This window comes from Deinococcus metalli, assembly GCF_014201805.1.
Classification (GTDB): Bacteria; Deinococcota; Deinococci; order Deinococcales; family Deinococcaceae; genus Deinococcus; species Deinococcus metalli.
This window is the reverse complement of record NZ_JACHFK010000015.1, coordinates 1-55,492: the sequence shown is the minus strand read 5'-3', so window position 1 is coordinate 55,492 and position 55,492 is coordinate 1. Positions and strand designations below refer to the sequence as shown.

The following is a 55,492-nucleotide window of genomic DNA, read 5'->3' as shown; positions in this document are numbered from 1 at the left end:
GGTGCTGGCCGCGCACGGCACGCCAGACAGCGCGTGGACATACTTGCTGCGCGACGGCGACAGTTGGGCAGGTGACGACCACGTCCGTGAGCATCTGGGCGACACCGGGTCAGCGCGGGTGGTGATCGTCGGCCACTCGCACCTGGAACACGTCCGGCAACTCGGGCCGCTGACCGTGGTGAACGCCGGGGCGGTGAGCCGCCAGAAGGATGGCTCACCCCTGGCGCGCTGGGTGCTGCTGGAAGGAGCGGGCGATGTCTGGAGCGTGACCTTCCGGCGTGTGGCTTACGACGTCGAGGCGGCCGCCTGCTGGGCCCAGGAACACGCGTACCACGGAACCAAGGAAGCGGCGCAGCTGCGGGCTGGAGCCGCCGCGTCCTGACCGCACCCCACGCCTGGACGCATTGACAATCTTCGATCTATCGGGCACCATACATTCATGGACTTCGATGTGACGGCCGACCTGTTCAAGGCCCTGGGCGACCCCCACCGCCTGCGGGCGCTGCACTTCCTGGCGACCGCCACCCCGGCGTGCTGCCAGGGGCCGGACGGGGTCTGCGCGTGCGACCTCGTGACGCACCTGGGCCTCGCACAGCCCACCGTCAGCCACCACATGCGCCTGCTCACCGACGCTGGACTGGTGACGGCCACCAGACGCGGCCGCTGGGTGCACTACGCCCTGAGTGACGCCGGCCTCCACACGGCCGCCCACACGCTCGGTCTGCTGCAGACCGCGGCGTCCCGGAACACGCCGCCCACCGCGTTCCCCACCGCCCAGTCCCCCACTGCCCAGCCCACCCCCGCCTGAGGAGGCCACCATGACCACCCTGACCGAGCCCACCCTGCCCACCGCCATCCCTGGTCTCCAGGGCCAGGTGTCGACCCACACGCTGATCACCGGTCTGCGTGATCAGCTCCAGCGTCCCCTGGAGTTCTGGCTGCACGGCTCACCGCTCGTCGGCCCCGGCTACCACGTGACCGAGGTGAAGGCCGTGACCATCGAGGCCATGGACTGTGGGGGCAAGGCGGCCAGCTGGCGCGAGACCGTGATCCAGCTGATGGACGGCAGCGCCCAGGACGCCAGGGGCGGCTTCATGACCACCCGCAAGTTCCTGGCCATCTACGACCGCGTCACCAGCCGCATCCCGGTGCGGGACGAGGCCGAGGTGCGCTTCGAGTACGGCACCGACACCTCGCCCGCGCTGCAGTACCACGTCAGCCATATCGAGGAACAGGCCGGGCGCACGGTCGTCCACCTGCGCACGCCCGGCGTGCAGTGCAAGGCCGGCGACGCCTGCGGGCTGCCGGCGGCTGAGGCGCAGTCCGAAGGCTGTGCGCCTGACAGCGGCTGCTGTGCCCCCCAGGCTCCCATCAGCCTGCAGTGACCGTCCCGCCTCCCCGCCAGCGTCTCCTGCTCTGGACGCTGGCGTTCCTATCGACGGCCGGGTACGGCGCGCTGTACTACGCGCAACCGCTGCTCGCGGTGGCCACCGAGCAGACCGCCGGCTGGAGCCGCGCCCAGACCGGCCTGGCCTTCACGCTCGCGCTGCTCACCAACGCGGCGCTGGCCCCCGTCGTGGGGCGCGCGGTCGACCGCTTCGGCGGGAAGGTGCTCATCAGCGGCGGTGCGGCGCTCGGGGCCGTCGCGCTGGGCTTGATGGGTCTGCACCCGTCCTACCCCGCTTTCGTGGCGTGCTGGGTGCTCGCCGGCGTGGCGATGACCCTGACCTTCTACGAGCCGGTGTTCACGGTGGTCGCGCAGCAGTTCCAGACGGCTGACCGCCGCCGGGCTACGCTCACGATCACGCTGATCGCCGGGCTGGCCAGCACCATCTTCGTGCCGCTCACCAGCGCGGGACTTCAGGCGGGTGGGTTGACCATGGCACTCGGGATACTGGCGGGCCTGCTGATGATCACGGCCGGACTGGGGTGGGTGGTGTTGCCCCGGGCAGCCCGGCCGCAGTCCAGGCACCGCACGGCGCCCTCGCCCTTCGTCCCCGACCCCGCCTTCCGTCAGCTGGTGCTGAGCTTCACGCTGGCGCGCATCGTGTCGGTGGGCACCGGCCTGCAACTCGCCCCCCTGCTGCTGGCCCGTGGGGAGGGCCTGACGGTCGCCGCCGCCCTGGCCGGCCTGATGGGTCTGGCGGCCCTGCCGGGCCGGATCCTGTTCGCGCCGCTGCTGGCCCGGCTCGGCATTCTGCGGCTGAACACGCTGCTGTTCGTGACCCTGGGCCTCGGCCCGCTGCTGCTCGCCAGCACGTCCTCCGTGTGGCTTGCCGGCCTGGCCATCACGCTCTTCGGCCTGGCCAACGGAGCCCTGACCCTGGCCCGCAACGATCTGCTGCTGTCCCGCTACGACGCCGGGCTGTTCGGCACTGTAAACGGCCGCCTGGCCGGGCCGGTCAACCTCGCCCAGGCCCTGACGCCGCTGGGCGTGGGCCTGCTGTTCAGCTGGAGCGGCACTTACCTGCCCTCCCTGTGGGGCCTGACGGTACTGGCGGCGCTGTCCGCCTGGGGCCTACGCGCCCCGCGTGCCGATCCAGCACCGGCCTGAATCAGTCGCAGAGCGAGGCATCCTCATGGGCGTGGCGCACCGGATCGTGAAAGACCTCGGTGAGCATCTGCCCGCCCAGCTGAAAGAGCCGCGCCTCACACAGCGCGTAGTAGATGTTCTTGCCGCGCTGCTCCGCGGTCACCAGACCCGCGTCGCGCAGCACCCCCAGATGGTAGGACACCTTGGACTGTGGCAGGCCGGTCAGGCCTTCGAGGTCGCACACGCAGCGTTCGCCCGCCCCGAGGAAGCGCACGAGGTCATAGCGGATCTCGTTGGAGAGGGCCTTGAGCTGTTCCAGGACGTCGGAGGCCACCAGGGTCATGCGCTGAGTGTAGACGAGGCCGGTCAGCTCAGCATGATCACCTCGACCTGGCCCCCCGCCGCCACCCCGCCCCCCGCCGGGATGACGACCAGCGCGTCTGACTGCGCCAGCGAGCGCAGCATCCCCGAGCCCTGCTCCTTCTGGTCGAAGGCCGCGTTCCCGCGCACCAGCGCGCGCCAGTACGCCGTGCGGCCCGGCGCGTCCCGGAACGGCGTGCCCGCCTGGAGTGAGATGGTACGCGGTTCCTTCCCCGTGAGCAGCGGCCGTACCAGCACCTCGTAGACGACCAGGGCGGCCACCGGGTTGCCCGGCAGCGCGATGATCGGCCGGCCCTGCCAGCGGCCCGCCATGGTGGGCGCCCCGGGCCGGATGCCCAGGCCGCTGAACAGCACGTTGCCTCGCTCCAGCAGCCGGCGCACCTGGTCGTGGCCCCCGGCCCCCACCCCACCGCTGGAGATCAGCAGGTCGAGGTCGCCGGCCGCGTTCAGGCGGGCCTCCAGCGCGCCGGGAGTGTCGGCGGCAGCGGGCAGCAGCACCGGATCATGACCGTCCTCGCGCAGCGCCGCCCACAGGCCGTAGGGATTGGCGTTGTAGGTCTGCCCCGCCCGCAGGAACCCGCCGGGCTCGACCAGTTCGTCCCCGCCGCTGAGCACGCCGACCCGCAGCGCCGCCACCACCGGCAGCGCCGCGTGGCCCATCGCGGCGGCCAGCGCCAGGCGGGCGGGGGTCAGCCGCGTGCCGGCCTCCAGCACGGGGTCACCGGCCTGGAAGTCGCTGCCCTGTGCCCGCACGTCGGACGGGCGCGCCGGGGCAAGCAGGGTGACGATCTCCCCATCCAGCCGCAGGTCTTCACGCCGGCAGACCGCGTCGGCCCCGGCCGGCATGACCGCACCCGTCGAGATGCGCACGGCTTCGCCCGGCCCCAGCGTGCCGACGAAGGGCGCTCCGGCGCGGGACTCGCCGACCAGCTTCAGGGTGACCGGTACCTGCGCCGCGTCGGCTGCGCGGCAGGCCACGCCGTCCATGGCGCTTTCTGTGGCACTGGGATGATCCGCCCGGGCGCTCAGGGGGGAGGCGAGCACCCGCCCCAGGCCCCCGGTGAGGGGCACCTCCTCGGCCCGGCGTGCGGGCAGCAGGTGCTGGAGCGCGGCCAGGGCCTCTGGCAGCGTGGCGTGAACCAGGGTGGATGGACGGGCAGTCATGGTTGGCCTCCAGGGAGCTGGCCGGTCGGCATCGTCCCGACCGGCCAGCTCACGACCCCATCACTTCACAGGGGGGCGGGTTTTCAGGACGGCAGCCGGCGTGAGTGCCTTGGCCCGCAGCTTCGCGAGTTCAGCCGCCGTGAACGGTTTCTGCCCGGCCGGCCACTTGTTCCCGAAACTGGTGGCCACATGGTTCAGCACGGCCGCCAGGTCGGCGTCACTGAGCTGCTTCTGGCCGGGCATCACGCCGGCGTAGGTCTGGCCGTTCACCTTGATGGAACCCTGCAGGCCGTAGAGCGCCACGTGCCCGACATAAGCGCGGCCTGTGGCGCCGGCGGCCAGCAGCTTCGTGAAGTGGCCGGCGAGGGGTGGGAAAGCCCCAGGGACGCCCTTGCCGGTCGCCTGATGGCACCCGGCGCAGTTGGCCTGGTAGACGGCTGCGCCGGTGGCGGCAGAGGCAGAGGCGCCCAGGGCCAGGGCGGTCAGGACGAGAAATCTGTTCATCGGAATTCGTTGCCCTCCAGGGCGCTGGTCACGGACGCCACCGAGGCCAGCCGCCCCGAGGTCCTGCGGATGCTCACCCGGGTGCCCTTGTACCAGGGGATGGTGGTCTTGGGGTCGGTGTAGTTGCTGATCATGCTGTTGGATGTGCCGCGCGGGTGGTACTGCAGCGCGAAGATCATGCCCGGCCGCACCGCGTCGGTGAGGTGCACCAGGAAGGTGCCGTTGCCCTCCATGTTGGACACCTCGGCGATGTCGCCCGCCGCGAGACCCAGCTTCGCGCCGTCCTGCGGGTGCAGTTCGATGTACGGCAGCGGCACATTCAGCATCTTCTCGGCAATGCGGCGGTCGTGGTAGGCCGTCTGCCAGATGGTCTGGTTGCGGCCGGTGGTCATCCAGAACGGGTACTGCCTGGCCATGTCGCCGTGCAGGTACTTGTCGATCTGCTCGGGGTAGCCGGCCCAGGCGTCGGTGCCGTACCACTTGAACTTGCCGGAGTCGGTGGCGAAGCGCTGTGAGTAGCGCCGTTTGGTACCAACGACCTTGCCGCCTTCCTGGCGCACCGGGGTCTGGACGCCCTTCTGCCCGAGCTGTTTGAGCATGGCGTAGGTGACGCCCTTGTAGTTCTCAGCTTCCAGGGTGGCCTCGTCGGCCGGGCTGACGGCGTTGTCCTTGAAGGCCTTGCTGCCCTCCAGGAAGGGATCCTCGTCCTTCTTCCATGACGTCATGCCGCTGAAGCGCGCCACGGCCTCGGTGTTGCCCTCGGCCCTGTACAGGTCAGCCAGCCGGCCCGCGACGAGCGACATGATCTGCCAGTCGGGTTTGGCGTCGCCGGGGGGATCCATGAACTGCTCGTAGAGGCGCAGCAGGCGGCTGTTGCAGTTGATGGAGGTGAGGTTCGCCTCGCCCCAGCCCGCCGCCGGCAGCACCAGGTGCGCGGCCTGCGCGGTCTCGGTCATGTACAGATCCTGCACGACCATGAACAGGCCGTCGCCGCTGCCGACCTGCTCGAGCACCCGGTCGATCAGGCCCTGGGTGGTGCCGGGCTCGCCCATGACGCCGTCCAGACTCAGGGCGTCGGTGAGCACCTTCGTGCGCGCGTTGATGCGCTTGCGATACGCCTGGTTATCGAGCGTGGTCAGGAAGGGGTTGGTGCCGATGACCCAGTAGAACTTGCCGCTTCCGGCCTTGAGGTACTCGTCCACGTTGGGCGGCGGTCGCGTGCCGGGGTAGCCGGGCCGGACATAGCCTTCCTGGTGCCCACCCTGGCGTCCGACGCCGGTGCCAGGCTTGCCGATGTTGCCGGCCAGCACCGCCAGCTGAGTGACGGCCGCGATCTGGTCGTAGTTCTTGAGGTTCCAGATCATGCCCTTCTCGTAGATCAGGAGGCTGCGCCGCCGGGCCCCACTCTTGGGCCGGGCCATCCACAGCGCGGCCTGTTCCATGTCGGCGCGCTTCACGCCGGTGATCGCCTCGGCCTCCTTCATGACCGTGGCGTAGGGAATCCCGATCCGCAGACTCTTCTCGGCGTAGTCGGCCCAGGTCTCCTTCTCGGTGCGGGCGTCGATGAACGCCTGGTCGTGCCAGCCCTGCTGGTGGATGGCGCGCGCGATGGCGTTGGCCAGGATGTAGTCCGTGCCGAGGTTCGGCCGCAGGTGCAGCACGCGATCCTTGTCGATGCTCTCGGCGATGGTGAGCGAGGACGTGCGCCGTGGATCGACCACGATCAGGCGGGTGGGCACCTTCGCCTCGCCGGGGAAGGCCTCGTCCTTCTCGGTCTCGGTGCCGCCCTCGAAGTTCGGGAGCATGTGCTCGGTGTAGAACACGCTGGCCGTCTCGTAGGGGTTGGCGCCCCACAGGATCAGCGTGTCGGTCAGCCGGGCGTCCTCGGCGGTGTAGTTCAGTTCGTGCACGCCCCGGTCGCGGCTGCCCCACACCTCGGAGTTGTACGCCGGGCGGTTGTGGATGGCGACGTACTGCATCTTCAGACCGGTGAAGAACAGGCTGCCGATGCCCCAGTTGTTCTCGAAACCGCCACCCCCGCCGCCGTGGTCGTAGGCCTTGGCCGTCAGCGCGTCCGGGCCGTGCTGGTCGTACACGCCCTTGATGATTCCGGCCATCAGGTTCAGCGCTTCCTGCCACGGAATCGCCTGGAAGGAGTCCCCGACGCGCAGCATGGGGTACTTCAGGCGGTCGCGGGTGGGGCGGCTCTCGTCGAAAAGCGTCAGCGCGTTGGAGCCGCCGCGGCTGGAGTGGTCGCCGTTGCGGTTGATCGGGGAATCCTTGGCGGGCACGATCGCGACGTTCATCTGCTTCCCGCCGCGCGTGATCACCGAGTGCATGGCCTCGGTGTAGGGTTGCCCCGCGATCGGTGGTTGCGGCGCTGTGAAGTCTCGGCCGAAGGCGTTCTGGTTCGCGGCCAGGCCGCCGTCTTTCCCAGCTGGCCAGACGTACACCTTGTAGCCGCAGCCGACCGTGCAGTACTGGCAGACGGTGTTGTGTACCTCGGCACCCTTGGGCGGCAGGGGCAATTGGTCGTAGCGCTTGTAGACGGCCATGTCAGGCTCCCTTGGACAGGATGTTGCGCGCGCGGCCCCAGATCAGGCCCTCGACCGCCACGGCGTAGATGTCCCCGGCCGCGTCGATGCGCAGCGGGATCTGCGGCAGGTAGCTGCTGGCGAGCCCCTGGTAGACCTGGCCGTTTTTGGCCGGGTCGAACATCGAGTAGTGGCACGGGCACTGCAGCCGCTCCCCCTTGTAGGCCACCCCGCAGCCCATGTGTGTGCAGGCCGCCGAGAAGGCCACGATGTCGCGCTCTTTCCCCAGGCCACCGATGGCGGGCTTGCCGAGTTTGAGCAGCAGGCCCTGCGCGGCGTCGTCGGGGTAGGCGAAGTACTGGCCGACGCCTTCTTTCAGCGTGCCGAGGCTGCCGATCCTGGTGGCCGGGTAGCCCAGGCTGGGCGCCATGGCCTGCGCCCTGGCGCGGGGCAAGCTGGCCAGCGCCACGATGGTCATGCCCGATCCGACGAACCGTCTGCGTGTGATCTGACTCATGCTCGACTCCTTGAGAAAGGGGCGATCAGGAACATACCGGACGGGGGATCGGTTCTGTGCGCAGGAAAACCTCCATGGAGGTGACGCCGCTGTCCAGGCGGCACAGGCTGAATGTGTAGTGATACACATATACCACGTTTGATGGGTTGAGGTCTCAAAGGATGGGATCAGCTGCGGGCCGTCGGGACTCCACTGGCGCACAGTGGCCAGTTCCTGATCGGGAAGCGAGGGTCTGGGCGACCAGCGCTTCTGGCGCCTGAATCGGAACGCCGATTACGGCGTGCTGAATGACCTGAGCCGGCACGTCATCAACGAGCGGCTCATCGCGGAGCACTGGGAGGACATGCTGCGGCTGGCGGGGTCGCTGAAACTCGGTCAGGTCAAGGCGATGGCCGTGATGCGCACCGTGTAGCGCGGTGGGAGCCTGTCCGGTCTCGGGCGGGCCGTGGCGAAGATCGGCCGGATCGAGAAAACGCTGTACCTGCTGAACTCCGTCCGGGACGACGGGTACCGCCGGCGCATCCTGGTGCAGCTGAACCGTGGGGAGGGCCGCCACGCGGTGGCCCGGGCGGTCTTTCACGGCCGCAAGGGCGAACTGCGCCAGCGCTACCGGGAGGGAGTGGAGGATCAGCTCGGGGCCCTGGGCCTGGTCATGAACGCCCTCGTGCTATGGAACACGCGCTACCTGCAGCACGCCCTGACCCACCTGACGCAGACCCAGGGGCCGGTCGCGCCGGCCGACATCGCCCGCCTGTCCCCGCTGCTCCACGAGCACGTGAACTTGCTCGGCCGCTACGATTTCTCCCTCCCAGAGGCCGTCGCAGGTGGTCACCTGCGACCGCTCCGCACTCCAGATCCCCTCCAGGCGTCCCTGGAGCAGTAGTCTGAGCGAGCATTCCTGTTCCGGCTCTGGCGTGACCCCATAACCGTTTAGATAAACGGAGGCGGGTATATCCCAGCGTTGTGGATCGTGAGGTACTGGTGCCCGAGTTGGCCAGGAGTATGACCTTCGCCAGGTGTAGTCCCATTTTCGCTGCCTTCAGGTGGCGCCTGCAGCCGGCTCCACGCCGAACAGGATGATCACATCGGTATTCGTGGCGACGTCGGCCACGACCGTGATGGTCTCATTGCCTTCAGGGAGCTGCGCCAACTTGCCCAACTCGCCCTGGAGCACCTGGACGAAGGCCGGGGCCTGCCGGTTGACCGTCGTGACGGTGCCGTTGGTGGTCGTCGTGCCGGCAGCGGAGAGCGCCTGGGTGTACACGTTCAGGCTGTTCAGTCCCGCGCGGGCCAGATCGAGGCCGAGGGTGGGCGCAATCGGGCGGACGCTGGCCGCCACTCCTTGCGACAGGTTGCCCCCCGCCGCCTGATACCCGAGGGCCTGCACCGGGTAGGTCTTGCCAGACTTCATGTGCACGAAGCTGCCAAAGGTCATGTCCACGCGCCCGAGGGCCGGGTTATAGGACGCGGTGCCGATCCAGTTGCCCTCGCTGGAAACCACCACGACCGGCACGGCCACGCCTGCGGCCGTGCGAATGGCGGTCAGGGTCTTGGCGGGAATCTGTGAGGTGGGACTGAACTTCGGTGCGTCCGGATCCGGTGTGGCGGGCACGTTGCCGAACTCCGCCCCACCCGTGGTATTGGCTGGAGCACCGGCGGGCGCCCGGGGCGTGGCGCTGCGCTGGTACATGATCGCGCCGCCCCGGGCACTGGCGGTGGTCACGCCGCCTTGTTCCTGCTGGTCGGTCAGACTGCTGCCCGTGCCTGCCGCGCTGGAGCCCTGCGCGGAGGTCTGGTAGACCATCGCCGAGCGCGGCGCGCTGCTGGCTCCCCCACTGCTGGTACCACCTTCTTTTGCGGACGCCTGATATAGCAGGGCCGACTGGGGCGGGGGCGCCTGCTGCTCCGTGGTCTTCGCCTCAGTGGGCTTTTGATAGATCAGGGCCTGCCCGCGTTCTGGGGGCGTGACCTCAGGTGCCGCCGCGGCCATGGTGGCGGGCGAGGGCCTGCCCTGGGCTGGGGCACTGGCCTCGCCGCCGAAGAGACTGGAGGAGGTCATGGGCGGCGGATCCACAGTTTGAAGGGCAACGGGCTTGGCGGGAGCCGGGGCCGGTTCAGGGGTATCCGCCACGGCGAACGGCTGTACGGGGGGGGCAGAGTCCTCGCCGCCAAAGGGAGCGCTGGCAGATGGGCTGGAAATGGCCACCGGAACCGGCGCGGCATCTGGAAGGGCGGTGACGGGTGCTGGTTCCTGCGGTACGTCCACCTCGCGAAAGACGGCTGGCGGCGGCGGTGTGGCGGCGCTGGTGCTGGCCGTCACGGGCTGAGGGGGTTCATCAATGGGCGTTTCCTCAGGTGTGAAGGTTCCCGTGGCCTCTTCCGCGTCCAGGTTGTCGAGCTTTGCCTGGGTGGCCGGATCCGAGGCCTTGTTGGGGTTCGGTGCACCGTCTGGGAAAGCGCCGCTGGTGTCGGTGCTGTCTGCCTTACCGTCTGGGGTGCTGTCTTCAGGGCCGCCGCTGTTCTGCTCTGTGGTGGTCGTGGTGCTGGCCGCAACGACAGTCTTGGGCTTGGGTGCGGCCACGCTGTAGATCAGGACGCCACCCATGAGCACTCCGGCCGCCATCAGGCCGGAGCGCAGCACGCGGTTGCGATCCCACACCAAGTGCCCGTCGAGCCCCCGCCGCATCAACAGCCGCTCGGTGATGTGGTTCATGCGGTGGCGCCACGTCTGATGCGGTGCGCGGGGTGAGGGCGGCGGCAGCAAATCTGCAGGGTCTGCCTGCTCCGCCTCTACAAGCTTCGCGGCCAGGCGCGGGTGCTTGCGCTGGATGGCCATGAAGGTACTGAGGTAGTCGCCGTCGTCTGGATCGGGAATTACCACCGTCTCGCCCAGGGCCCTGAGCTCGTCTTGAACCTCCCGCCGCGTCTTCTCAAACAGTGCCCTATTCATAACCCCTATACTAGCTTGTTTGGGAAATGTTTACATACTAGTATTTGATAAGAGCGTTTTAGACGTTCCAAACCAGGGAGGTCACATATGATGATGCAGAGCAAGAAGGCGAACTTTTCCCGGCTGGTGGTGGGCATGCAGGTGCGGAGCCTGGGGGACGTGTCGGCCCGTCTGGTCATGCGCGGCGTGATGGGCGTGCAGGATGCGCGGGCACGGACGCAGTACCTGTTCACGGCCGCGTTCATGGTGATGTTCGGCTTGATAGACCACGCCGTGGCGCAGACCCTCACCGGGAGCGGCAGCAACAGGCCCGATGAGATCATTGCGGGCGCGGTGTGCGGTGCCAACGGCTGGCTGACGTGGTTCACGTCCCTCAAATTCCTCGTGGTGATTCTGGTCGGCGGCCTCATCGGCTTCTTCATCGGGCGCGCGGTCGGCAAGCGTGACAACGACGGCATCGTGGGCGTCATCATCGCCATCCTCGGCCTCGGCGCGATCCGCCTGCTGGTCAAAGTCGTCACCACCTGCTGAGGCAGCCCGGGAGAGATCGTGAGCGAACGCCGCTTTAAGGGGTACAGCACCATCACCAAGAGTGGGTTCTTCGGAACCTTCACCCTGTGGGAGTTCATGGCCGTCCTGGGCGCTGGTATTTTCGGCTCCGGGCTGTCGAACGCCAATGGCGCGGCCCCCATGGTGTACGGGGTGGTGGCGGGCAGCGTCACGCTGCTGGTGGTGCTGTTCTCCAGGCGAACCCTGAGCAACTACCCCAAATTGTTTACCCACATATACAGCTACCTGAACCGAACCGACTACTACCACGTAGGGCCGGAACGCAACTACAAGCCGGTGCTGACCGATGCCCGGCAACGAAAGAGGTGAGCGGTGTTCCGTCGAAAGGACAAATCTGACCAGCCCAGCAGGCAACCCCGGAAGCCCCAGACGAGCCGTGACCCCCGCACAGGGGGCACGGTGTCCGCAATCAACGACACGCAACCCTACTGGGAGATCGTACCCGACTCGCTGGATCCCCACGACAAGACCGGCCCGGCCAGTTCGCTGCTCAATGACGGCATGTTCGAAGTGGGCGTGCGCATTCGTCCGCCGTCGCGGCTGCTGATGAGTGAACACGTGCTGAACGGTCGCCACTATGACTTGAAGGCCGTGCTCAAGCTCGCTGTGCCTGTCGGTGAGCGGGCTCGCATCTACGTGATGAAGCTCCCCGCACGCCGCGAAGACCTGGCCGCCGTCACCACCGTGGGCCGCCGCCGCAATGAAGTGGCGGCCTTTCTGGTGAACAAGAAGATGGCCTTGCTGGACGACCGCCGCAAGAAAGGACGCCTGAAGCGCTGGGAATTCTTCGTGACCCTCTCGGTGCGTCCGCCTCTGCCGTTCAATCGTGACAACGAGCCGAGCGAGGCCGACCTGCGCGCCGCCGTCCAGCGCGCCCAGAGTCGCCGGCGCGACCTGATCAACCGCCTGCGGAACGCGGGCTACCAGGCCGAGCCGATGAACGCCCAAGACATCAAGGACGCCGCCTACTACTACAACACCCCCGACGCCATGGGCGGGCCGAGCCCCGAGGTGGTGCTGGATGAGGCCTCGCGCCTGAAGAACATGCCGGTGATCGAGGGTCAGCCTGACCCCCTCACCGTCTGTCGCCAGATCATGCAATCGCCCCTGCACGTCGAGGACAAGGCGTATCTCGTGAACGGCAGCACCCTTGTGTACGCCGTGAGCCTGCACGACCTGCCCCGGTACACCGAGTTCGGGCTGTTCCAAGAAGTCGCAGAGAATATCGTCAGCGGCAACATGGTCTTTTGCATCGAGTACCAGCACCTTGACCCGCAAAACGAGCTGGAAAAGATGGAGACCGCCAAGCGTGGGCTGTACAGCAGCGTCAATAGCGAGAAGTACGCGCCGAGCGCCAGCGCCCTCCAGCGTCACAAGGAGGTCAACGAGACGTTGGAACACGTCTACGACAGCAAGGACGACTTCTACACCGTGGGCGTGAGTGTGCTCCTGTTCGCCAAGAACCAGGAGAACATGACCGAGATGCTGAACGAGGCCACGAGCGCCTTTGCACGCTTCCAGGCCAGCCGCCCGATCATGCACGGGTGGCAGAGCATCGCCGTGTACGAGGCCTGCGCGCCCTTCAACGGCCGCCGCACGGAGTTTCCCTTCAAGGTGGTCGAGAGCAACGCCGTCGGCTTCATGCCGCCCATCGCGCCGTTCCCGGGCATCGGCAAGCCCACCATCGTCTACCGCAACGCGGCGGACGGCCTGACGGTGTTCGATCCGTTTGCAGCCGGCACCAGCGCCAGCCATTTCATCGTGATTGCTCCCACTGGGTGGGGCAAAACCTTCAATGTCGTCTCTCAGCTCAACGGCTTGGTGGATCATTACAATCCCTGGGTCACGATCATTGACCGCAAGAATGACCTCAAGGACTGGGTGCTGGGCATCGGCGGGCTGCACATCGTTATGGGCGGCAAGACTGACACCTACCTCAACCCCTTGGATCTGCCGCCTGGCGAGAAGGTGCCCGACGCGGGCAAGCTGCTGTTCTTGCTGACGCTGGTGCGCAACTTCGCCCCTCCAGGGCGTGACGAGCGCGTGAACGGCGAGGAAGACACCATCATCGAGGAGGCCTTCAAGCTGACCTACATGGCCCACTCGCAGGAGGACGAGCCGCCCATCATGTCGGACGTCCGCGACCTGCTGGAAACCATGTCGCAGTACAGTGACGGCCGCTCAATGAGTGCCGACCAGCGGGGGATGGCCAGGTCGCTCGCCACCCGCCTGCGCCGCTTCCTGGGCGATTCCGACTGGGGCCAGCTGATTGACCGCCGCACGTCCGAGAACGCGAAGAAGCCTGCCCGGCAGGTCTACTACGATCTGAGCAGCATCGGCCCGACTGACGAGAAGCGGCGCAAGATCGCCATGCACATCATCTCCGACCGCGTACTGCACACCGCCAAGCTCGCGCCGGAGGGAGACTGGAAAATCTGCTTCATTGACGAAATGACCCAGCAGATCAAGACGCAGACCGACCGCAACTACATCAGCGAGTGGCTGCGTCTGGGCCGCTCCTATGGCCTCGCGGTGGGCGGCGCCATGCAGCTGCCCAGCGACACCCAGTACATGCCCGAGTTGAACGAGAGTTTCAACTTTATCTGGCTGGGCAAGATCGGCAAGCCAGGGGACGCTGTTCTGAACCTGGACTTGCCGGAGACCATCGCAGACGCCGTGGGCAAACTGACCAAAGTGGACGGCGAGTACGCCGACTGGCTGTTGGTGTACCGGCCCGAGGACGGCGATCCGGACGGCGAGATCGTGCGCGTCGAGGAGAGCCGCGAGTTCTTCTGGCTCCAGTCGTCCAAAAAAGAGCACCGACGCCTGCGCAAAGCGGCCATTGGGCGTCGGGGCGGGGACATTATGGGTGCCGTCGAGGATCTGGCCGCCGGGAACTACCCGGAGCTGCCGCCTGAAGACGAGGACGATGTGCCACAGGCCGCGGACGGCGCTGGAGACGGCGAAGAAGAGGCCGCGTTTCTACGAGGCGGCGCTCAAGACCACCAGGAGGTGGTGCACGCATGAGACGTGTTCTCTTCCTCTCTCTCGCTTTGGGGGCAGGCACGGCCAGCGCCCAGGGCAGCGCCCAGTGGCAACAGCTCGGCGGCTACCTCACCAAAGCGTGCAGCACGGGCCAGGGCCCGGCGGGCAACAGCAAGCAGCTCCAGTGGATCTGCAACATTGCATCGAGCTACGCCTTTGTAAACGACAACGTTCTGAACGGTGACTGGACGGCCTTCGGTGCCGAGGTCATGGGCAAGTACATGTCGCAGTCGGTGGATTACCTGGGCCAGAAGCTTGGGTTTGAGGGGCTCAACACCGTCACCGCGAGCATCAACGAGTCCATGCAAGGATCCTACAACCAGTTCCGCGCCACGCTGTTTGACGCCATGACCGGCGTCCTGAGGGGGCAGGCGTCCGGGTACAAGGACGACAACGCCGGGCTGGCTGTCACCACGCCGGGTGGCCTCGCTGACTACGCCACCCGGGCCAACCCCTTCCTCACGACCGCCCAGACCGCAGGCCGCTACCAGCAGACGGTCGACACCTTCGGCGAGCTGCTGAAGGCCGCTCAGGCAAAAAAGCTGGTGGATCAGAGCAACAAGGCCGTCGAAACCGCCCTGGCCCCGGCCATCAACTCGGCAACGAACATGGTGGGGATGCCCGGAAGGCCCGGCTACGCCGACGAGCAGGCCCAGAAAGGCCAGTCTGCCCTCAGCATGCGCGAGGTGCTGCAAATCCAGCTCGAAATGCAGGCGGAAGGCTTGAAACAAGACGCGTCCATGCGCATCACCGAGTTTCAACTGCTGACCGAAATCGCCAAGCAACAGGTGATGACCAACACGCAGCTCATCGCCAAACTGGACGACGTAGGCAGCGCGCTCACCGATCAGAACAACTACATCAAGCAGGCCATGGAAGAAGCCGCAAAGGACAATCTGGAAGCGGGCAGTGCCGCTGCCCGGCAGTATGCCCAGTACGTGGCCATGTTTGAGGGTCTGCTGGATCCGAAGGCCATCAACAAGAGCGCCGTGAATGCCGTGGGGGGCAACTGATGTGCCGTCCCGCATTGCGCCTGACGGCCCTGGCTTTTTTCCTGAGTGCCGTCGCCCTGGCTGCAGGCACCCCGGAAATCACGGCGACGTCCAATTACTACAAAGCCCAGTCGGACAATGTGCTTCAGCAGTACCTCGCGGGTTTCATGGGGGAGAACCCTTTTGACGCCCTGTTTGGAAACGGCAGTGCCCTCACGAAGAGCACCATGTACAAAATCTGGATCACCATTGCGGAAGCGATTGCGGTTCTGGGCTTTGCCCGGGGGGTTGCCGCTCTGCAATTCACCGATGGCGACGCCATGAAACAGTTCAACCGTCTTGCGGGGCGCTTTCTCATCACCGGCGCGCTGATCGCCACGGCATATAGCCCGGCGAGCTGGAGCATCAGCAGCGTGGCCACCAGCACTGTCCGCGGCTCCTACGCCTTCGGTCTGACCACCTTCGGCGGCAACTTCAAGGGCAAGCTCAAGGAGGCCCAGGGCAGTTTCACGGACATGCTGGGCGCCACCGTGGTGGTGGGCAGCACCCTCGTGCTGCCGCAGGCGGGCGGCGCCATGAAAGCCGGGAGCGCCGCACTTGCCAAGACCTTTGCCAAGGACGGCAGCCGCGTGGTGGCTGCCAGGGAAAGCGCGGCGGCCGCCAGCACCGGCCTGAAGGCGGCGGGCACCAAAGTGGTCGGGTTCGTGATGGAAAGGTTGGGGGGCATGTTCACGGCCCTGCAATACTTCCTGAGCGGCTATGGCACGCTGATCACGGCGGCCGGGTGGTTGACGGTGCTGATTCTGGTGGGGGTTCCGCTCGGGCTCGCGCTGCTGAACTGGGATGAGACGCGGGCGCTCTGGACGATGTTCGGCACGTGGGTGGGCGTCATGGTGGGCCTGATGCTGATGCCGCTGATTCTGGTGGGGGCCATTGACACCGCCCTGGTGCAGCCCTCCAAGTCGATGAAGTATTACACCGAGCACCTGGGTTGGGCCGCGCAAGAGCAGCAGCAGCTCGCGGACAAGGCCAACCAGCAGACGGTCACGAAAATGGACAACATGCTGGCGAGCTGCAAGAACGCGAAGGACGTGGATCCGGCGAACATTGACAGCAACCCGTGCCAGAAGGTCGTGAACATGGGCGCGCTGGCCAGCTTCACCGACTGGATGCAGACCACCGCCTTCACGAAGATCGCGGACGCGGTCACGGGCGTGCTGGCCGATATTGCAGACACGTTCGTGTCGTTCGGCGTCATGGTCATGCGCCTGCTGATCGGAGTGATTCTCGCTGGGGTTCTGATGTTCGGCGTGCCGGTGGCTGCCATTGGCATGTTCAGTGGTGTGGCGGTTCGCAAATGAAAAAAGGACTCGCCCTGCTGCTCACGCTCGCCGCCGGAAGCGCGGTGGCCCAGGAGGGCCGCCCTGTGCCCTACGGCAAGTTCCTGAACCTGATCGGCACCGCCCAGCGGCGCGTGCTGGTCTACGTGCCCTACCTCAATGACCCGCAGATGGCGAACGCCCTGCGCGCCGCTGTCGTGGACAGTGGCCGCCGCGTGCGAGTGGTGGTTCTCACGGTGCCGTTTTTCGCGGCCAAGGAGGACAGCCTCACCAACAGCCTTGCTCTGACCGGCGCGGGCGTGGTTGAGGCGCAGGTGGCCAGCACCACGGCCTACGTTCTGGTGGACGACAACCTGTTCACCAGCGCGCAGCTCGGCCGAGCTGCCAACGTGGCCGACCTGCGGGTGCTGCCGCGCACAGCCAGCAACACCTTTTTGACCTGGTTCATGGGGGCCTTGGGGGACGGACGCACCGTCACCGACTACGAAGCCTTTCTGCGCATCGGAGGACGCCTGAAATGACGCACATCACCCGTGAAGCCCGCAGCCAAACCAAAGCCCGCCGTGCGGAACTCCGCGACAACCTCATGAACGGCCTGTTTACCCCCTACACCTTCCTGAGCGTGGTGCTGCTGATCGGCGGCCTTTCCGTGACCCTGTTCGACGCCAAAGGTCTCCCCCTGTTGATCATCGCCGCGGTGCTGGTGGCCCTGATTCGCCTGCTGTACACCATCCGGGCCGAGATGCGCGCGGGCAACGCGCTCCAGCAGGAGAACAACCGCCTGCTGCGCCTGTCCATCCAGTCGGGCAGGATCGGCGTCCATGGCGGCGAGGAGAACGCGTGACCCCCGCACTGAGGGCCGTCAACGTCGCCGAGGATCTGGAGAAGCTGTTGGCCTTTCTCCCGAGGGGCGTGCAGCAGATCCTTCAAGATGATCTGCCCTGCATCGAGGAGATCAAGCTGCGCGTCCTCCGGCCAATGTGGGTGCTGGTGGACGGCCAGTACCGTACATACCCCTACGTCACCAGCCTGCACGACTTGGCCTTTCTGGGAGCCAAGTGCGGCACCTTCCGCGACGACAACCGGCGCGGCATTGACGGAACCGGCCACCGCATCACGCGCGTGATGATGGCGGACGGCACACCGGAGGGTGCGCCCATCGGGTACACGTTCCGCGTGGGCCGCTACTTCGAGGGCATGGCCGAACCCCTGCGGCCGTTCATTGTGGAAGATCCCAGCCTCCTGATCATCGGGGAGGCCGGGGTGGGGAAAACGACCATCCTGCGCTCCTCGGCCAAGATCGCCGCCGAGTATCAGCCCATGCAGACGGTCATCGTGGATACATCGGGTGATGTGGCCGGCGACGGCCAGGTGCCGCACCCGGGCATTGGGGACGTGGACGTGATGCCGGTGCGGTCGAAGGCCCTGCAAGCGCAGCTCATCGAGGAAGCGGTCAAGAACCAGAACGTGCGCGTCCTGATCGTGGACGAAATCAACCGCCAGGCCGAGGCGGAAACGATTGCGGGCGGCCAGCGGAGCGGCGCCCGCCTCATGGGCACCACCCACGGCCGCAGTGTGAAGCGCGTCAGTGAGAACGCCAACCTCGCGCCCCTCTTCCACCCGGAGCCCGTGTTCTACTGGATGGCGCTGATCCGCGAACGCGGCGTCGTGGAGATGATGAAGGCCACCGAGGCGTTAGAGGCGGTGGCCAAGGGACGCGAACCCGAGGGCACCATTGTCCGGCTCGGGAAGGGAATCTGACCATGATTGTTCTGAAAGTTGCCTGGAATGTACTCAAGGGTGTGTTGTACGTGACGGAGGCCCTTTTGGACGGCATCTCGAATTCAGGGAAGGCCGCAGGTCGCAGCGACTGGCTGACAGGCGACGACGAGCCGCCCACCCGGCAGCGCACCAGCCACTATTACAGCGGCCCAGGGAGCCGACCAAATGATTGACGTTTCCTACAGTGCGCGCCCCAAGTTCGAGACGTGGGGCGCGCGCTTTTGAGGGGTCAGTGAAAGTCCTGAAGCCCAGCCAGTTCACCCAGGGAGAACAACGGCACGGCGCCCGCCTTGGCCCTGCGCTCCAGGTGTTCGAGCACCATGTGGTGCCGCTGGGAAGGCAACACCCGCAGATTCTCCGGCCGGTTGTCCTGCCGGTTGCCGTTGACGTGGTGCACCACTTCGCCGGGCCGCAGCGTGCGGCCAAGAAGCTGCTCGGCGACCTGCCGGTGCACGTACTCCATGCGGCCGGTCTCCCGGTTCAGGGTTCGGGCGTACCACACCCGGACGCGCGGACGCCCCAGCCGCGCGCACACCGTCAACACGCCCCAGCCGGGCAGGCGGGCGAGTTGCCGAACGTAGCGGAGCGGGCGCATGCTGCATGCTACCAGGGACAATCATTACCGGACTGCGCGCGTTTGGGTGCGAGGTGAGAAGAGGAGCGAGACGCCCCTGGCTAGGGCTGAGGCCTGGTGCTTGACCATACCGTGACGGTGCCGCTGGCCGGATCCACGCGAAGGTTCGACCAGACTTTGCTTCCCAGCACTGACGTGTGCAGGGTGTAAGGCCGCTTGTCATTGAGCGGCACCGGCGTGAGCTTTCCGTCGAAGAGCACTGGACGGGGCTTGCTGCCCTGCGTGACGGCCATTTGACCGCCCTGGTTGGTGGTCGTGACCTTGCCCTTTTCAAAAACGAATACGAAGCCCAGGAGATTCACACCGTCCGGGGAGATGGCCAGGGCGGGCAGGCTGTTTCTGGCCTTCAGAACAAGGAGATCCTCTGGCTGAAACGGCTCAAAGCGAGCGCGGAGCGCGGCCTGACTGCCGGTGCGGATGTTAATGCGGTTGTTGGAGCAGGTGACGCGGGTGGCGCCGATCACCAGGGAGTTTCCCTGGACAAACTGCTTGCGCCAGGCAGCAACGTCCGAGGAGTCTGCCCGTGTCATGTTGCTGACTTCGATGCCATCACACACGAACTCTGCCTGCACCAAACGCGCTGTCCTGGGGAAGTCTGCGGCAAGCTGGCTTTCCACGCGAACCGAGAACCCCGTGAAGGGCGCGTAATTCAGCATGACGTTGTTCTGCTGGACAACAATGCCCGGCGAGGCCTGCGCAAGCGCACAGGAGACCGTCACGCAAAGCATGAGACTTGAGAGACGTGGCATAGCCACCACCTTAACTTCTTGCGGATCGCGCCCTGCTGTGAGGACAGCCGGGCGAGGCAGAATGGGAGCACTTTTCGCCTCCATGCTCTCCAAACAGAGATACAAACCAGGCGCCTGGCAGCCCGGTGAACGGGTATCTGCGCCACAGCCAGGCAAGACCGGCGTCTCGCCCGCGGACTTTACTCTCCTTTGAGGGACAATCCCAGCACGTCGCACGGGGCACTTTCCAAGTTCTGATCCACCCCGAGGTAGACCTCCGTGGTCTGTATGCTGGCGTGCCCCAACGAGAGCTGGATCTGGTCGATAGGCGCCCCGCCCTTGTGGGCGAGCTTGGCGAACGTCCGGCGCAGGTCGTGGGGGGCGAGCCGCACGCCCTCCAGATCCTCGGGGGTGAGATTCGCGTGCCCAAGCCGGCGCCCGTACTTGCGCACGGTTAGCGCGACGGCCTCGTGAGACAGCTGCTCACGGGCAAGGACGTGCTCCCCGCGTGGCGCGGTGGGACGGAACACGTGCCCCGTCGAAAGACTCGCGGTCTTAGTCCACGCATCGACCGCTGCCTTACACCAGCTCGGCATGGGCACCGTGCGGGTGCGGCCGTGCTTGCCAGTGAGATCAAGCACCACCCAGCGGCCCTCACGCTGCTGAAGGTGATCGAAGGTCAGGTTGACCAATTCCGAACGACGTAATCCACACCCTAGGAGGACGGCCAGCAGCGCCCGGTCTCGTAGGCCCCTTAAGGTGGAGGTGTCCGGCGCCAGCAACAACTCCTGGGCCTGGGTACGGCTGAGCCAGGCGCCCGTGCGCCGCCCCTGCTTCTTAATTCCCTTGACCCGGGCGATGCTCTCTGCCTCAAACGACGCAAGTTGTCCGTTATCTGCGGCCTCACGGACGAGTTTGCGGATAGCGGAGAGCCGGACATTCACGCTGGAGGAAGACCGGCCCTCTTCGAGCAGCACAGCGACGTACCTCTGTACGACTGCCTTCGTGAGTGGAGGTCTCCCCTGTTCACCCCACCAGGTGAAGAAGTCGTCGAGCGATTTCTTGTAGGCCGCCTTGGTCAGCGGAGAGGTCACGGAGTCAAGAACCAGTTGTATCGGGTCGAGGGGGGTAGGGCTGGTCTGAGGTAAGAGTGTCACTGGGTCACTCCTTATCTTGGTCTAACACACATTATAGGTAGTATAAACAGAAGGGCAAATCGGGAATGAGCGGCGAAAACGCTCAGCTTGCCTGAGGGTTCACACAGAGGGGGACAGCACTGGGCAGCTGGCGGCGGCTGTCGCCTGAGTGCCGTCATGAATGCCGTGGCGCAGACACTGGGCAGGTGCGAAAAAGCTGCCTAAATGCACCCGATCGGTACGCGTTTCGCAAACTCCAAAATAATGCGTTGGCATGAATTTCTTACGTCCTCATCGGCAAAATGGTAGAATAAGAGGGAGAGGGAGGTTCTATGACCACAACCCAGAACAGCGACCTGCTGGCCGTGGCAAACGCGGCTGTGGAAGAGCGCAAGGCCCGCGTGGAACGTGCCCGGATCGTCAAGCATGCCCGCCGCAGCAGCGCCATGGAGGGCATGCCCCTGACTCCTCAGGAACAGCAGTGGCTTGAGCAGTACGTGCAGGGCAAGAAGACGACCGCCCAGCTCCGCGAAGAGGTGTTGAGCCAGTATCCCAACCGCAAGGTTTAAACGGTCGTGTCTCCACTGGATCCATACTCACAAGCTAGCGGCACCATGAAAAACCTCCTCGGCATCGACGATGCCGGGGAACTTGTTGTGGCCGAACGGAGGCTCACGACCCTCCGTGCCCTAGAACTGCGAGACGGCACGGCACCGATAACCACCCGTGGCGAGTTTGATGCCGATCACCTGCGTGCCATCCACCAGCATCTTTTTCAGGACGTGTTTGAGTGGGCGGGCACCACACGCGGCGACCCGCTGATTCTGGAAGGTCAGAGCTTCCAGCAGCCACCCACCCTGATCAAAGGTATGACCGAGTTTGGGGCCCCAGGTCGGGTGAATGCTGAGCTTGACCGCCTGTTCTCGCAGCTTGGCCAGGACGATCACTTACGGAACTTGAGCCGGGAGGCGTTCAGCGACCGCGCCGCTGACCTGTTCGGGCAGCTCAACCAGATTCACGCCTTCCGTGAGGGCAACGGGCGGACGCAGCGCGAGTTCATGACCCAACTCGGCGAGCGGGCCGGGCATGCTATCCAGTTCCAGGCGGTGACGCAGCAGCGCATGACCCTGGCCAGTTTCGACGCCTCACAGGGCGACCCCAGCACCATGCGCCGCCTGTTCGCAGAGATCACAGATCCTGACCGTGCCCGGTTCCTGGAGCGCGGCCTGGAAACCCTGCAAGCGCGGTACGGCGATCAGGTGGATCGGCTGTATCTCACGACGGCCACACCGGGCCGGGAGTACGCGGGGCAACTGCACCTGAAAGCCGGGGAGCACGTCATCCTGCGGGGCAGTGAAGAGATCGTGGTGGGGCAGTCCCGGGATCTGCCGCGCGGAGTGCAACCCGGCGCGCACGTCGAGATGAAGGCCAGTTCCTTCCCTACGCTTGTGCAAGAGCAGCAGCAGCAGCAAGGGCTGGAGATGTGACGGGGCATGCGGGACGCGACGCTGCCGCATGAGTGGACGGGAACAGGTTGTGTGCTGCAGATCCAGGCGGAGTTGCTGGAAGGCGTGCACCTGGACGACCTGTTCAAATTGAGCCCTATTTGGCCGTATGACAGTTTGCCTCTTTTGCAGTAAACCCGTTTGCTGGTAAACTGTCATCATGAAAATAATCAGTGTGGCTTCTGAGAAGGGAGGCGTGGGCAAGAGCACGTCAGCCGTGACCCTCGCGGCCCACTTCGCCGGTCGTGGCCGCGCCCTGCTGGTGGACGCGGACGAGCGCCTGCGCTCAGCCTGGAACTGGACGACCAAGAAGGAGGACTACGCAGGTTGGGGTTTCGAGGTGCAGCTCTACAGCGCCTTCATGGAGCAGAAGAACCCAGGGGAGGGGTATGACTTCATCATCCTGGACACCAAGGGTGGTGAGGGCGCAGGCGAGCTGGTGGCCCTGGCCCGCAATTCCTCGCTCCTGATCATCCCCACCAAACCCGATGGCGTCTCGGCCGACGGCCTGGTGGCCACCCTCCAGCCGCTGCTGGAGAAGGGCGTGACCAACTACCGGGTACTCCTCACCGACGTGCCCCCCGCCCCCAACGCGGACGGCCTGGACATGCGGCTGGAGCTGGACACCGCCGGGATTCCGCTGTTCGGTCACTCCATCCGGCACGCCGTGGCGGTCAGCAAGGCGGCGCGCGAGGGTATCTGCGTCCGCGACGTCCGCGGCGACCGGTACGCCAAGCTGGTGTGGATGGATTACGAACTGGTGTCACGCGAGGTGCTGAACCATGTCAAGTAAGTCGAGGGCGGATAGCTCCAAGTTTGGGTTGATGGATCGACTCAAGAAGCCGGAGGCGGTCGCCGAGCAGTCGCCCGTGGAAGCGACGGGAACGGGTGAGGTGAAGTTCACCTCCTACCTCGACGTCGACCTGAACCGGCGGCTCCAGATTCATGTGGCCACCAAAAAGGCCCAGAAGAGACCGGGCCAGGAACGCGTCAGTATCAAGAGTGAGCTGCATCAGGCGCTGGAGGAGTATCTGGAACGGCACCGCCAGTAGAGCTGCTCAGGCGGTGGCCGTCTGGAGGTCGTCCGTCACCCCATCCGGGGTATAGCGGGTCACGCTGGACAGCGGCAGCTCGGTGATGGTGACGGGGAGGCCGCTGACGGTCTGGGCGGAGAGCAGCACCGGATCGTGATCTCCAGGCACGATGTAGACCTGGAGTCGTCGAACAGTAGGGGTCTGTTCTGCCAGATGGTCAGCGATCATCCGCAGGGCACGAATGGTCAGTGAGGGACGTCCGACCAGCGCCACCAGTTCATCGTCTCGGCGGGCCAGCGCGAGGTTGCCGCGCCCTTTCTTGGTGTACTCCTCATAGGGTTCGACCCTGTACCCTGCCTCTTGCCAGACGCGGGCCTGGGCACGCAGGATGAGGCTGCCCAATACCGTGGAGCGGGCCGGGACATAGTTGTAGCGAAGGGCGAGGCCGTACGGTCTCAGGCCCTTGCCAGACAGCACATAGACTTCAAAACCTCTGAACTTGCGCCGGGCCAGGATGGCGAGCGTCACCAGTTCCCGCACGAGGGTGGCGGGATACCGGGCCCGCACATCTCCGACCAGGGCAGGGCCCCACTGGAACATCTCTTCAATGAGCGCGCGGCGGAGATGATCGGGTTCCAGCACGCGATCAGCCTACACCACCGCCTGGAGGGGCAGGGCCACAACGTGAGCACCGCACAGTGAGGGAGAGATGGCCTATCAGTGCAGCAGTGAGGTGCCCCGCTCGTCCTTCTGAGCAATGGCCAGACGGAGCGCTTCCACCAGCGCCTCGGTTCCTACAGGCACCTGACCGGGCACCGAGCCAAATTCCGCGTCGAGTCGGGCGGCCGCCTCATCGTGGGTGCCCGAACGCACCGAGCGCAGGGCAGCGGCTAGAGGGGCGGCTAGCACGACCGGCCGCCAGTAGTCCAGGGTGCCCCGACGCACCAACAGGCGCTGGCGCTGAAAGCGGGCATTGCTGCCCGGCCGCTCAGCCACCGTGGGCAGGTCGTAGCGCCGCAGGGCCTCGTCGAGCGCCACAGCAGGCGGCAACACCACGCCGTACACCTCAGCGCGCCGGTGACATTTGAGGACAGCCTCGCTGGCACCGAGTAGTTCTGGCACAGGCTGTGGGCACAGCGCCATGTAGGCGGCGGCGCGCGGGTGCCAGCGCTGGAGGATATCGGCCAGGCCGCTTGGTGAACCATGTCGCAAAGAGCGGGCCAGGGCGAAGATCTGCCGCAGTTCGTCCTCGGAATGGGCCACCGTCTGGGTCTGATAGGCCTGGTCGGTTAGGGCAAGATCGAGCCGCGCGCCGCCCAGGAGGGTGCGAGTCAGCAGATCCTCAGCGTCGATGGGGGCCACCGACTGTACCAGGTGACGTGCCAGACCGTATTCACCGGCCTCTAGGCGTGCCCGTGCTTCCAACCAGGCGAGAAAGGCGCGATCCGTAAGTGCGCGCCGCTGGTTGTGTTCGCGGATGATGCACAGCGCCGCCGTGGCGAGCGCCCGGCGATCAAGTGGCCGCCAGGGCGGCACACTGTCGATGCGCGCCAGATGCCACAGGCACTCGGCAATCCAGCCCAAACCGCGATCCACAAAATGGTTTTGCGCATCGGGCTCAAATATGCCCACGACAGCCTGTGCGAGCGTCTGATGTATTGGTAGCTGTGGCGCCGCATGAGCCGTGTCCAGGGCTCCCCTGAGATCACCCACGTTCAGCTGGGCAATGGCGAGGCCTTTGCGCTCTTTCAGGCGCGCCGGGTCATCTGGCCGCAGGCTGCGCAGTGTCCGCTGGCGCTCGGTCAAATCCTCGTGGTAGCGGCCTGCCTGAGCGATAGCACTTTGGTAATAGCGCCGCGCGGTGGCCATCGATCGGGGTACCTGTGCAAGCGTGGCGAGCAGCAACATTTCCTTGGCAGTCACAATTGCGCTGGAGTGATCGCCAGAGGCGTACTGGTCATAGTGGAGGGCTTCCAAGAGCCTGTACTCGACTTCCACGCGGGATACGTCGCCGTCTTCTAGCCTTCTCACTTCCCGGAGGCCGTCCAGCAGGACGTCACTGAATGTCAGGTCGTCGGGGTCGAGCACCACCATGGCGCGGCCCCGGCGGGTCAAGCAGGACACCGCCAGTACATAGAGCTGCAGTAGCCGGTTGTGTGCCAGACCATACGCCCGGTGCAGCGCCTCATCCCGCTGATCGTCCATGCGTGCCCGGTGATATAGGAGAGCGGCACGCACTTGCGCCGGCGTACACGCGAGCAAGGTATAGCGGCGCGCCAGGTCTTCGGTGGTTGCGCCACCACCTAACGCCGCGTCTTCCCATTCAAAGACTGCCGCCCAGCGGTGAAAGGGCGGCAGGGGATCAGTGTGCATAACCTAACGTCGATGAGATACTAATCCTGATCAGGTTCAGGGTCGTTATCGCCGCCACCCGGCATGCCGTCGGTGACCATCGTTGGAGTGAACGCCGCCGCATAAGCGTGACCACTCAGAGCGTTGCTCAGCGAGAGGAAGCCGAGCGTAAGGAGCACCAAGCGCCTGAAATGCTTCATGCCAAAGTCTGCTGCGTTCAGATGGCAGAGCGATGAGATGACGCGCGGTTAAGGGCCTGTTGCATAGGCATGTGCAGTGTTTCCACCTGCGTTGCTGATAACGAGAAGGCGACGCCAGCTACCCGCAACAACTCAGGCAGTGGCCGGGTGTTGCCTAGCAGGAGCGCCTCTGCCAGATGGCTGAAGGTCTGGTCAGGTGCCACTTCCGCCTGGGATACGAAGGCAAATGCCCAGCTCCACGCCAGCGCGTATTCGATGCCGACGAGCGGGCGACGGACGACCTGGGCAGTGGCATACCCCAGTGGCTCGCTGGCTGGCAATCCCTCGCGGTCGATCCCAGTCGGATACTGGTCAGAGATATGCTGCCAGACCTCTTCCATCTGACTCTGATCAGGGGTGTGCTCACAGCTGTAAAACCATTCCTGAAATTCATCCATCACGCATTGACCCACCATGCGCGCCAGCGTCTTTTCGTAGAAGCGCAGGACGTGTCCCGGTGCATCGTCGAACGTGAAGAGCGTTGGCAGTTGGTTCAGCGACCACAACTCAAAATTCTGGGCTACGAATTCTCGCATCTCTACACCGGGGAAGTGGTGCCAGAACGGCGAGCCGCGTTTCACTCCAGACAGTTGTGCCACGTGGCCCAGCTCGTGATACAGGATCTGCACTGCGTCTGGAGTGGGCTGCAGGCGCATCTGAACGTAGGGGAGACGCTGGTGAGCCAGAAAATCACTGTAAGAGCGGTCGGCTTTGCCCGGCCGAGCAGTTAGGTCGAGGAGTCCGGTGCGCCACAGGCGGCGCACCTGATCACCGAGTCCAGGCAGGGGCAGTGAGTCGGCCACCCGCTCTATCAACTCTGCCTCATCAGCAAAGCGCGGCTGCGCCGCTCCGCCGAAGGGATCAATCGTGAGATCCCAGGGTTTCAGCGCTTCGACCCTCAGCAGGGCCTTGCGCCGGTTGCGGAAGGCCACCAGGAGAGGCGTCAAGTGCTCGCGGACAGACGTCCGAAATGTGTGAACGTCCTGTGGCGTGTAGTCGACGCGTTCCAACAAAGACCACAGGTGCTGATGTGCGGTGTCGTATCCGGCGCGCCGGGCGATTTCACGGCGCAAGTCCAGTGACCGGCGCATGAGGTGAACTACCTCGGGGATGACGGCCAGACGCGCCTCTCGTGAACTTTGGAAGGCAGCGTGACGCTGTGCCCGGTCAGGGGAGACCGCAAGCGCCGCGCGCGTACGAGCCTCCACTGGCTCGCCATGCAGGCGATACGGCAGCTGGGAGAAGAGCGCCGACAGCTCCCCCCCGATAAGTTCGACCTGACCATCAAGATCACCACTGGGCTGCTTCGCCTGGCGAGCGACCACGCCGAAGTACATAAACGCCTGTCGCCAGTCCTTCGGCACCGAGAAGTGCTCACTCCACTCGACTGCCATCTGGGCAGCCCGGTCGTGAAGGGCCTGCAGGCCTGGACGTCGGGTCGTCAGAAAGGTTTGACGTTCGCGCTTGACCTCTTCGTTCGTCATATCGGCCTGATAGGCCCTCAGGAGGGCCGTTCCCTGCTCATAGACCTCTGCTTCAAGGTCGGCCCAGGTTCGAAGCCAGCGATGGAACTCTGTGTTGTTGGAGACGGCTGTATCAACGAGTTGCTGGTATCGCTGTTCCCAGCTGGCATCCCTGATCGTCATGTTCAAGACTCTGGCAGACACCAGGGTGAGGATGCCAGAGCCCCTACGTGCGCTCTCGTCGTTGACGGCACATGCAGCGCACCAATCATGCTGGGGTACAGATCTGAGTCTGTAGCACTCAATAATAAGGCTATGAGCACGTTACCCCTTACTGACCTACAGTTTTGATCCGTTCTTTCCACAATAGGGTTATGCACAGTGACCCTGCCAGGAGAGACGACTCGCGTAAGCCTGATCTTGGCACCGTCCTGACTTTCCAATTCCAACCCCCCACCAGGGCTGATCCCTCATCTGAACGCTCGTCGGTCGTACTGGCTGAACTCTTTGGCGAGCTGAAACCGGGGCACGCTGGACGGGTCATGGTCGAGGTCACGGCGAAGGGCTGTCGTCGATGGCTGCTCCTGCACGTGGAAGGAGAATCAGGGGATGTCACCTACCATCGTGTGGTGTCGAAATTACGAGACGCCGGCCTGGTCGGCGAACTTGCCTCCGCCAAGTCTGTGCAGAGGCTGATGGGTGATTTCCCACGGCCGATAAAGGGCGTTGGTCAACACGTGGCCGATCAGGAGGGCCGATGCGTCGTCACGCTGAACGTACGTCAGCTCGGCGACGTCACCCAACCCGGCATGACTCGGGCGCTGGTGGGCTGGTTATGTCAGCGGGATCACCCTGGCTACCTGGTGATGGATTTTCATCACGCAGGCCACGGGGTAGGTCGCTGCGATTTGGCACTGGTGCTAACCGCCCGCACTGATCTGGAAGGGCAACGCGCGGCACAGGAGGCAGAAGTCCTGATGTTCGAGGGTCTGGGGGCCGTGGTCGAACAGGATACTCGTCGCCAGGCCGTGCTCCGCACCCTCAAACGTCTGCTTCCTGGGTCAAGAGCCAGGGCTAGGCTTCCGGCCTGTGCGGGCAACATAGCTGACCTGTTTCCGGTCTAACCTGCTTGGAATCCATTTGCTTCCGTTCAGTTCCTGGGACGCGCAGGTGGTTTTCAGTCACAGAATCTTTCACCTCAGCTTAGTTCGCAAAAGAACGTCACTCCCTAGATCTGAGGCTTCGGGGCGGCGTGCGCCCCTGCGCTGGGGGCCTACGGCCGCCCCCCTCGGCGCGCGTGCGCGCCTTCCCCCCGCTGGAAGCGCACGTGCATCGAGGAACGATCCAAGGTGGCCAAGCCTGCCGGCCCACGGAGGCCGGGAAAGGGCAAGCACCGAAGGAGCGCCTGACGGCGCACGGGTGTTGTTTCCCCAACCGGGGCGCTCTTCGAGCTTAGCGTCGTGCTCGCTGCGGTCAAGGGGGGGAGCCTTGACCTCCACTGCGCGCGCCGCTGAGGCGCTCACGCGCCGCCCCTCGCCGGGAAAATGTGGGGGGAAGGGCCAAAGGCAAAAGCAAAAAGACAAGGGCCAACAGCGGCCCCGGACATCCGCGAGCGGCATGCAGGTGAGGCTGTTTCCTGGCCAGAACGCGCGCTGGAGGCGCGGCGCTTCGCGCGTGCCCCCGGACATACGCGGGTTTACCTGCTTACGGGTATACCTGCTTTTATTGACAGCTAAGTAAGTCCAAGATATACTCATGAGTGTAGGGGGCACCATCCACACCCGCCCCCTGCACAAAGGAGCCAAGATGACCGCAGCAACCCCCCTGCCCGCTGACCCCACGCCCGCCCTGCGCCTCACGCAGCCCCAGGAGGCCCCCGCTGCCGAAGTGGTATGTGTACCGTGGAACAGCCTGCGCCGCAGCGATTTCAACCCCCGGCGCACCTTTGAGGACAAGCCACTGTTTGAGCTGGCCGTGGACATTTACCACAAGGGCCTCTTACAGAACCTCGTGGTGCGCCCGCACCCTACTGAGGACGGCGCGTATGAACTTGTGGCCGGGGAGCGCCGTTACCGCGCTGTGGGGCTGCTGGTCGAGGGCCTGGAACTCGTGGACGACCAGGGCGGCGAGAGCGCCATGCTCCAGGTGGCCGGGGACTACACGGTGCCTGTCCAGATCCGGCACCTGATCGATCAGGAGTTGATTGAACTCGCCATCACGGAAAACTCGCAGCGCGAGGACGTGACCCCCCTGGAGGAAGCGGACGGGTACGCACGGCTGACCGGGCTGGGCATGAAGCCAGATGAGATTGCCGCCCGCAGCGGCCACCCGTTGCGGCGCGTCGAGCAGCGCCTGACGCTGGCCTACGGCCTGGGCAAAGAGGGCCGCAAGCTGCTGACCGAGGACAAAATCAACCTCGCGCAGGCCCAGGTGATCGCGCAGACCACGGGCGAACTCAAGCGGCATCTGGTGAAGCTGGTGCGCGAGAACCCCCGCCAGTACAGCGCCGAGCAGTTACGGAAGCTGACCACGGACGGGCGCGTGCTGGTGTCCAACGCTCTGTTCGATGTGGAGGCGTCGGGCCTCGCCGTGTGCGAGGACATGTGGGGCATCATCCCGGCCTACTTCCGGGACACCGCCAAGGCCCAGGCGCTCCACCTTGAGGCCCTTGAGGCCCAGGCGCAGCACGACCGCGACAGCGGACAGTGGGCCTTTGTGGACGTGCTGCCGTGCAGCACCCACGGGAACGTGCGGAACCTGCCGTGGACCACCTACCGCACCTCCGGCCCGAAAGAGTTGCAGGGCGTGGTCTACATTCACAGCCCGAGCGGGGAGATGCACCGCCATGAGGGCGCGGTGCGCGAGGAAGCCGCCAAAGCCGCCGAGAAGGCCAAGCAGAGCCAGTGGCGTGCCCAGGCCCACGCAGAAGTGGCCGCGCAGCCGCCCAAGAACCGTCCGGTGCGGGACGCCGCCCACCGTATCGGCCAGGAGGCCCGTGCCCGTGTGCTGTGGGGGAGCCTCGCCACCGACCCCAAGCGGTGCCTTGCCCTCACCGTCCAGGGGCTGTTTGAGAGTGCGAGTGAGGTCAGGGTCAAGACGGAAACAGCCCCCAGCCTGAGCGCCCCCCTGCCGGAAGTCGTGGCCCTGGTGCAGCGGTGGGCCGCCGAGCGTCCTGACCTGTTCCAGACGCACAAAGAGGGCACGATGGTGAACGGCCCCCACGGGACGAAATTCCACGCGGCCCTGATGGAGCTGAGCGAAGGCGATCTATTGAGCCTGCTCGCGTACCACATGCACGACTCGCTGCACCACTGGACGGCCTTCAGCGCCACGGCCCGCCCTGGGGAGCTGGCGGTGCATGTGGCCCAGCAGATCGGCGCGGACAAGCGGCTGGCGCAGGAGTGGACAGTCACGGCGGACTACCTGAGCGCCTACACCATTCCGCAGCTCACGGCGCTGGTCGCCACGATGCCGGGGAAGGTGCAACCCAGTATTGCGCCCAATGTTGGCAAGAAGGAACTTGTGGGCCGCATCGTGGAAATCGCCGGGGCGCTCCGTGAGGCCGGGTGGGTGCCGGACGTGGTGAGGTTCCAGCGGTAACGCGCCTGGGGGGCTTGCTGGCCCCCCAGGCCCCGAGTGCCCGCCAGAGTGGCCAGCTTGCTGAGCGGCGCGGATGGAGGCAGGACGGTAAAACGTGGATATGTGCGAATTGTTCCGCAGACTCAGTAGGAGATGAAGGGGGATGTGCCCCCCTTCGCTTGCTTTTGGCAGATGTTTTCTTGACTTATAACTATACATTCCATACACTTATACAAAGGAGGAAGCCACATGCCGTATGCAACCGTTACCCAGTTCGGGCACCATAAAGCCATGAGCCTCACGCCCCACGATCTTTTGCGGACTGCCAGGCAGTACGTGGACGCGGGCCTGAGCGTCATCCCCGTGGGGGTCAGTGGCAGCTACGCCAAGCACCCGCACTACGACGCCCTCAAGAAGACCGAACACTGCTACTGGGATGAGGGGCGCGGCAAGTGGGTGGCGACGTGGCTGGCGTTCCGGGAGCGCTTGCCGACGCAAGGTGAGCTGCACGCCTGGTTCATCCTGCACGGCGCGCAGGGTATGGCGCTGGTGACGGGGGAGATCTCCGGCCTGGTCGCCCTGGACTTTGATCAGGGGGCCGGGGTGGACACCATGCACCTGCTGGGCATCGAGCCGCATGTGCGGAGCGCCAGCGGCGGCTACCACGTCTATGTGAGGCATCCCGGCTGGCACGTGTCCACCACCAACAGCAACACCAAGCGCAGCTTGCCGCCCGGCGTGGACGTGCGGGGCGACGGCGGCCTGGTCGTGTTGCCTCCCACCGTGACCGACGCGGGCCGCTACGAGCGGTTGCCTTGCAAGAAACTCCTGAACCGGCTGACCATCCCTGAGACCGCTGAGCTGGCCGGTCAGCGCTACCGCGTGCGCGAGTTGCTGGGCCTGGCATGCGCGCCGGAGTGCCTGGAGGAAGCGCCGCGCGCGGCCGTGCGTGCCCCCGTGTTCAGTGCGCCGGGTTCGAACCGTGGCGAGGAGCACTGGCGCGTGGACTACATGATGCTCGCCCTGCGCGCCCAGAACCTCGCCGCGAGCCGTGGCCGCAACGACGCTGGATTCTGGCTGGCGTGCCAACTGCGGGACAACGATTTTTCCCAGGACGAGGCCCTGGAGGTCGGGCCCTACTGGCTCTCACTGCTGCCGGGCACGAACACCAAGGGCGCCAGGGAAGCCTACGTGCTGGCCCACTTTGAGGCCTCGGTGCGCAGCGCCTACCGCAAGGTTCCTGCGGGACGTGACTCGAAGCCGTGGGTGAAAGGCTACGGGCGCTGAATCGCTTTTCTTGACTGCTAAGTAAGTTATAAGTATACTTATGGATGTAGGGGATACCTTCCACACCCGCCCCCTGCACAAAGGAGCGGAACCATGTCCCTTACCCCAGCAGAACGCGGTCAACGTGGCGGTCAACGAACCGTCGAGCGGCACGGCCAGATGCACATAGAGTGCATCGGACGCCAGGGCTTCCAGACCACCGTGGAGCGGCATTACGGAGGCGACGTGCACGCCTACATGGCCGCCCTGTGGGCTCTCCTGGGTGCCGGTGCCAAGGTGGCGTACGACCCGAACCTGGGTTGCCGGGTGGCCGCCGCCTGAATGGCGAGTGGGCGGCCAGGGGCCGCCCACCGCTGAATCACCCTGCACCAGGTTTCCACACCCGCAAGATGCCCAGTTGGCCGCTGGGAAGGAGCATCCCAAAACCAGCGGCCATTCCTCGCACTTTAACACGCCCCTGCGCGTCAGGAAAGGATCCGCCACGATGCAGCCCGCCGTGATCCCCTCGCCAGCGCCACTTCCCAGCATCCACAAAGTCAAGTTCCCGCATACTCGGGGCATGTCCAAGACGTCCCTTGCTCTCCCGGAAGTCCTGAAGTCCTACCCCGCCCTGGACAAGCTGACCTACCTCTATGTCCGCGACCATCCCGGAATCATCCACGTGCAGGATATGGTCGACCACTATGGCCACCACTTTCAGACGATGGCCGCCAGTCTCCGACTGCTCCGGGCCAACGGCCTGGTCATCGCCACCAAGGAAGGTGGACTGGTGCCTGGCGAAGGGCGGGAAGCCGGCGCGTACCGGGTGGCGACGGCCGAGGAGCTGCAGCGCGCCCAGGTGTACGACCCGGCGATGAAGGCCAAGGGCAAAGCGGCGAGCACCAGGGCAAGTCGTATGGAAGCGCCAGGGGAGACCATGGGCGCCCGCACGGCGCGCCGTCAGAAAGGCCAAAGCGACACTGGCGAACAGCAGTGATGAGCTGGCGATTTGGGATGGGAGGTGCTGAAGGTTGAGGGCGCATAATCGTGGCCCACACGACGGATCTGGTCGGTCAGACCTCGGGCCACGTGGGCTTCACGGCCAGCGAGTATCCCCGCCTATATGGGAGGGTGAGGAGGGCCAGCAGCGCGGCCGCCAACTCGATTGGGAGATGTGATCAGCCAGAAGCTGCCCAGCATGCAATTGATGTCAGTAAGCACGATTAGGGCATAGGCGGGTGCATGGATAACGTGGCGGGGCTGCTCAACTCTGCGGAACATTCCCGCCAAGCCGTAGATCTCTTGCAAGCTGGCGCTATCACTAGGAATTTACCTCTAACCCTCGTTGATCGAGCCAACCGTGCAGACCTATCGTCGGCGTCTCCTGATGTAGATCTACTGTAAGCAGCTTCAATGTCTGTCCACCCGGCAGTTGAATATCTGGGAGGTGGTTGGGCAGTCCGGCAAGGTAGGGATAGATCAGGCACAGGACTCGTTGTCCTGGCTCTGACTGGAAGACTTCGCTGTAGGCCAGCATCTGATACGCGTCGGCATTGCCCACGCCGTGAGGAAAAGCGCGGTCTGCCTTGAGCCGTTTCCATTTGGTGTCGGCAATGACCACGGGCTGGCCGGGGGGGTGAATCATCAGATCAGGGCGCAGGGCGAACACAGGACGCGCTTTGCCCGAGGGCTGGGGCAGAACCCTGCCGAGATGTTGCCCTTTGACCTGTGTCTGCACCTGCCACTCAGGATGCTGGGTGCGGAGAAGCTGCGCCACGTAAGACTCGTACACGCGGTTCATGTCGAACAGCACGGCGGTCACACGAGCGGCCGTGCCTGCCGTCAGCGGATTCAACTCGCCCAGGATCAGGCGACAGATGTCGAGGGCGGGGGCGAAGTGAGTGTACCCACGCTCCAGCTTCCAGAGCGTGAAGTCCCGGCGAACATCGCGGCTGGCAGGGACATCTGCCAGGGCGTGCAGCAACTCACGGGCGAGCCTCCGACTGTCGCTCCGGCCCGTCATGCGGGCGATCCGCTCAACGGTCAGGCGCACCAAGCGCGTCTCCGGGCGATCCGGCAGAAACTCGTCATACGTCACGTGCAGCAGATGGGCCCGGTGCGGGGGTTGCCGGAGCTGCCGCGACAGATCCAGGCGGCCCCGCAGTCCAGCCCGTTCCTCCTGAATCTCCCGGTACCTGTGCGGGACGCCCCGGCGAATGGCAGCCCGCAGCACCTCCAGGGCGTAGCGCAGCACCACCTCGAAGAGCCGCATCTGGGCGGGGTCAAGGTCGGCGGGCAGGGCCGCGCGGTAATTGTCCCCAGCCGCAGCCAGCATTTTGAAGAGCAAGGCGCGGCTACGGCCCACGGTCTCTCCGTCTGCGTCACCGGCCCGGTCGTGGGTCTTGGGCAGGAGTTCCACAGTGGTGCCGTCTGGAGTGCGGATGACACCCACCCACTGTTGCAGGCGCAGCGCTGGCTGGGTGCCGCGCAGGGTTGGCCGGGCAATCACCTCTTCCTGGCCTTTGTGCCCCTCTACAGGCGTCTGAAGAAAAGCCCGGAGGGCGTCAAAAGACTCGGGAGGAAGGCCGTGAACCCCCGCTTCCTGAGGCGCCACGCCGCGCACGAGCAGGTCGTACTCGCGGGCGATGACGTACGTCATGGCTGGATGTAGACGCCCTGGAAGGCGCTCAACCGCCCGAAGGCTTCCTCGTTGTAGGTGTAGCGGCGGCGCTGGCCCGTGCCGTCACCAGTGCCGCTGACATGGATGAACTGGTCGGCCTGCTCGGTCTTCTGGTCGTCTCCCAGCACCTCGCGGATGCTGTTCCAGTCCTCGAAGAAGTATTCCTCCAGCAGGGGCAGAATCTTGTGGCGCAGGGCACCCGCCACCTGTTCTAGTGTGGGCTGGACGCCCAGCAGGTAGGCGTGCCCGATCATCTGGTCGCGGCTCAGGCGCTCCTCGATGCGTTCGTTGAGGGTGCCCAAAAACGCCTGGAGGTTCAGCGTGCCGCCCTCCACTTCCAGAGCTTTGGGCAGCAGACTGGGGTCGGGCCAGACAGCGCTGAAGGTGAAGCGCCGCCGCAGGGCCGCGTCCATCTGCGTCAGGCTGCGGTCTGCCGTATTCATGGTGCCGATCACGTAGAGGCTCTGCGGCACGCTGAGGCGGCGCTTACTGAGCGGCAGCTGCACAGTGAGCGCTTCGGCGGCCCCGGCGCGCTTACCCTCTTCCAGCAGCGTGATCAGTTCTCCGAACACCTTGGAGACGTTCCCCCGGTTGATCTCGTCGATGATCAGCACGTGGGCCCGCAGGGTACCTTCGGCTTCCTCGTCACCGACCGCGCCGCCGGCCTGCCGCACGGCCCGAAGGAACAGGCCGTCTTCCAGCTCGTAGGCCAAGGCGCCACTTTTCATAACTGGCTTGAGGCCCTCGATGAAGTCCTCGTAGCCGAATGACTGATGGAACGTCATAAAGGTGACCCGGCCTTCGGCGGCCAGCTCGTCGTAGCGGGCCTTGCGAGCCTCACGCTGGTTCTTCTCGCTGTGCGAGGAGGCGAACGACGGCTCCAGAATCTTGAGCGCCTCGTCGATGACTGAGTAGGTCTTGCCGGTGCCGGGCGGGCCGTACAGGATCTGGTTCAGCGGCACACCGGGCGGAGCGCGGAACTTCACCTCTGGCGTGGCTCCGTCCGTGGGGAGGATCACCTCGCCTTCCTCCTGCGCGGCCACCCACGCGGCGTAGGACAGCGCCGGGAAGTCCGGTGACAGGTCGCGGGCCTGTTCCAGAACCTGTTCGTAGTCGGCCAGCGTCTTGACCTCGGTCGCGCCGCTGACACCCAACTCGTCCAGGTACGGCACGACAATGCCGTTGAGCGGCAAGAAAGCGTCGGGGTTCAGCCAGAACAGTCCCTGCGTCAGCTTGGGCAACCCCACCTGTTGGATGTCCAGCGCACGCTCAAAGGTTGGCCCTTCCAGCGTGCCGTCGACCGCCTGCCGGGCCAGTGCCCAGAGGGTCGGCAGGTCGTCCGGTTTCCGCTTGCTGCGGTATGGAAAGAACCAGGCGTTCATGGGGTTGCTCCAGGGCACGCCGGTCAGACTGGCCGGTGCGGGCTCAGAAATGCCCAGCTTGTCCCCAATAAACGTGAACAGCTCGTGCACCCGCGAGTCCGTCTTGTGCTTGAGTACGAGCGAGAAAAAGGTAAATGGGTCGATGATCGCCAGTTCCTCGCTCTCGTCGTGACCAACGGAGATCTCGGCCTGACGAAGCAGACGGATCAAGGCCGGATGACGCTCAAGCTCGTGAAATTCCAGCAGCTTGCGGGCCAATGCCTTGAAGAAAGGTGGCCACTCGAAGGTTGGCTCCGTATTTAAACCCTGGAACACCGGCCCCGGCGCTTTGCCTGCCCTCCAGTCGCCGTAGCTCTGCCCGGTGATCTGTTCCTTCCAGGCCACCTGCCCACTCTGTGCGCGGCCCAGTGTCACGGCTGCTGCCGCACTCACCGAGTCGAACACCACGTCCTGCGTGTAGGTCAGCCGCCCCAGATGATCGGTCTTGGCCAGGCGGCCTTCACTGATCAGTGAGCTGCGCAGCGCGAAGTAGTTGTGCCCGGCGAACGACGGGGTGGCCTCTGCCCGCGCATGACTGCCCGCCCGCACCACGAACCCCTTGCCCTGTGGGAACCCGCTGGCCCGCACGCCTGCGCTGACCAGCTCAAAAAGAGGCGGCGTGGCGCTTGCCGGTGGTGCACTTGCTGCGTGTTCCGTCATGTTGAATCCTCCCGTACGGTTTTCGTCATGTGAGACTCGTTGCGTCCGCCGTCTCGTTCCAGACCTGCGCCCCCGCTTTCAGCAGACCCGCGTTCGCCTCGTGTGCCAGTGTCCAGACTTTGCGGTTCGCGCCCAGCCAATCCAGGGCCAGCAGTACCGAGCGGCTGGCTATTGCCGCGTGCTGGATCAGCATTCGTGCCGCCAGATCGGCCACCATCCGGTTGCGTACCTCGGCGTGCCCCCGGTCAGGCCGTTTGACCATTTCGGCAAAGGGAGACACGATGGTCAGCCGCCCCTCCGCCTGCGCCGCCCGCCACTCGCGTGGTGCCCGGCCCCCTGGCCCGCGCGCCAGCACTACCAACAGCGTCTCGTAGCCATGCAGCATTTCCGCTTCGAAGGGCGATTGGAGGCCGCCTACCACGCCCATGCCCGCACCGGCCCAGGCACGCGCCAAGTCATGCGCCCGCAAGATCAGCGACGCCGGGCAAGCACGGGAGCAGAGAATGCCGGTCAGGGGGTGGGGAGGCAGGGAGAGCGTCAATCTTCGCCCTCGGCATCCGCGCCAAGGCGGTATTTGATGTCGTAGTTGATGATGTAGTCAAGTTCACCGGTGGAGAAGTTATAAACATTCGCGAGAATGAAATCAACCTTATCAAAAGATTCCTTGGATTTCTTCGCTTCAAACTCGTCGTATTCCACTTCTCCTGTTGACTTGTAAACAACCTTCTTTCGTTTTGAATTTCTCTGATAGGAAGCGTCTATTTCTTCCGACGCTTCAAATAATAGATCCCTCTGATAGTCGCTTAAATTTCTTATGCTTATTGGGAAGCTTTCAATATTCTCCTTTCCGCAATGATATCCGTCATACATCATTCTCCAATATAGATAGAATAGGCTAGAATTTACTATCGCGGACATTATGCGCGCCGATTTACTGCTATCAGCTTTATATTGCTTGTAATCGTCCGATCTTTTGATACCATCTTTTTCGTTTCTAAAAAATGGTATGTAGCATGTCGATTTGATAAAATACCTCGCTATTCTATGCGCATAAAAGTTTCCGTTGTCTCCGCTCATTGTGAGAGACATTGGCGCATGAGATGATATTTTTTCAAGTACAGTTCTTGCATCACTGTTCTGTAATTTTGGAACGGCCTTATACTTTTTGTAAATTTCTTCTATGTCTACAGTTTCGTATGCAAGATTTTCAAAGATATAATCTCTTGCCTCAGTGTACCATCTATAATAATCTGTGGTAGATATTTTTTTGTCACCAATGCTATTTTCCATGATAACGATTGAAACACACTGATCGGCGCCGTTAAACAATTTACCGGGGCGGCGGCTGAAGAAAGAGAAATGAACCATATTTTTGCTTAACACTAATTTCTGTAACTCTTCCATTCTGTACGTGGCTGCTATTGAATGTGGCACAACTAAACCGACCAGTCCGCCATCACGTGTTATTTTTATACATCTTTCAAAAGTAAATGCGTATAGATTGCCGGATTCTCCGGTTTTATAGTTGTCAATCGTGTATTGCCGTCGCACTTGCGCGTATTCCACATAGGGTGGATTCCCGATTACGCTATCGAACCCGCCCCGGCTCATCACGTTGTGAAATTCAATAAACCAGTGGAAGGGCTGATGGTTCTCACGCCAAGCCTCAAAGCTGCCCGGCTTCTTTTTCTCGTCAATACCGTAATCGGCGGCCAGGTAACCGTTTAGCAGGGTTTCCAGTTCGCCCAGGCGGCGGCGCAGTTCCCGCTTGTCTTCCGGCGTCACCTGTCCGCCGTGGCTGAGTTGCTGCTCGCGGAACATCTGTTCCAGCCGGTCAATGTCCCCGGCTTTTTCCTCGATCTGCTCCCAGGTAATGCCGCTGGTGCCCAGCAATCGACCAGTCACTGCTTTTTCGGCCTCGTCTCGCGTGGCGTAGCCCACCAGCGTATTGCCTGCGCGGATGTTGAAGTCGATGTCGGGCAGGGGCTCCAGGCCCAGGTTGGGCTTGCGGTCGTCCTTCTGGCTGAAGGCCATCAGCTTCAGGAACAGGCGCAGCTTGGCGATTTCTACCGCCTCGGCCATGATGTCCACGCCGTACAGGTTGCGGATGATGATCTGCTTGAGCACGTAGTACTGCCGGTCGTGCTGCGCCTGCTCGGCCAGCACCTCGCGGAAATCGGGCAGCCTCTTGTCGCCTTCGGGCAGGGCCACCACCTGTGATGTCATGCTATCCAGACACTGGTGGTACAGCGGGGCCAGGATGCCTGCGGCAGCGAATAGGAACGCGCCGCTCCCGCAGGTGGGATCGAGCACGGTGACCGTCGTGATGGCTTTCCAGAGGGCGCGGATCAGTTCTGGCCCCTCGGCGTAGCGGATCACATCCTGCGCAAAGGTGATGATGTCCAGGTTCAGCGTGATCAGGTCGGAGACGCTGTGCACTTCACCGCGTTCCAATTTGCCGCGTACTTCGGCGTAACGGGTGTGCCGGGCCACCACTTCCCGCCAGATTTCGGTGGGCAGGGCGTACTCCTCGTCCGCTTTCCTGTTCCATGCCTTGCGCTTTTCCAGCAGGTCGGGTTGGTCGGGGTCGAGGCCCGCTTTGATGTGATCGGGCAGTTCGTACTCGCTGCCCTTACGAACGGCGGCATGGATGTAGCGGTCAGGGTTTTCCCTCAATAAGTCCCAGACCGTATGCTCACCTTCGAAGGCCACCCGGCAGTTCTCGCGGGTACGTTCGAGCACGAAGGGGAGGATGGTGTTCTTGCTGATGTATTCGGTGATGTCTTCTTTGGTGTAGTACGCGCCCATCTGCTTGTTGTTGATGTACTGCTCGAAGATGTAACCCAGCACGTCCGGGTTGATCTCGGGCTTGCCGGCCTCATCGGCCTCGGCCCGGGCGCTCTCATCAATCGTCCAGCGCCAGCCGTCGAAGAAGGCGAAGACCTTCTCGAAGGCCTGATCGGGAATTTCGATGGTGGTGTTTTCCTGCTCGATCCGGTGCTCTTCGAACAGGCCGCCGTTCAGGTAGGGCACCTTACCGATCAGGGCGGTCAGCCCGGCATCGTGCGGTAGCGCTCCCAGACCTTCGTGAAACAGCCGCAGCAGGAACGCCCGGTAAAAGCTCTGGAACTGCCCGCTGCCACGCTGCGCCTGCACTCTTTTCAGGCGGTTTTGCAGGTAGCTGGTATCGCCATCCAGATATTCCTTTTTCTGGATGAAGTACACGAACATGAGGCGGTTGAGCGTCAGGCCCGCGTAATGCTCCCGATCATCCCCCGCGACGCCGTCGATCTGAGTCACGAACGCTTTCCTGACCCGGTCGAACTCTTTGTAGAACTTCTTGGTAACCTTCTCAATCTCGATGTTGCTTGCCTTACGGGCCACATCAATGGTGGTGAGGCCGTCCAGATCCTCGTCCAGACTGACGTACAGGCTCTTCAGGTAGTGAACCAGGGCCTCGTTGCGCAGGCCGCGCTTGTACTCGACGGTGTAGAGGCTGGCCGCTTTGCCCTGCTCCTTCTTGTGCCGCACCCAGAGGGCCTGTTCTCCGCTTGCCGTGCTGTAGATCACCAGCCGTTCGGCCGCCTTGGCATCCAGCTTGCGCTCCAGCTTGCGGATCACGTCCCTGCCGGGAATCTTCCCCCCTTCGGCGGGGCTGGCGCGGTACACCACGAAGTTGACCTTGCGGGCCACCGGCGTGAAGGTGAAGGGCTGTCCGTCGGCCTCCTCACTGATCGGGCCACTGTTGGGGTTGTCCCAGCCAAGTTCCTCAAAGAGGGGACGTGGGTCAGGGGCTTGCAGCGCTTTGCGCAGGGCCTGCGGGGTCGGGGCTTGATCGGTCATGGAGTCTCCGGGCTGGGAAGAGGTGGGGTGCAGCAGATTGCCAAAATGCGTTACATCGGGGTCAGGCCCAGAGAGCAGAGAATCTCCGGCTCGGAATGGCGAAGGTCATCAGTGGGAACGGTCAGGCGGCCTTCCTGCTGAAGCTGCACCACCAGCCGGATCAGCGCATCATCGCCAATGCGGGTGCGGAAGTGACCGCCGAGGGTGTTGCGGGCGCTCTCCTGAAGGGGCGCGGCTAGCAGGTCTTCCAGCACCGTCTTCAGCTCCGGGTCGGTGAACAGCGACCCCTCGCGGGTGTCCTGAATGTGCTTGAGGCGCTCGTACAGCTTGCGGCGGGTGCTGCCGGGGGTGCCCAGTGCCCCGGCGCTGCCAGAGGCTTCTTCCTCGACCACCCGGCGGGCCGCGCGTTCCACCAGCTCGTGATGGTTGGGCAGGGGCGGCAGGGCGGGTGTGGCCGGATGACAGGCTGCTGCCCGCAGGATGGCAATTTGGCTCTCCGTGACGCTGCCCCCGTGTTCGTCCAGCCAGGCCAGTGCGTCGTTGCCCTGCGGCGTACGCAGGTACACCAGGGCCCCACCGGGCTGGGTGGGCGTGGCCGTATGGGCGCGGGTCGCGTACACCACGCTCGGCAGCTTCGGAATCAGGTGGAGCAGACCAGGATCAGCGTCAGTAGCGTTCTTCCAAATCTGGTACGCCTCGCTCGCCAGATCGACCTCGCCGTCGCCCGCCTCGTCCAGTATCCCGGCCTTCTCGTTATACAGATCACGGAGGTCGCTGGCCGCCTCCTCGTCGTCGAAGAAGGCCTCGTCGCCGCCCACCACCTGCCCGGCATCCCGCAGGCGGCTGCTGACGCGGGCCCGCAGGCCAATCAACTTCTCCACACCGTCAGAAGGAATGAACGAGTAGGCGTGGACGGTATCCGACTGCTGCCCGATGCGGTCAACGCGCCCTGCGCGCTGAATCAGGCGGATGATCGCCCAGGGCAGGTCATAGTTCACCACCACGAAGGCGTCCTGGAGGTTCTGGCCTTCCGACAGGACGTCAGTGGCGATCAGCACGCGCAGTTCGTCCTGAACGCGCTGTCCTTGCGGGGCAAAGCGGCGGGCCAGTTCCGTGGGACTGCGGCTCTCACCAGTGACCGAGGCCAGCTTGCCCACCCCACGGCCTGTCAGTTCCCGTTCCAGGTAGCGGGCCGTGTCGGCAAACTGCGTGAAGATCAGCACCTTGTCCTGGCCGTGCTGCCCGGTGAGGAGGTTGTGCAGCGTCGTCAGTTTTGCGTCCGCCTGCGCCTGCCAGCGGCCGGCAGCAGCCAGGATCTCCTGCAGCGCGGCGTTGTCGGCCTGAAGATCCTCGCTCAGGGCAGGCGTGAACAGTGAGGCGGGCAGCCACTTGAAGCGGGTGTGGTACTGACCGGAGAACATCTGGTACACGTCGCCGTAGCTGACCTGCGTCCCCTCGTCGCTCAGCCGAGCAGTGTCGTCGGCATCGACCACATCAATGACGACGCTACTCTCGTCCTCATCGATGGAATCCAGCAGGGCTGCGTCCTGTGATCCCACCGGCACGGGCAGGCCATTGGCCAGGGCATGGAGCAGCACCCCATTGCGGCGGATATGTCGCTCGACGGATTGCAGGAAGGCGAAGCCGCTGCTCTCCAGTCGCTTGAAGAAGTTGGTTCGGACGAATCCCTTGAGCCGCTCTCCCGCCCGCGAGAGGTCTTTGAGCGTATTCAGTTCTGCGGCGCTGGGGCTATGTTCTAGCAGCGGGGTGACGTAGTTGCCCAGGCCGTAGCGGGGCAGGCGCAGACCATCGATCACGTCCACCACGTGCGTGCTGTACAGCGAGGCATATTGGTCATCGACCGGGAAAGCCAGCGTACGGGGCTTGCGCACTGGGAAGTAGTACCGCTGTCCACTGGGATAGGCCAGGTAGGAACGCTGCCGGGCCTCGTCGAACTCGGTGTAGTTGTTCTGGATGAACGTCCGGGTGCGGCGCACCAGGAACAGCCGCATCAGGTCACGCCAGTCGTCTGCGGAGTCACTGTGCTCGAACGCGCGGATGGAACGCACAGCGCACTGGTGCTTGCGGACGAACCCGATCTCGCCGTCGGAGATGGTGCGCAGGTAGGCTTCCGGGCGGATGCCGATGTCGCGTTCTTCAGGAAGAAACAGCCGGAGCTGGCTGGACAGATCCAAGTACGTCTTGTTGTAGGGCGTGGCGGTCAGCAGCACCACGTGGCTGTCGTTGCGGGCGATGTAGTCCCGAATGGCCGCGTAGGTCTTGCCCTCGCGGTTGCGCAGGTTGTGGCTTTCATCAATGACCACGAGGCGGTAGCGGCGCAGGTCGGGCAACTTGCTGCGGGCCTGGCTCTGGGCCATGACCTCGGCTCGCAGGCCGTAGTCCCGGCGGTACTGCTCCCACATCGGCACCAGGTTGACCGGGCAGAGGATCAGGGTGTCGAAGTATTGATCCTCCATCGTGCGGATCAGCGCGCTCGCCATCATGGTCTTGCCCAGGCCGACCACGTCCCCAATCATCACGCCGCCCCGGTTGACCAGGTGATGCGCGGCGATCTTGACCGCAGCAGTCTGAAATTCAAAGAGAGGAGTGGGAAAGTTGCGCGGCAACTGAAACTCTGCGATGCCTGCCCGCGCTTCCCGCGAGAGGTGGTAGGCCACCTTCAGGTAGATGTGGTACGGCGAGCGCAGTTCCGTTGAGGCCCAGCTTTCTTCCAAGATATTCAGGAGTTCGTCCGTCAACTCTATGCAGAAGCGGTCAGCCCAGCGGTCGGCGAACCATGCTTCCAGCTTTAGGGCGGCGTCCTGCTCCACCACGTCCAGGTTGAGCTCTCCCTGCCCACTCAGGCCGGAGAAGGTCAGGTTCGAGCTGCCCACGTATCCGATAAGCGGGGCCTTGTGATCGGCCCGCCGCACCAGATACAGCTTGGCGTGGAGAGGATGGCGCAGAAACAGCTTGACCTGCACTTTGCCTTGCCGAATATGGCGGATCAAGTCACGAAGGGCCGTCTCGTCGGCGGTCTTGGGCAGCCCAACAGTGAGCTGCCTCCTGAAGTCCTCGATCAGCTCCCGCCGCGCCTGAAGCAGCCTGGCTCGGTCGACTGGTTCGTCACCTCGCAGGCCGAACAGTGTTTCCAAGTTCTCGCGGTCGGGGCGCTGCATCCCAATCAGAATTCGGCAGACCGATCCCCCTGCCCACGCCTCAACCTGACACGCGAGCGCCCGCCAGCCCCGGAGATTGAAGTACCCGATGCTGAAATCCGCACCTTGCGCCTGGGTCAGGGTGGCCTGGAGTTCGGGCAGCAGGTGCTTGTCAATGTTGTCGTAAATGGTTGGCAAGGTGCCCCCTCAGGATACTGCACCCAATCTAGCGAAGGCAGCGTCCTGAACGCGCCGCATATCTCTGCCGGCACGGGGAGTGGCGGATCGGGTGGGATGGAAGCCGTGTTGAGCAGGTGAATCACGCTTAGGCTCTTCGTACTCGGCTGCTGACACCCGTCTTTTGCCCACCCACACCGCCGTGTCCATTTGCGTCCGTTTGGGCCAGGAGAGCGTGACGAGCGTGCATGGCTGGCTCAGTGTGATCAGGCGGTGCCCTGGTGCAGCAAGGCAGTGATTGCCGCATCGCAAGATGGCCGAAAGCTTCCCAGCCTTTCTCCAGTCGGTTCCTGACCTCAATTCTGTCATGAAGGTGCTGAACCATAAGCGGGGCAAAGCGTGCCGCGCAGCATACTTAGCATCATGTCACGTGACATGCCTATTCATCTGCCGTACTCTGACCCATGCCGCCCCTGCGCTTCCACCCCCTGCTGATCCTGGCGGTGCCCGCGTGTCACGAGGTCGATCCCCACGCCTGGCACGAACTGCGCCGTCATATCTCAGTCGAGTACGGGGCCGCCCTGCTGGCTGAGGGGTCAACCGAGTTCGATACTCTGCCCGTTTTGCTGGGCGACTGGGGCCGGCATGAGGCCAGGGATGTCCTGCATGACCTGGCCCCGTTCCTGGCCCGCGCCTTCTTCACGCTCGACTGGCTTGAAGAGGTGATCTGAGATGTGCGGCCGCGCCGACGACGACCTGGGGCCGGCGGGCTGGGAGGTCGTGCGCCACCTGTTCCGGGTGGTAGTCGACGACACGGGCGTCCCACGGCTGGAGGTGCGTCCGACCGACCCGCTGCGCTTCGTGCGGCGCCAGCCGGGCGGCTTCGAGCTGATCGCCGGCCGCTGGGGGCTCGTGCCGCCGGGCATGACTCTGGCCGAGGCGAAGAACTATGCGACCTTCAACGCTCGGGTGGAGAGTCTGGAAGAGAAGCCCATGTTCCGGCAGGCGTTCGGTGCCCAGCGCTGCGTGATTCCCCTCGCGGCCTTCTGGGAATGGCCCACGAGCGGCGGCGAGAAGGTCAAGGTTCGCATTGCCCGGCGCGATGCCAAGCCCCTTCTGGTCGCCGGATTGTGGAGCGTCACCGACACCCCGGACGGCCCACTGGAAAGCTGCACGGTGGTAACCCGCCCCCCCACCCCGGATCTGCTCGACGTGCACCACCGGATGCCCGCACTCCTGCTCAGCAAGGACATCTCGGCCTGGCTCACCGCCCCGCCGCACCGGGCCCGCGAGATCGCCCTGAGCAGCTGGCAACCCCGCATCCTGAAGGTTGTGCCGGCGTGAGCCGTTCCAACCCGTCGCGCCGTGTGGGCGAGTACGCCGAGCACTTGCACGCCGTGCAGGCGATTAGAGACCGCAAGGACAGGGAGCAGCAGTGGGCGAAGGCCGCCCTCCAGCAGCGCTTTCACAGCGCCCTGGCGAAGAGTGGTCAGGCGGCCGCCGAGCTGTGGCAGCGCGAGCGGGCTGCCCTGGTCGCGCACGGCCTCCTGGCGCCCGACCTCATCCTGACCCCCAGCGCTTGGACGCCGCAGCCCGCCCCCGCTCTGTACCCGGAGCCCCTGCCGCCCACCCCCACGGCCGTCGAGGCAGCGCGCGTGGCAGCTGAGCTGCTGGGCCAGCGCCCGCCGATGACCGAGGAAGATCATGCCGCCCTGGGCGTCTACATCGCCCGACTGGGCCTGCTGTACCGGGAGGTACGCTGGTAGGACGATGCCTGAGCTGCCGGGTCGGTTGATCGCCGCCATTCATGTGGGGCTGTGCGCCGCCCTGCTGTGGTCGGCCACGTCCTACGCGAACTATGCCCTGGAGAACCTTCGGGCGGGGCTCTGGGTGGGCGCGGTCGTGGATGGCCTGATCTGGGCCGGCGCCGTGTATAGCTGCTTCTGGTCGGCCAAAGAAGGAGCCAGGCGCTGGAAGTAGGGAGGGGTGGCAGCACCGGTATTGAAACGGCTGAATATTGCCTTCCCGGGCCTGCTCTAAAGAGGGCGGCGCAACCTCAGGCAGGAGTGGGCGCGGGGCGCCGCGTGTCGCCTCCGGCGATGGGCCGCGCGTTGGCTTGTTCTGCCATTGCAGTCAAGGCGGCCCCTTGCAGAAAGCACACGCACGCTGAACGAAGCCCGTAGGGCAGATGCTCCAAAGCTGATTCGATCTGCCCTAAATACCAGTAAACGGGTTTACCATTTTACAGGTATACCTTGACATTTCAGTAAGTGTTTTACATACTTAGATCAATCGGGGGCACCTTCCATACCCGCCCCCTACGAAGGAGCGAGGGATGACCAGCACGCAGCGCAACCCCCAACCCGGCCTGATCTACGAGTACACCTACACTGGCGAAAGTTACTTCCGGGCCACACTGAACGCCGACCTCACGGTGACGATGGTGAACGCCCAGACCTGCCGCACCGTCGAGGTAGGCGTCCTCAGCAGCCTGGGCACGCTGGAGATGTGGGCCAAGTGGTGCTTCGAGACCGCCAACGGCCAAGAGACCTATTGCACGCTGGGGCCGGTAGGCCTGCGCATGGCCCGCAAGTACGCCGAGAAGTGCGGTGCCCTGGGCCGCACACGCGCCGCCGCCTTCCACCGCCAACTCGCGGGGCGCGGCGTTCCCGGCACAGAGCATTACGCCGTGTGTGCGCGGGTGCTGGGCCGTGGAGTGCAGAGCCTGGCGACCCTCACGGAAGACGAGGCCCGCAAGGTCTGGGCCAGCGTACAAAGTGGCGAAGTCCACAAGCCTGCCCACGCCGCGTAGAGGCACAGTCGCCCCGCTCCAAGCGGGTGGGGCCAGCTGCAAGGGGTGCCGACCACGCCCGGACGCGTCAACCTCACACACCCTGTTGAACCGCTCCACCGTGCGCGACCATACCGGCGACACTGTGGCCGTGTTCCGCGCCAGCTGCTCAGCGCCGCGCAGGTCGGGCGGCTGCGCGGCGACCCGGTGTGACGGCGAGGCCCTGGCGCGGCACCCCAGCGCATCTGGAGGTTCAGCCCCCAGGTCTGCCTGCGCGCCGCCTGACGCCGATCCCCACCCCGTTTTTCTTTTTGCGAACCCTGGGGGAGCGGCCCCCTGACCGAGACGAGCCGTTCCAGCGCTCAGATCTGGCATGAGCAGGGACAGCGGCCCCAACCGGACAACCAGCCTCAGGTTTCGTGGCACTGCCAGCATGCCGAGCATGAGCTGCTCACCACTCCGCGTGTGATGCAGAAAGGGAAGCGCTGCAGCGGCAACGGCGCCCCGCGCGGACGTCTGGCTGGACGCCACGCTACCGTGGGACGCACGGCAGCGTGAGCGGCAGGCCGGTGAAGGTCAGGGGTGATCACGCGCGTCTGTTCGGCATCGAGATCGAGCTGATTTGAAGTTCGCAAAAGAGAACAGGTGGGTCAGGCTGAGGTGGCCGGCGCGCATAGGGTAGATGAGCTTTGGCACAGATGCCCTGGTGCGGGTGGTGACCTGGCATGGCGCCAGGTGCAGGAGGAGCGGTGCGTCGAAGCGGTGCGTCACCGATGTGTTGATACAGGAGGGGCAGGTCTGCCCCTGAGTCCGGCCATAGGCCGGCCTACCCCCGGGGGCAGAGCCCCGCCCCCACGTGAACGGTCGCCGGGTGAGGGCGGTCGTTCCTGCAGGCCGCAGCCCGGTCGCCGGCGTTGCGTGCGACCGTCCACGGCCCCCACCCACAGGGTGCAGGCCCAGCGGCGGGCGGGCCAGGCAGGGTTGCGCGCTTCCGCGCGCCGCTTCCGGCCGGGGCCGGGATTGCCGGGAGGGCGCCGGCAAGAACCCAGGAGCGCCTGACGGCGCGCTGTGCCCAAGGCCGGACGCCGCCGCGACCCGGCCGGGCGGCCCGCTCGAACCGGGCCCCTGGCGGCTCGGCGCCCATCCTCGCGGGCTGAAAGATCAACAGATGAAGGAGCGCCCCCCGGCGCGCTGTTTTCATGGTTTCCCCAACCGGGGCGCTCTTCGAGCTTAGCGGCGTGCTCGCTGCGGTCAAGGGAGGGAGCCTTGACCTCCACTGCGCGCGCCGCTGAGGCGCTCACGCGCCGCCCCTCGCCGGGAAAATGTGTGGGGGAAGGGCAGAGGACAACAGCACGAAGGACAGGGGCGGCCCCGGACATCCGCGACCAGTACCAGGGGGAGGCCACTTCCCGCCCAGGACGCGCGCCGGAGGCGCGGCGCTTCGCGCGTGCCCCCGGACATACGCGGGTTTACCTGCTTACGGGTATACCTGCTTTTCTTGACAGCTAAGTAAGTCTGAGATATACTTATGTGTGTAGGGGGCACCGTCCACACCCGCCCCCTGCACAAAGGAGCGTCCGTCATGCCGTACAAGAAGCCCAGCACCCCCGAGGAAAAAGAAGGCGCCCGCGAGGCCTCCCAGGCCATCACGCAGGAACTCATGGCGCGCATTGATACGTGCGCCCAGCGCCTGGCCGAACAGCTGGGGGCCGGGGCCAGTGACGAGCTGCTGACCTTCATGCGCTTCTCTGCCCGCTTCCACACCTACAGCCTCAACAATCAGGTGTTGATCTGGTTGCAGGCTCCCGAAGCGGCGCACGTGGCCGGGTTCCACGCGTGGAAGGCCCTGGGCCGCACCGTCAAGAAGGGGTCAAAGGCCGTGCGCGTGCTGGCCCCCCTGGTGATGCCCGATCACGAGGCCCCGCCCGTGAACGGCAAGCCCGCTCAGAAGGTCGTGGGCTTCAAGTACAGCTCTATTTTTGCCGACTATGACACCGAAGGCGACCCGCTGCCCAGCGCCGCCTTCATGGTGGTTCAGGGGGGAGACGACGGCACACGCGCGCTGCTGCGCTCGCTCACGGCCGCGTGCCCGGTGCCCGTTCGGTGGGAGGACGGCGAGGGGCGCGGGGCGCACGGCTGGACGGACGGCGGGCAGATCGTCCTGAGCCGCGAGAAGTGCCAGGGCGAACCGGCGCACGCGCTGCGCGTGTTCTTTCACGAGTGGGCGCATGTCTCACTCCACTTCCAGGGCGCGGGCAAACGCGCCGAGGATCTGCCCGACCGCACGACGCGCGAGCTGGAAGCCGACGCCGCCGCCTACGTGCTGAGCAGCGTCTACGGCGTCGAGGCCACCGCCGCTGTGGCCGACTACATCACCCACTGGGGCGGCAACGCCGAGAAGCTGCACGGCAGCATGACCAGGATTCAGCGCGCTGTGTCAAGCATCCTGGGCGCGCTGGAAGAGCAGGCCGAAGTGATGCCGCAGGCGGCGGACTGAAGCGCAGGGCGGCCCCCGCATGGGGGCCGCCCCTCTCAAAGAAGGCCGCTCACCGCTTAGGCCAGCGGCCAGCGCCTGTGCCAGGCCGATGAGCGCGTGGGCCTGGGCCCCATCCCGCGACTCCTGGCCGTCCAGCGCCCCTGGACGGGCGGCGCTGGCCGCATCTGTGGCCTGTAGCACGTGTGCGCCGTCGAGGGAGCTGCTGTATCCCCACCGCCTGCGGCGATCGAGGATGGGCGGCTGTCCGATCACGGAGCCGCGCGTGGGCCGGTCGAGTCATTGCAAGAGCGCCGACGCTAGAGCAATACGGGGCGCGCTGGCGCCGACGGCGCGGCTGGGGCGTTCCTGCCCAGCGTCCATCTCATACACTGGCGGCGTGGCCTGAGCAGCCCGTCAGGCTTGCTGGGAAGCGTCGCGGCGGTGGAGTATGAACTGATCGCACTCGCGGCGGCGCAGTACCCGGTGGAGCTGCTCAATACGCAGGGCCGGTAATTCCCACCCTGAAGGTAGCCTCCGCTAGAATGGCCTTTCCCATGCCCAAGCGTCTTCTCCTGCCTGCGACGAGCGTTCACTCCGGCGCCCTGGTGTATGACAACTGGCAGCTGGCGAAGGCCTCGCCCGACGCCTGGGGTATCGAGATCGAGCACTATCTCTTCACCGACGCCCACATCGTGGACGTGTGTACCGCCGGCCCGTACGAGATGCTCTACACAGGAGCCATCTGGGAGGAGTCACCGCGTCCAAGTCACACGCTGCGGATTCAGTACCACCTTAGGGACGATGAGCAAGACAAACTGGAGACCAAGGCCGATCGCTACACCGGCATGTGGCTGCCAGACGAGTGGGCGGCGCTGCTGTCGCTGTCTCTCGGCGTCCGGGTGAAGGCCGGTGGGTCTGTACGGGAATTCCGGCCCGGCGAGGATCCTCGCGGCCTGCCCCTGATGCTGCAAGGTCGCTGGCGGCCGCCGCCGATCCCGCTGCCCCACACCCAGGCGATTCTTCCGGGGCTCCCCGAACGGCCCGCGTCGCTTACGGATCCGGCGGTGCTGACCCGCTTTCACGAGGTCTCGCCCAGCCAGTCCGTCGCCCTGGTGAAGGCCGCCCGGTCGTATCAGGAGGCCATCTGGAACGTCGAGGCGGAGCCCGAGCAGACCTGGCTGCGCCTGGTCGCGGCGGTCGAGGCCGCGGCGGTGGAGTGGGATCCCCTGAGTGCCGATCCCGTGGAACGGTTTCGCCTCGCCCAACCTCAGGCTGCCGATCTGCTGACCCGAGAGGGCGGCGAGGCGCTGCTGGGCAGCATCGCGGAGTATCTGGCGCCGTACATGGGCGCGACGAGGAAGTTTCTGGATTTCCTGACGACCTTTCGGCCTGAGCCGCCGACGATACGCCCTGATTTTGGTCTGTACAACTATGAAAATATTCAAGCGTATCAACGCGGTCTGAAGCGCATCTATGACTACCGGTCACGCGCCCTGCATGCCGGCACCCCTATGCCACGCCCGATGTGTCTGCCACCTATGCGCTGGGGGGATGGGCAATACATTGAGACGTCTATTGGTCTAGCCAGCTCCTCGTTTGGCAGCACCTGGGCCACCGAGGATCTGCCGATGATGCTGCACACCTTTGAGCACATCGTGCGGGGCGCCCTGCTGGGGTGGTGGCAGTCGCTGGTGCCTTCCGCGCCAACCTCTACAACTTAGGGCCTCATCGACACTCCCCCCTCAACGAGGGTTCAGGATGGTGCGGATGAAATACTTCAGCCCCGCTAGGATCAACACCAGCGCGATGAGGGCGTTGAGGTACATCACGGCGGGCAGCATCCCCGCCAGGCGGTTTAGAAACCAGTCGAACGTCCAACCCGTGAAGGAGCCGTCCTGCATGATGCGGCTGCCCGTGCCCAGGATGAAGCTGAGCCCCAAGTAGTACACCGCCAGCAGCAGGCGCCGGGCCGCCAGACCGTACTCGCGGTGCCGGGGGGTGCCAGAGGGGGCGCCGCCCTGAGCGCTGAACAGCAGGGCGGCGAAGCCCGCGAGGGCCAGCGGAATGAGCGCCGCCGCGTCATTCAGGCCACCGGGAAAGATCTTGATGGCCGCCTGCTTGGGGTCACTGAGCTGCAGGTAGACGCTGCCCACCACCCAGAAGCCGGCGAAAAGGGCCACCAGCGTCAGCATCCAGGTGTAGGCCTGCGCCAGTTGCCTCCACAGGTCGATGCGCAGGAAGCGGGTGACTGCGAGGGCCGTGACGCGCTTCGTGCGGCGACCTGCCCTCCAGGCTTGGCGCAGCCACTGGCGTCTGCGACTCAGGGGCGGAGTGGGGGAGGTGGTCATGGCTTCAGTACGTCGCGCCGCACCGGCAGGTTGCCAGACACTTTTTTGGCCCCACTCAGTCACTTCCGGGTGGACGTCCTGGAGAACAGGCAGAACACGTGGGTCTTCACGCTGGCGTAGAAGCCCCCGGTGCGGCCGAGGAACAGCGTGAAGGTGGCGTCGGCGCTGCGGTTGCGCTCGGTCATGCCGTCCTGGCCGATCCTGCGGTTGAGCATAATCTGCACGACCGCGTTTTCAATCGGGCTGCGGGCCGACGCGCGACCGCTGAAGTTCACCGTGTACGCCGGGGACGCGGCCACAGCGCGGCGGCACGCCTGATCGGCTGCGCGGTCGGAGACCAGCTGCGGAAACGCATACGTGAACAGTTGTTTCTGTTCGCCCTGGCCCACCGCCGATGGCGACGGCGCGAGCAGGGTCATCAGGAACATGGCGGTCACTCGGTTCATGGGGCTCCATAACCCCCCGTCAGGAGGGAAAGATCTACTGCGCCTACCCATGCCAGCGGGCACCTTCAGCGGCCCAGCGGATGCTTCCACACGTATTGCAGTTCTTGTAAAAAGAACTGCCGGGGGCGACTGGAATTGAAGGGCTCTCCGAGCGTGCCGAACACCGTGTCGCCGATCACGGCCAGCCCCGGATCGGCGCAACTCGGGAAGGCGTAGACCTGCGGGCGACGATCCTTCACCGGCCAGTGGTCGAAGTCCCGGGTGAGCGCCAGCATCCAGGTCGTGCCCACCGGATAGCCGGACACGAACCGGCGCCCCGACCCGCCGTTGTCCCCGTAGACCCGCAGCTCTTTCGTGGGAGCGCGGCCCTTGAGGGTGTTCAGCACCTGCACGTCCATGTAGTCGGGGGTGGGCGGGTCGCCGCTCGTCCCGCCGTACCGCAGCACCCGGGCCTCCACGATCAGCGGCGCCGCCTTCGACGCGGCGGCGAAGGGCTGCCACGCACACGTGGTGGCGAGCGCGCCGGAAGTGAGCAGCGCGGCCACGAGAGGGAGAACAAGGCGCATGGGCTCAGGGTAGGGAAGAGGAGCTGACGCACGGTGAGATTCGGGGTCAGGCCGCAAGGGTGTTCTCGCCGGGCCCTGCGCTGCCCCGTTCTGTCTCCCGCCGGTCACCTGACCGTCAGCCCACTCAGGCACCCTGGACGCTCCGCTGATCCCGCTTCCCGTCCGTTCCCGAGGTCTCCATGCTCCTTCGTCTGTTCCTGACCCTGTCCGTGCTGCACACATCCGCCCTGGCGTCCGCCCTTCCCGCCCCAACCGCCCCCCTGGTCGGCACCTCCGCCTCCTTCGCCCGCGCCCCCATCTGCCGCACGCTGGGCTGCGTGTACCAGGGCGTGCGCCGCTTCCGGCTGGAGGGCAGCAACAACCCGATGAGGGTCTACCGCTACCGCCTGACGGGCGGGACACAGGTTGAGGTCACCCGCTTCGACCTGCCCGGTCAGTCCGGCGACGGCCGCGTGGTCACGGTGCGCGCCCAGGGCCCGGTCACGCCCCGGGGCGCCCGCACGGCGGCGCTCCTGGCCACGGCCGCCTCGGGCCGCCCGGTCAGCGCCGCGCAGGTCACGGCCTGCTGGAGACAGACGTCCAGCGGGCCGCAGCGGTTCCTGGTCTCCGGCAGCTTCGAGGCCCCCAGCGTACTGTGCGGATCTCAGGGCAGGAGGGGCACGCTGCTGGTGACCCTCACCAACTGAGCGGGCACAGACCTGGATACAGGTGTGCTCCGTCTGTCTCCTTTCGCCTCACCCACTTCCCGGAGGCTCCATGACCTTCCCCCAGTTCACCCGATTTCTGCTCGTGGCCCTCAGCCTGAGTGCCCTGGCCGCCGCCGGTGCTGTGGATTCGTCCCTGATCCAGACCCGGCAGACGCTGCAGAAGCTGATCATTCAGGACGGCGTTCGCCTGCTGAAGGATTGCGGCGGCGGCAACGGGGATAACCACGAGCAGGCCGTGCTGTTCCCGGCGGGCCGCTCGGATGTCCTCTACCTGGCCGAGGGCGGCCTGCACGCCGCGTTCCGGCTGGTGGCCGGGCGGCCGGTGCGCGAATGGTGCGGTACGGTCGCGGCCGAGGGCACGCCGGTCAGACTGGCTGGGCGCCACACCTTCGCGGTCTATGCCCAGCAGACGTACGGTTCGCCGCTCCGCTACCGCTATCAGCAGGGCCGGCTCCCCGGTTACAGCGGCAGCCTCGACCGCTTCTCGCTGCTGGCGGGCCAGTCCAGCCGGAGTACGGTGGACGGGAACGGCGAGTCGCGCTGCTTCCAGGTGGTCAAGCAGGCGATGGGCCTCTCCATGCCGGTGGTCACGAATGCGGCGCGCTGTCCGGAGCCGGCGCGCTGAACCCGGCGTCCTGCAGCCGACTGGCTCAGGGGGCGTCCAGCGGCGGCAGGGCGGGCAGGCCCGGGGTGACCACATGTCCAAGGCCCGTATCGCACGCGACACGGGCCCCAGTGCTAATCAATCTACCTCACCACGTCCCTGGGGACAGGCGTCGCCGAAGACCCGTCGGCTGGCATGACGTGGTGATGGCTGCTGAACGGCGAGCGAGGGGACGTGTTGTTGCTGGACAGCCAGGGTGCCCGATGCTGAGCAGCAGGCGCTGGCGGTGTGACACCAGCGCCGATTGGCTGTGCCCGCTGAGGGGAACGGCTGACCGGGGCGGCCGGCGCCCTGACACGGGCACTGCTGCTGAGATTGCGCCCTGTTCAGCGTCTCCCGTCTTCCACTACCCGTCCGTCCTTTAGCACGACGTGCCGCTGCGCGCGCGCCGCCACCAGCGGGTCATGGGTGACCACCACGACGGTGTGGCCGCGGGCGTGCAGGTCGGCGAAGAGGTCGAGGATCTCCCCCCACATGGCCTGGGGTAGGTTGCCGGTGGGCTCGTCGGCGAGCAGCAGGGCGGGCTCGCGGACAATGGCGCGGGCGATCGCCACGCGCTGCTGCTCCCCCCCACTGAGCTGCGCCGGGCGGTGCCCGGCCCGGGCCCCCAGCCCGACGGCCTCCAGGGCGTGCAGGGCCCGTTCCCGCGCCCGCACTCTGGTAACCCCCGCCCAGCGGAGCGGCCGGGCCACGTTGTCGAGCGCGCTCAGCTCCGGCAGCAGGTGGAAGCCCTGGAAGACGAAGCCCAGCATCTCGCCGCGCAGCCGCGACTGCGCGCGGTCGGGGAGCGTCCAAGCGTCCTGGCCGTGCAGGCACACCTGCCCGCGGCTGGGCCGCTCGAGCAGCCCCAGGACGCTCAGCAGCGTGGACTTGCCACTCCCCGAGGGGCCGGTGACCGAGACGAACTCGCCGGCGTGCAGGTCGAGGGTAACGTCCTGGAGCACGCTCAGGTCGCCGTACTGCCGGGAGACGGAGCGCAGGGAAGCGAGGGGGACGGCAGGATGATCTTCATTCAGGGTCATGTTCGTCCTCCAGAGTTGAATCAGCTGCCCGCACTCAGCAGCGCTCCGAGCCGTTGCGCGGCCAGCCAGCGCTCCCCGAGCCACGTGAGAAGCCCCGTGAGTCCCACCGTGACCAGCCCGACCACGCCCAGCGTGAGCGGCCCCGGCAGGGTGGGGCGGGCTTCCGGCAGCAGGTCGCCCGCGAGGCCGAGCGGCGCGTCCAGCGAGAAGGCGTTGGCGAGGGCGGGCGTGAGCCCGGTCGCCAGTCCCAGGGCGAGGATCGAGCCCAGCCCCCCCAGGGCCAGG

General features: G+C 65.2%; 55 protein-coding genes and 1 pseudogene (1 of these 56 cut by a window edge). 33 read left to right on the top strand and 23 right to left on the bottom strand.

The genetic code is table 11. The annotated features are described in order from the left end of the window. The 4 genes in view from HNQ07_RS21090 to HNQ07_RS21075 are tightly spaced (at most 57 nt apart) and all read left to right on the top strand, a layout consistent with a single transcriptional unit that may run on beyond the window. On the top strand, positions 1-382 hold the 3' portion of the coding sequence (locus tag HNQ07_RS21090; protein WP_184115522.1) for a metallophosphoesterase family protein. It extends 338 nt beyond the left edge of the window; the window shows 382 of its 720 coding nt (coding positions 339-720); its start codon lies beyond the left edge, outside the window; its stop codon occupies positions 380-382. Between the two features lie 57 nt (positions 383-439). Next, positions 440-808 (top strand): ArsR/SmtB family transcription factor, encoded by a 369-nt coding sequence (locus HNQ07_RS21085; RefSeq protein ID WP_184115520.1) that lies wholly within the window; start codon positions 440-442, stop codon positions 806-808. 10 nt (positions 809-818) lie between these two features. Beyond that, positions 819-1,385 carry a DUF6428 family protein gene (locus tag HNQ07_RS21080; RefSeq protein ID WP_221275270.1) on the top strand — a complete coding sequence of 189 codons (567 nt, stop codon included), beginning with the start codon at positions 819-821 and terminating at the stop codon, positions 1,383-1,385. Beyond that, on the top strand, positions 1,382-2,554 hold the full coding sequence (locus tag HNQ07_RS21075; protein ID WP_184115518.1) for an MFS transporter: 1,173 nt from the start codon (positions 1,382-1,384) through the stop codon (positions 2,552-2,554). Before HNQ07_RS21080 ends, HNQ07_RS21075 begins: the two co-directional genes overlap by 4 nt. 1 nt (position 2,555) lies before the next feature. Here the strand turns inward: HNQ07_RS21075 and HNQ07_RS21070 are convergent, their stop codons facing one another. Genes HNQ07_RS21070 through HNQ07_RS21050 form a run of 5 tightly spaced genes read right to left on the bottom strand, consistent with a single transcriptional unit; the run spans position 2,556 to position 7,633 of the window. Continuing rightward, positions 2,556-2,876 carry an ArsR/SmtB family transcription factor gene (locus HNQ07_RS21070; RefSeq protein ID WP_184115516.1) on the bottom strand — a complete coding sequence of 107 codons (321 nt, stop codon included), beginning with the start codon at positions 2,874-2,876 and terminating at the stop codon, positions 2,556-2,558. Positions 2,877-2,899: 23 nt separating this feature from the next. Beyond that, positions 2,900-4,078, bottom strand: coding sequence for a molybdopterin molybdotransferase MoeA (locus HNQ07_RS21065; RefSeq protein WP_184115514.1), 1,179 nt, complete (start codon positions 4,076-4,078; stop codon positions 2,900-2,902). Positions 4,079-4,138: 60 nt separating this feature from the next. Continuing rightward, positions 4,139-4,582: a c-type cytochrome gene (locus tag HNQ07_RS21060; RefSeq protein WP_184115512.1), complete on the bottom strand. Its 444-nt coding sequence runs from the start codon at positions 4,580-4,582 to the stop codon at positions 4,139-4,141. Then, on the bottom strand, positions 4,579-7,137 hold the full coding sequence (locus HNQ07_RS21055) for an arsenate reductase (azurin) large subunit (RefSeq protein ID WP_184115510.1): 2,559 nt from the start codon (positions 7,135-7,137) through the stop codon (positions 4,579-4,581). Before HNQ07_RS21055 ends, HNQ07_RS21060 begins: the two co-directional genes overlap by 4 nt. A 1-nt stretch (position 7,138) precedes the next feature. Continuing rightward, the gene (locus tag HNQ07_RS21050; RefSeq protein WP_184115508.1) at positions 7,139-7,633 is read right to left on the bottom strand and encodes an arsenate reductase (azurin) small subunit; all 495 of its coding nucleotides are present in this window, start codon (positions 7,631-7,633) and stop codon (positions 7,139-7,141) included. Positions 7,634-7,865: 232 nt separating this feature from the next. Here HNQ07_RS21050 and HNQ07_RS21045 point away from each other — a divergent pair. Further along, positions 7,866-8,516 (top strand): annotated as a pseudogene (locus HNQ07_RS21045) (Tn3 family transposase); the annotation flags it as partial. A 156-nt stretch (positions 8,517-8,672) separates the two neighbouring features. Here the strand turns inward: HNQ07_RS21045 and HNQ07_RS21040 are convergent. After that, entirely contained in the window at positions 8,673-10,583 is a 1,911-nt protein-coding gene (locus HNQ07_RS21040; RefSeq protein WP_184115506.1) for a hypothetical protein, read from the bottom strand. An 87-nt stretch (positions 10,584-10,670) separates the two neighbouring features. Here HNQ07_RS21040 and HNQ07_RS21035 point away from each other — a divergent pair, with 87 nt between their 5' ends. From HNQ07_RS21035 to HNQ07_RS20995, 9 genes are all read left to right on the top strand, one after another. Continuing rightward, complete coding sequence (locus HNQ07_RS21035; protein WP_184115504.1) at positions 10,671-11,114, top strand: hypothetical protein; 444 nt, start codon at positions 10,671-10,673, stop codon at positions 11,112-11,114. An 18-nt stretch (positions 11,115-11,132) separates the two neighbouring features. Next, positions 11,133-11,462: a hypothetical protein gene (locus tag HNQ07_RS21030; protein ID WP_184115502.1), complete on the top strand. Its 330-nt coding sequence runs from the start codon at positions 11,133-11,135 to the stop codon at positions 11,460-11,462. A gap of 90 nt (positions 11,463-11,552) precedes the next feature. Next, positions 11,553-14,180: a VirB4 family type IV secretion system protein gene (locus HNQ07_RS21025; protein WP_184115500.1), complete on the top strand. Its 2,628-nt coding sequence runs from the start codon at positions 11,553-11,555 to the stop codon at positions 14,178-14,180. After that, positions 14,177-15,211 (top strand): hypothetical protein, encoded by a 1,035-nt coding sequence (locus HNQ07_RS21020; protein ID WP_184115498.1) that lies wholly within the window; start codon positions 14,177-14,179, stop codon positions 15,209-15,211. The genes HNQ07_RS21025 and HNQ07_RS21020 overlap by 4 nt, the downstream gene beginning before the upstream one ends. Then, on the top strand, positions 15,211-16,551 hold the full coding sequence (locus HNQ07_RS21015) for a hypothetical protein (protein WP_184115496.1): 1,341 nt from the start codon (positions 15,211-15,213) through the stop codon (positions 16,549-16,551). The genes HNQ07_RS21020 and HNQ07_RS21015 overlap by 1 nt, the downstream gene beginning before the upstream one ends. Next, a complete protein-coding gene (locus HNQ07_RS21010) occupies positions 16,548-17,051 on the top strand; it encodes a hypothetical protein (protein WP_184115494.1) in 504 nt (167 codons plus the stop codon). Before HNQ07_RS21015 ends, HNQ07_RS21010 begins: the two co-directional genes overlap by 4 nt. After that, the gene (locus HNQ07_RS21005; RefSeq protein WP_184115492.1) at positions 17,048-17,374 is read left to right on the top strand and encodes a hypothetical protein; all 327 of its coding nucleotides are present in this window, start codon (positions 17,048-17,050) and stop codon (positions 17,372-17,374) included. The genes HNQ07_RS21010 and HNQ07_RS21005 overlap by 4 nt, the downstream gene beginning before the upstream one ends. Then, a complete protein-coding gene (locus tag HNQ07_RS21000) occupies positions 17,371-18,291 on the top strand; it encodes an AAA family ATPase (RefSeq protein ID WP_184115490.1) in 921 nt (306 codons plus the stop codon). Before HNQ07_RS21005 ends, HNQ07_RS21000 begins: the two co-directional genes overlap by 4 nt. A gap of 2 nt (positions 18,292-18,293) precedes the next feature. Beyond that, a complete protein-coding gene (locus HNQ07_RS20995; protein ID WP_184115488.1) occupies positions 18,294-18,485 on the top strand; it encodes a hypothetical protein in 192 nt (63 codons plus the stop codon). A 56-nt stretch (positions 18,486-18,541) separates the two neighbouring features. Here the strand turns inward: HNQ07_RS20995 and HNQ07_RS24245 are convergent, their stop codons facing one another. From HNQ07_RS24245 to HNQ07_RS20980, 3 genes are all read right to left on the bottom strand, one after another. Next, a complete protein-coding gene (locus HNQ07_RS24245) occupies positions 18,542-18,907 on the bottom strand; it encodes an HNH endonuclease signature motif containing protein (RefSeq protein ID WP_184115486.1) in 366 nt (121 codons plus the stop codon). 80 nt (positions 18,908-18,987) lie between these two features. Beyond that, complete coding sequence (locus HNQ07_RS20985; RefSeq protein ID WP_184115484.1) at positions 18,988-19,665, bottom strand: hypothetical protein; 678 nt, start codon at positions 19,663-19,665, stop codon at positions 18,988-18,990. A gap of 209 nt (positions 19,666-19,874) precedes the next feature. After that, a complete protein-coding gene (locus tag HNQ07_RS20980; RefSeq protein ID WP_268245908.1) occupies positions 19,875-20,831 on the bottom strand; it encodes a tyrosine-type recombinase/integrase in 957 nt (318 codons plus the stop codon). Between the two features lie 311 nt (positions 20,832-21,142). On the opposite strand from HNQ07_RS20980, the gene HNQ07_RS20975 reads away from it, so the two are divergent. From HNQ07_RS20975 to HNQ07_RS20955, 5 genes are read left to right on the top strand one after another with little or no spacing between them, the layout of a single operon-like run. Beyond that, a complete protein-coding gene (locus HNQ07_RS20975; protein ID WP_184115480.1) occupies positions 21,143-21,379 on the top strand; it encodes an antitoxin VbhA family protein in 237 nt (78 codons plus the stop codon). A 45-nt stretch (positions 21,380-21,424) separates the two neighbouring features. Further along, the gene (locus HNQ07_RS20970; protein ID WP_184115478.1) at positions 21,425-22,297 is read left to right on the top strand and encodes a Fic/DOC family protein; all 873 of its coding nucleotides are present in this window, start codon (positions 21,425-21,427) and stop codon (positions 22,295-22,297) included. 6 nt (positions 22,298-22,303) lie between these two features. Continuing rightward, positions 22,304-22,450, top strand: a complete 147-nt coding sequence (locus tag HNQ07_RS20965) for a hypothetical protein (protein ID WP_184115476.1) — start codon at positions 22,304-22,306, stop codon at positions 22,448-22,450. Positions 22,451-22,475: 25 nt separating this feature from the next. Continuing rightward, a complete protein-coding gene (locus tag HNQ07_RS20960) occupies positions 22,476-23,108 on the top strand; it encodes a ParA family protein (protein ID WP_184115474.1) in 633 nt (210 codons plus the stop codon). A gap of 31 nt (positions 23,109-23,139) precedes the next feature. Further along, the gene (locus tag HNQ07_RS20955) at positions 23,140-23,367 is read left to right on the top strand and encodes a hypothetical protein (protein ID WP_229832253.1); all 228 of its coding nucleotides are present in this window, start codon (positions 23,140-23,142) and stop codon (positions 23,365-23,367) included. Positions 23,368-23,373: 6 nt separating this feature from the next. Here HNQ07_RS20955 and HNQ07_RS20950 read toward each other — a convergent pair whose 3' ends face one another. From HNQ07_RS20950 to HNQ07_RS20935, 4 genes are all read right to left on the bottom strand, one after another. Continuing rightward, a complete protein-coding gene (locus tag HNQ07_RS20950) occupies positions 23,374-23,991 on the bottom strand; it encodes a hypothetical protein (protein WP_184115469.1) in 618 nt (205 codons plus the stop codon). 75 nt (positions 23,992-24,066) lie between these two features. Continuing rightward, entirely contained in the window at positions 24,067-25,722 is a 1,656-nt protein-coding gene (locus HNQ07_RS20945; protein WP_184115467.1) for a hypothetical protein, read from the bottom strand. Positions 25,723-25,742: 20 nt separating this feature from the next. Further along, positions 25,743-25,901 (bottom strand): hypothetical protein, encoded by a 159-nt coding sequence (locus HNQ07_RS20940; protein ID WP_184115465.1) that lies wholly within the window; start codon positions 25,899-25,901, stop codon positions 25,743-25,745. Between the two features lie 17 nt (positions 25,902-25,918). After that, entirely contained in the window at positions 25,919-27,586 is a 1,668-nt protein-coding gene (locus HNQ07_RS20935; protein ID WP_184115463.1) for a M3 family metallopeptidase, read from the bottom strand. A 359-nt stretch (positions 27,587-27,945) separates the two neighbouring features. Between HNQ07_RS20935 and HNQ07_RS20930 the strand changes: the two genes are divergently transcribed. The 5 genes from HNQ07_RS20930 to HNQ07_RS20910 all read left to right on the top strand — a co-directional run bounded on the left by HNQ07_RS20930 (position 27,946) and on the right by HNQ07_RS20910 (position 33,245). After that, positions 27,946-28,527 carry a hypothetical protein gene (locus tag HNQ07_RS20930; protein WP_184115461.1) on the top strand — a complete coding sequence of 194 codons (582 nt, stop codon included), beginning with the start codon at positions 27,946-27,948 and terminating at the stop codon, positions 28,525-28,527. Between the two features lie 682 nt (positions 28,528-29,209). Further along, complete coding sequence (locus HNQ07_RS20925) at positions 29,210-31,003, top strand: ParB/RepB/Spo0J family partition protein (protein WP_184115459.1); 1,794 nt, start codon at positions 29,210-29,212, stop codon at positions 31,001-31,003. A gap of 270 nt (positions 31,004-31,273) precedes the next feature. Next, complete coding sequence (locus HNQ07_RS20920) at positions 31,274-32,269, top strand: bifunctional DNA primase/polymerase (RefSeq protein WP_229832256.1); 996 nt, start codon at positions 31,274-31,276, stop codon at positions 32,267-32,269. A gap of 93 nt (positions 32,270-32,362) precedes the next feature. Next, complete coding sequence (locus HNQ07_RS20915) at positions 32,363-32,590, top strand: hypothetical protein (protein ID WP_184115455.1); 228 nt, start codon at positions 32,363-32,365, stop codon at positions 32,588-32,590. A gap of 238 nt (positions 32,591-32,828) precedes the next feature. Further along, the gene (locus HNQ07_RS20910; RefSeq protein WP_229832258.1) at positions 32,829-33,245 is read left to right on the top strand and encodes a hypothetical protein; all 417 of its coding nucleotides are present in this window, start codon (positions 32,829-32,831) and stop codon (positions 33,243-33,245) included. A 324-nt stretch (positions 33,246-33,569) separates the two neighbouring features. On the opposite strand, the gene HNQ07_RS20905 is transcribed toward HNQ07_RS20910, so the two are convergent. Genes HNQ07_RS20905 through HNQ07_RS20885 form a run of 5 tightly spaced genes read right to left on the bottom strand, consistent with a single transcriptional unit; the run spans position 33,570 to position 44,208 of the window. Next, the gene (locus HNQ07_RS20905; protein ID WP_184115451.1) at positions 33,570-34,907 is read right to left on the bottom strand and encodes an McrC family protein; all 1,338 of its coding nucleotides are present in this window, start codon (positions 34,905-34,907) and stop codon (positions 33,570-33,572) included. Next, positions 34,904-37,009 (bottom strand): DUF4357 domain-containing protein, encoded by a 2,106-nt coding sequence (locus HNQ07_RS20900; protein WP_184115449.1) that lies wholly within the window; start codon positions 37,007-37,009, stop codon positions 34,904-34,906. The genes HNQ07_RS20905 and HNQ07_RS20900 overlap by 4 nt, the downstream gene beginning before the upstream one ends. Positions 37,010-37,034: 25 nt before the next feature. Then, positions 37,035-37,550: a DNA-processing protein DprA gene (locus tag HNQ07_RS20895; RefSeq protein WP_184115447.1), complete on the bottom strand. Its 516-nt coding sequence runs from the start codon at positions 37,548-37,550 to the stop codon at positions 37,035-37,037. Then, positions 37,547-40,852, bottom strand: a complete 3,306-nt coding sequence (locus HNQ07_RS20890; protein ID WP_184115445.1) for an Eco57I restriction-modification methylase domain-containing protein — start codon at positions 40,850-40,852, stop codon at positions 37,547-37,549. The genes HNQ07_RS20895 and HNQ07_RS20890 overlap by 4 nt, the downstream gene beginning before the upstream one ends. 50 nt (positions 40,853-40,902) lie before the next feature. Next, positions 40,903-44,208 carry a helicase-related protein gene (locus HNQ07_RS20885; protein ID WP_184115443.1) on the bottom strand — a complete coding sequence of 1,102 codons (3,306 nt, stop codon included), beginning with the start codon at positions 44,206-44,208 and terminating at the stop codon, positions 40,903-40,905. 443 nt (positions 44,209-44,651) lie between these two features. Between HNQ07_RS20885 and HNQ07_RS20880 the strand changes: the two genes are divergently transcribed. The 7 genes from HNQ07_RS20880 to HNQ07_RS20850 all read left to right on the top strand — a co-directional run bounded on the left by HNQ07_RS20880 (position 44,652) and on the right by HNQ07_RS20850 (position 51,175). After that, positions 44,652-44,918, top strand: coding sequence for a hypothetical protein (locus tag HNQ07_RS20880; protein WP_184115442.1), 267 nt, complete (start codon positions 44,652-44,654; stop codon positions 44,916-44,918). 1 nt (position 44,919) lies between these two features. Next, positions 44,920-45,531: an SOS response-associated peptidase gene (locus HNQ07_RS20875; RefSeq protein ID WP_184115440.1), complete on the top strand. Its 612-nt coding sequence runs from the start codon at positions 44,920-44,922 to the stop codon at positions 45,529-45,531. After that, entirely contained in the window at positions 45,528-45,953 is a 426-nt protein-coding gene (locus HNQ07_RS20870; protein WP_184115438.1) for a hypothetical protein, read from the top strand. The genes HNQ07_RS20875 and HNQ07_RS20870 overlap by 4 nt, the downstream gene beginning before the upstream one ends. Positions 45,954-45,957: 4 nt before the next feature. Next, entirely contained in the window at positions 45,958-46,167 is a 210-nt protein-coding gene (locus tag HNQ07_RS20865; protein ID WP_184115436.1) for a hypothetical protein, read from the top strand. 355 nt (positions 46,168-46,522) lie between these two features. Next, positions 46,523-46,999 (top strand): hypothetical protein, encoded by a 477-nt coding sequence (locus HNQ07_RS20860; protein ID WP_184115434.1) that lies wholly within the window; start codon positions 46,523-46,525, stop codon positions 46,997-46,999. A 1,561-nt stretch (positions 47,000-48,560) separates the two neighbouring features. Continuing rightward, positions 48,561-49,475: an ArdC family protein gene (locus HNQ07_RS20855; protein ID WP_184115432.1), complete on the top strand. Its 915-nt coding sequence runs from the start codon at positions 48,561-48,563 to the stop codon at positions 49,473-49,475. Positions 49,476-50,008: 533 nt separating this feature from the next. Beyond that, complete coding sequence (locus HNQ07_RS20850; RefSeq protein WP_184115430.1) at positions 50,009-51,175, top strand: hypothetical protein; 1,167 nt, start codon at positions 50,009-50,011, stop codon at positions 51,173-51,175. 21 nt (positions 51,176-51,196) lie between these two features. Here HNQ07_RS20850 and HNQ07_RS20845 read toward each other — a convergent pair whose 3' ends face one another. From HNQ07_RS20845 to HNQ07_RS20835, 3 genes are all read right to left on the bottom strand, one after another. Then, entirely contained in the window at positions 51,197-51,802 is a 606-nt protein-coding gene (locus HNQ07_RS20845; RefSeq protein WP_184115428.1) for a hypothetical protein, read from the bottom strand. Positions 51,803-51,861: 59 nt separating this feature from the next. Next, a complete protein-coding gene (locus tag HNQ07_RS20840) occupies positions 51,862-52,248 on the bottom strand; it encodes a hypothetical protein (RefSeq protein ID WP_184115426.1) in 387 nt (128 codons plus the stop codon). A gap of 65 nt (positions 52,249-52,313) precedes the next feature. Then, positions 52,314-52,814, bottom strand: a complete 501-nt coding sequence (locus tag HNQ07_RS20835; RefSeq protein WP_184115419.1) for a hypothetical protein — start codon at positions 52,812-52,814, stop codon at positions 52,314-52,316. A gap of 179 nt (positions 52,815-52,993) precedes the next feature. Here HNQ07_RS20835 and HNQ07_RS20830 point away from each other — a divergent pair, with 179 nt between their 5' ends. Together HNQ07_RS20830 and HNQ07_RS20825 are read left to right on the top strand one after the other, a co-directional pair. After that, positions 52,994-53,500: a hypothetical protein gene (locus HNQ07_RS20830; RefSeq protein WP_184115417.1), complete on the top strand. Its 507-nt coding sequence runs from the start codon at positions 52,994-52,996 to the stop codon at positions 53,498-53,500. 70 nt (positions 53,501-53,570) lie between these two features. Next, positions 53,571-54,146 (top strand): hypothetical protein, encoded by a 576-nt coding sequence (locus HNQ07_RS20825; RefSeq protein WP_184115415.1) that lies wholly within the window; start codon positions 53,571-53,573, stop codon positions 54,144-54,146. 365 nt (positions 54,147-54,511) lie between these two features. On the opposite strand, the gene HNQ07_RS20820 is transcribed toward HNQ07_RS20825, so the two are convergent. Beyond that, the gene (locus HNQ07_RS20820) at positions 54,512-55,207 is read right to left on the bottom strand and encodes an ABC transporter ATP-binding protein (RefSeq protein WP_184115412.1); all 696 of its coding nucleotides are present in this window, start codon (positions 55,205-55,207) and stop codon (positions 54,512-54,514) included. 20 nt (positions 55,208-55,227) lie between these two features. Next, the coding region (locus HNQ07_RS20815) for a hypothetical protein (protein WP_221275269.1) at positions 55,228-55,492 on the bottom strand (265 nt) is incomplete at its 5' end.

Excerpts from the sequence above, each read along its gene's own strand:
- HNQ07_RS21020 (WP_184115498.1), top strand. The coding sequence starts at position 14,177 with ATGAGACGTGTTCTCTTCCTCTCTCTCGCTTTGGGGGCAGGCACGGCC.
- HNQ07_RS21080 (WP_221275270.1), top strand. The coding sequence starts at position 819 with ATGACCACCCTGACCGAGCCCACCCTGCCCACCGCCATCCCTGGTCTC.
- HNQ07_RS20910 (WP_229832258.1), top strand. The coding sequence starts at position 32,829 with ATGTCCAAGACGTCCCTTGCTCTCCCGGAAGTCCTGAAGTCCTACCCC.
- HNQ07_RS20890 (WP_184115445.1), bottom strand. The coding sequence starts at position 40,852 with ATGACCGATCAAGCCCCGACCCCGCAGGCCCTGCGCAAAGCGCTGCAA.
- HNQ07_RS20955 (WP_229832253.1), top strand. The coding sequence starts at position 23,140 with ATGGATCGACTCAAGAAGCCGGAGGCGGTCGCCGAGCAGTCGCCCGTG.
- HNQ07_RS20820 (WP_184115412.1), bottom strand. The coding sequence starts at position 55,207 with ATGACCCTGAATGAAGATCATCCTGCCGTCCCCCTCGCTTCCCTGCGC.
- HNQ07_RS21055 (WP_184115510.1), bottom strand. The coding sequence starts at position 7,137 with ATGGCCGTCTACAAGCGCTACGACCAATTGCCCCTGCCGCCCAAGGGT.
- HNQ07_RS20935 (WP_184115463.1), bottom strand. The coding sequence starts at position 27,586 with ATGACGATCAGGGATGCCAGCTGGGAACAGCGATACCAGCAACTCGTT.
- HNQ07_RS21050 (WP_184115508.1), bottom strand. The coding sequence starts at position 7,633 with ATGAGTCAGATCACACGCAGACGGTTCGTCGGATCGGGCATGACCATC.
- HNQ07_RS20850 (WP_184115430.1), top strand. The coding sequence starts at position 50,009 with ATGCCCAAGCGTCTTCTCCTGCCTGCGACGAGCGTTCACTCCGGCGCC.
- HNQ07_RS20975 (WP_184115480.1), top strand. The coding sequence starts at position 21,143 with ATGACCACAACCCAGAACAGCGACCTGCTGGCCGTGGCAAACGCGGCT.
- HNQ07_RS20840 (WP_184115426.1), bottom strand. The coding sequence starts at position 52,248 with ATGAACCGAGTGACCGCCATGTTCCTGATGACCCTGCTCGCGCCGTCG.
- HNQ07_RS20965 (WP_184115476.1), top strand. The coding sequence starts at position 22,304 with ATGCGGGACGCGACGCTGCCGCATGAGTGGACGGGAACAGGTTGTGTG.
- HNQ07_RS21060 (WP_184115512.1), bottom strand. The coding sequence starts at position 4,582 with ATGAACAGATTTCTCGTCCTGACCGCCCTGGCCCTGGGCGCCTCTGCC.
- HNQ07_RS20830 (WP_184115417.1), top strand. The coding sequence starts at position 52,994 with ATGCTCCTTCGTCTGTTCCTGACCCTGTCCGTGCTGCACACATCCGCC.
- HNQ07_RS21040 (WP_184115506.1), bottom strand. The coding sequence starts at position 10,583 with ATGAATAGGGCACTGTTTGAGAAGACGCGGCGGGAGGTTCAAGACGAG.
- HNQ07_RS20835 (WP_184115419.1), bottom strand. The coding sequence starts at position 52,814 with ATGCGCCTTGTTCTCCCTCTCGTGGCCGCGCTGCTCACTTCCGGCGCG.
- HNQ07_RS20945 (WP_184115467.1), bottom strand. The coding sequence starts at position 25,722 with ATGCACACTGATCCCCTGCCGCCCTTTCACCGCTGGGCGGCAGTCTTT.
- HNQ07_RS20940 (WP_184115465.1), bottom strand. The coding sequence starts at position 25,901 with ATGAAGCATTTCAGGCGCTTGGTGCTCCTTACGCTCGGCTTCCTCTCG.
- HNQ07_RS20970 (WP_184115478.1), top strand. The coding sequence starts at position 21,425 with ATGAAAAACCTCCTCGGCATCGACGATGCCGGGGAACTTGTTGTGGCC.
- HNQ07_RS21065 (WP_184115514.1), bottom strand. The coding sequence starts at position 4,078 with ATGACTGCCCGTCCATCCACCCTGGTTCACGCCACGCTGCCAGAGGCC.
- HNQ07_RS20825 (WP_184115415.1), top strand. The coding sequence starts at position 53,571 with ATGACCTTCCCCCAGTTCACCCGATTTCTGCTCGTGGCCCTCAGCCTG.
- HNQ07_RS24245 (WP_184115486.1), bottom strand. The coding sequence starts at position 18,907 with ATGCGCCCGCTCCGCTACGTTCGGCAACTCGCCCGCCTGCCCGGCTGG.
- HNQ07_RS20900 (WP_184115449.1), bottom strand. The coding sequence starts at position 37,009 with ATGACGGAACACGCAGCAAGTGCACCACCGGCAAGCGCCACGCCGCCT.
- HNQ07_RS21010 (WP_184115494.1), top strand. The coding sequence starts at position 16,548 with ATGAAAAAAGGACTCGCCCTGCTGCTCACGCTCGCCGCCGGAAGCGCG.
- HNQ07_RS21005 (WP_184115492.1), top strand. The coding sequence starts at position 17,048 with ATGACGCACATCACCCGTGAAGCCCGCAGCCAAACCAAAGCCCGCCGT.
- HNQ07_RS20920 (WP_229832256.1), top strand. The coding sequence starts at position 31,274 with ATGAGCCTCACGCCCCACGATCTTTTGCGGACTGCCAGGCAGTACGTG.
- HNQ07_RS20860 (WP_184115434.1), top strand. The coding sequence starts at position 46,523 with ATGACCAGCACGCAGCGCAACCCCCAACCCGGCCTGATCTACGAGTAC.
- HNQ07_RS20925 (WP_184115459.1), top strand. The coding sequence starts at position 29,210 with ATGACCGCAGCAACCCCCCTGCCCGCTGACCCCACGCCCGCCCTGCGC.
- HNQ07_RS20915 (WP_184115455.1), top strand. The coding sequence starts at position 32,363 with ATGTCCCTTACCCCAGCAGAACGCGGTCAACGTGGCGGTCAACGAACC.
- HNQ07_RS20905 (WP_184115451.1), bottom strand. The coding sequence starts at position 34,907 with ATGACGTACGTCATCGCCCGCGAGTACGACCTGCTCGTGCGCGGCGTG.
- HNQ07_RS21035 (WP_184115504.1), top strand. The coding sequence starts at position 10,671 with ATGATGATGCAGAGCAAGAAGGCGAACTTTTCCCGGCTGGTGGTGGGC.
- HNQ07_RS20930 (WP_184115461.1), top strand. The coding sequence starts at position 27,946 with ATGGTCGAGGTCACGGCGAAGGGCTGTCGTCGATGGCTGCTCCTGCAC.
- HNQ07_RS21070 (WP_184115516.1), bottom strand. The coding sequence starts at position 2,876 with ATGACCCTGGTGGCCTCCGACGTCCTGGAACAGCTCAAGGCCCTCTCC.
- HNQ07_RS21085 (WP_184115520.1), top strand. The coding sequence starts at position 440 with ATGGACTTCGATGTGACGGCCGACCTGTTCAAGGCCCTGGGCGACCCC.
- HNQ07_RS21015 (WP_184115496.1), top strand. The coding sequence starts at position 15,211 with ATGTGCCGTCCCGCATTGCGCCTGACGGCCCTGGCTTTTTTCCTGAGT.
- HNQ07_RS20865 (WP_184115436.1), top strand. The coding sequence starts at position 45,958 with ATGCCTGAGCTGCCGGGTCGGTTGATCGCCGCCATTCATGTGGGGCTG.
- HNQ07_RS20845 (WP_184115428.1), bottom strand. The coding sequence starts at position 51,802 with ATGACCACCTCCCCCACTCCGCCCCTGAGTCGCAGACGCCAGTGGCTG.
- HNQ07_RS20880 (WP_184115442.1), top strand. The coding sequence starts at position 44,652 with ATGCCGCCCCTGCGCTTCCACCCCCTGCTGATCCTGGCGGTGCCCGCG.
- HNQ07_RS20855 (WP_184115432.1), top strand. The coding sequence starts at position 48,561 with ATGCCGTACAAGAAGCCCAGCACCCCCGAGGAAAAAGAAGGCGCCCGC.
- HNQ07_RS20995 (WP_184115488.1), top strand. The coding sequence starts at position 18,294 with ATGATTGTTCTGAAAGTTGCCTGGAATGTACTCAAGGGTGTGTTGTAC.
- HNQ07_RS20960 (WP_184115474.1), top strand. The coding sequence starts at position 22,476 with ATGAAAATAATCAGTGTGGCTTCTGAGAAGGGAGGCGTGGGCAAGAGC.
- HNQ07_RS20875 (WP_184115440.1), top strand. The coding sequence starts at position 44,920 with ATGTGCGGCCGCGCCGACGACGACCTGGGGCCGGCGGGCTGGGAGGTC.